Annotated in this window: 54 protein-coding genes and 1 pseudogene (1 of these 55 cut by a window edge); 12 read left to right on the top strand and 43 right to left on the bottom strand. The window is 71.6% G+C overall.

Going from position 1 to position 56,866, the window contains the following annotated elements; genetic code table 11:
• Positions 1-16: 16 nt before the first annotated feature.
• The 19 genes from ABZ194_RS17815 to ABZ194_RS17905 all read right to left on the bottom strand — a co-directional run bounded on the left by ABZ194_RS17815 (position 17) and on the right by ABZ194_RS17905 (position 20,919).
• Positions 17-1,033, bottom strand: coding sequence for a 4'-phosphopantetheinyl transferase superfamily protein (locus ABZ194_RS17815; protein ID WP_355597443.1), 1,017 nt, complete (start codon positions 1,031-1,033; stop codon positions 17-19).
• The gene (locus ABZ194_RS17820) at positions 1,030-2,448 is read right to left on the bottom strand and encodes a condensation domain-containing protein (protein WP_355597445.1); all 1,419 of its coding nucleotides are present in this window, start codon (positions 2,446-2,448) and stop codon (positions 1,030-1,032) included. Before ABZ194_RS17820 ends, ABZ194_RS17815 begins: the two co-directional genes overlap by 4 nt.
• Positions 2,449-2,476: 28 nt before the next feature.
• Positions 2,477-3,817, bottom strand: a complete 1,341-nt coding sequence (locus tag ABZ194_RS17825) for an MATE family efflux transporter (RefSeq protein WP_355597447.1) — start codon at positions 3,815-3,817, stop codon at positions 2,477-2,479.
• A complete protein-coding gene (locus ABZ194_RS17830) occupies positions 3,810-4,973 on the bottom strand; it encodes an acyl-CoA dehydrogenase family protein (RefSeq protein WP_355597449.1) in 1,164 nt (387 codons plus the stop codon). Before ABZ194_RS17830 ends, ABZ194_RS17825 begins: the two co-directional genes overlap by 8 nt.
• Positions 4,970-5,554, bottom strand: a complete 585-nt coding sequence (locus ABZ194_RS17835; RefSeq protein WP_355597451.1) for a hypothetical protein — start codon at positions 5,552-5,554, stop codon at positions 4,970-4,972. The genes ABZ194_RS17830 and ABZ194_RS17835 overlap by 4 nt, the downstream gene beginning before the upstream one ends.
• Complete coding sequence (locus tag ABZ194_RS17840; RefSeq protein ID WP_355597453.1) at positions 5,551-6,456, bottom strand: hypothetical protein; 906 nt, start codon at positions 6,454-6,456, stop codon at positions 5,551-5,553. Before ABZ194_RS17840 ends, ABZ194_RS17835 begins: the two co-directional genes overlap by 4 nt.
• 2 nt (positions 6,457-6,458) lie before the next feature.
• A complete protein-coding gene (locus tag ABZ194_RS17845) occupies positions 6,459-6,722 on the bottom strand; it encodes an acyl carrier protein (protein ID WP_355597455.1) in 264 nt (87 codons plus the stop codon).
• An 18-nt stretch (positions 6,723-6,740) separates the two neighbouring features.
• The gene (locus ABZ194_RS17850; RefSeq protein WP_355597457.1) at positions 6,741-8,003 is read right to left on the bottom strand and encodes a type III PLP-dependent enzyme; all 1,263 of its coding nucleotides are present in this window, start codon (positions 8,001-8,003) and stop codon (positions 6,741-6,743) included.
• A complete protein-coding gene (locus ABZ194_RS17855) occupies positions 8,000-9,373 on the bottom strand; it encodes an ATP-grasp domain-containing protein (RefSeq protein WP_355597459.1) in 1,374 nt (457 codons plus the stop codon). The genes ABZ194_RS17850 and ABZ194_RS17855 overlap by 4 nt, the downstream gene beginning before the upstream one ends.
• A gap of 11 nt (positions 9,374-9,384) precedes the next feature.
• Positions 9,385-10,317: a 3-oxoacyl-[acyl-carrier-protein] synthase III C-terminal domain-containing protein gene (locus ABZ194_RS17860; protein WP_355597461.1), complete on the bottom strand. Its 933-nt coding sequence runs from the start codon at positions 10,315-10,317 to the stop codon at positions 9,385-9,387.
• Positions 10,314-10,562: an acyl carrier protein gene (locus ABZ194_RS17865; RefSeq protein ID WP_355597463.1), complete on the bottom strand. Its 249-nt coding sequence runs from the start codon at positions 10,560-10,562 to the stop codon at positions 10,314-10,316. Before ABZ194_RS17865 ends, ABZ194_RS17860 begins: the two co-directional genes overlap by 4 nt.
• 20 nt (positions 10,563-10,582) lie before the next feature.
• Positions 10,583-12,244: an acyl-CoA dehydrogenase gene (locus tag ABZ194_RS17870; RefSeq protein ID WP_355597465.1), complete on the bottom strand. Its 1,662-nt coding sequence runs from the start codon at positions 12,242-12,244 to the stop codon at positions 10,583-10,585.
• A complete protein-coding gene (locus ABZ194_RS17875) occupies positions 12,241-13,881 on the bottom strand; it encodes an acyl-CoA dehydrogenase family protein (RefSeq protein WP_355597467.1) in 1,641 nt (546 codons plus the stop codon). The genes ABZ194_RS17870 and ABZ194_RS17875 overlap by 4 nt, the downstream gene beginning before the upstream one ends.
• A gap of 1 nt (position 13,882) precedes the next feature.
• Positions 13,883-15,622 (bottom strand): fatty acyl-AMP ligase, encoded by a 1,740-nt coding sequence (locus ABZ194_RS17880; RefSeq protein ID WP_355597469.1) that lies wholly within the window; start codon positions 15,620-15,622, stop codon positions 13,883-13,885.
• Between the two features lie 86 nt (positions 15,623-15,708).
• Entirely contained in the window at positions 15,709-16,392 is a 684-nt protein-coding gene (locus ABZ194_RS17885) for a hypothetical protein (RefSeq protein WP_355597471.1), read from the bottom strand.
• Positions 16,385-17,551, bottom strand: a complete 1,167-nt coding sequence (locus ABZ194_RS17890; RefSeq protein ID WP_355597473.1) for a hypothetical protein — start codon at positions 17,549-17,551, stop codon at positions 16,385-16,387. Before ABZ194_RS17890 ends, ABZ194_RS17885 begins: the two co-directional genes overlap by 8 nt.
• A 12-nt stretch (positions 17,552-17,563) precedes the next feature.
• Positions 17,564-18,592, bottom strand: a complete 1,029-nt coding sequence (locus ABZ194_RS17895) for a polysaccharide deacetylase family protein (RefSeq protein WP_355597475.1) — start codon at positions 18,590-18,592, stop codon at positions 17,564-17,566.
• A 3-nt stretch (positions 18,593-18,595) separates the two neighbouring features.
• Complete coding sequence (locus tag ABZ194_RS17900; protein WP_355597477.1) at positions 18,596-19,591, bottom strand: Gfo/Idh/MocA family oxidoreductase; 996 nt, start codon at positions 19,589-19,591, stop codon at positions 18,596-18,598.
• Complete coding sequence (locus tag ABZ194_RS17905; RefSeq protein WP_355597479.1) at positions 19,588-20,919, bottom strand: aspartate aminotransferase family protein; 1,332 nt, start codon at positions 20,917-20,919, stop codon at positions 19,588-19,590. The genes ABZ194_RS17900 and ABZ194_RS17905 overlap by 4 nt, the downstream gene beginning before the upstream one ends.
• Before the next feature lie 126 nt (positions 20,920-21,045).
• On the opposite strand from ABZ194_RS17905, the gene ABZ194_RS17910 reads away from it, so the two are divergent.
• The 5 genes from ABZ194_RS17910 (at position 21,046) to ABZ194_RS17930 (ending at position 25,263) form a co-directional block, all read left to right on the top strand.
• On the top strand, positions 21,046-21,927 hold the full coding sequence (locus tag ABZ194_RS17910; protein ID WP_355597481.1) for an inositol monophosphatase family protein: 882 nt from the start codon (positions 21,046-21,048) through the stop codon (positions 21,925-21,927).
• 7 nt (positions 21,928-21,934) lie between these two features.
• On the top strand, positions 21,935-22,582 hold the full coding sequence (locus ABZ194_RS17915) for a response regulator transcription factor (protein ID WP_355597483.1): 648 nt from the start codon (positions 21,935-21,937) through the stop codon (positions 22,580-22,582).
• A 186-nt stretch (positions 22,583-22,768) separates the two neighbouring features.
• A complete protein-coding gene (locus ABZ194_RS17920; RefSeq protein ID WP_355597484.1) occupies positions 22,769-24,238 on the top strand; it encodes an ATP-binding protein in 1,470 nt (489 codons plus the stop codon).
• The gene (locus ABZ194_RS17925; protein ID WP_355597486.1) at positions 24,205-24,852 is read left to right on the top strand and encodes a response regulator transcription factor; all 648 of its coding nucleotides are present in this window, start codon (positions 24,205-24,207) and stop codon (positions 24,850-24,852) included. The genes ABZ194_RS17920 and ABZ194_RS17925 overlap by 34 nt, the downstream gene beginning before the upstream one ends.
• Before the next feature lie 144 nt (positions 24,853-24,996).
• Positions 24,997-25,263: a helix-turn-helix transcriptional regulator gene (locus tag ABZ194_RS17930; protein ID WP_355597488.1), complete on the top strand. Its 267-nt coding sequence runs from the start codon at positions 24,997-24,999 to the stop codon at positions 25,261-25,263.
• Positions 25,264-25,360: 97 nt separating this feature from the next.
• Here the strand turns inward: ABZ194_RS17930 and ABZ194_RS17935 are convergent, their stop codons facing one another.
• Positions 25,361-27,046, bottom strand: coding sequence for a ribonuclease J (locus ABZ194_RS17935; protein WP_355597490.1), 1,686 nt, complete (start codon positions 27,044-27,046; stop codon positions 25,361-25,363).
• Between the two features lie 155 nt (positions 27,047-27,201).
• On the bottom strand, positions 27,202-28,128 hold the full coding sequence (dapA, locus tag ABZ194_RS17940) for a 4-hydroxy-tetrahydrodipicolinate synthase (RefSeq protein ID WP_355597492.1): 927 nt from the start codon (positions 28,126-28,128) through the stop codon (positions 27,202-27,204).
• A gap of 511 nt (positions 28,129-28,639) precedes the next feature.
• Here dapA and ABZ194_RS17945 point away from each other — a divergent pair.
• Positions 28,640-29,371: a GntR family transcriptional regulator gene (locus ABZ194_RS17945; RefSeq protein WP_355597494.1), complete on the top strand. Its 732-nt coding sequence runs from the start codon at positions 28,640-28,642 to the stop codon at positions 29,369-29,371.
• Between the two features lie 44 nt (positions 29,372-29,415).
• Here ABZ194_RS17945 and ABZ194_RS17950 read toward each other — a convergent pair whose 3' ends face one another.
• Both ABZ194_RS17950 and ABZ194_RS17955 read right to left on the bottom strand, forming a co-directional pair.
• Entirely contained in the window at positions 29,416-29,718 is a 303-nt protein-coding gene (locus tag ABZ194_RS17950) for an antibiotic biosynthesis monooxygenase (protein ID WP_355597496.1), read from the bottom strand.
• 133 nt (positions 29,719-29,851) lie between these two features.
• Positions 29,852-30,328 carry a peroxiredoxin gene (locus ABZ194_RS17955; RefSeq protein ID WP_355597498.1) on the bottom strand — a complete coding sequence of 159 codons (477 nt, stop codon included), beginning with the start codon at positions 30,326-30,328 and terminating at the stop codon, positions 29,852-29,854.
• A 405-nt stretch (positions 30,329-30,733) separates the two neighbouring features.
• Between ABZ194_RS17955 and ABZ194_RS17960 the strand changes: the two genes are divergently transcribed.
• From ABZ194_RS17960 to ABZ194_RS17970, 3 genes are all read left to right on the top strand, one after another.
• Entirely contained in the window at positions 30,734-31,372 is a 639-nt protein-coding gene (locus ABZ194_RS17960) for a CGNR zinc finger domain-containing protein (protein WP_355597500.1), read from the top strand.
• A 132-nt stretch (positions 31,373-31,504) separates the two neighbouring features.
• Complete coding sequence (locus ABZ194_RS17965; protein WP_355597502.1) at positions 31,505-32,116, top strand: GNAT family N-acetyltransferase; 612 nt, start codon at positions 31,505-31,507, stop codon at positions 32,114-32,116.
• A gap of 25 nt (positions 32,117-32,141) precedes the next feature.
• Positions 32,142-33,020, top strand: coding sequence for a 1,4-dihydroxy-2-naphthoate polyprenyltransferase (locus tag ABZ194_RS17970; RefSeq protein ID WP_355597504.1), 879 nt, complete (start codon positions 32,142-32,144; stop codon positions 33,018-33,020).
• A 368-nt stretch (positions 33,021-33,388) separates the two neighbouring features.
• On the opposite strand, the gene ABZ194_RS17975 is transcribed toward ABZ194_RS17970, so the two are convergent.
• From ABZ194_RS17975 to rimP, 18 genes and pseudogenes are all read right to left on the bottom strand, one after another.
• Positions 33,389-33,715 carry a hypothetical protein gene (locus ABZ194_RS17975; protein WP_355597506.1) on the bottom strand — a complete coding sequence of 109 codons (327 nt, stop codon included), beginning with the start codon at positions 33,713-33,715 and terminating at the stop codon, positions 33,389-33,391.
• A 428-nt stretch (positions 33,716-34,143) separates the two neighbouring features.
• Positions 34,144-34,773: a carbonic anhydrase gene (locus tag ABZ194_RS17980; protein ID WP_355597508.1), complete on the bottom strand. Its 630-nt coding sequence runs from the start codon at positions 34,771-34,773 to the stop codon at positions 34,144-34,146.
• 760 nt (positions 34,774-35,533) lie between these two features.
• Complete coding sequence (locus tag ABZ194_RS17985; protein WP_355597510.1) at positions 35,534-36,043, bottom strand: GNAT family N-acetyltransferase; 510 nt, start codon at positions 36,041-36,043, stop codon at positions 35,534-35,536.
• A gap of 182 nt (positions 36,044-36,225) precedes the next feature.
• Entirely contained in the window at positions 36,226-36,963 is a 738-nt protein-coding gene (gene dapB / locus ABZ194_RS17990; protein WP_355597512.1) for a 4-hydroxy-tetrahydrodipicolinate reductase, read from the bottom strand.
• Positions 36,964-37,124: 161 nt separating this feature from the next.
• Complete coding sequence (locus ABZ194_RS17995; RefSeq protein WP_355597514.1) at positions 37,125-38,435, bottom strand: pitrilysin family protein; 1,311 nt, start codon at positions 38,433-38,435, stop codon at positions 37,125-37,127.
• Entirely contained in the window at positions 38,435-40,756 is a 2,322-nt protein-coding gene (locus ABZ194_RS18000) for a polyribonucleotide nucleotidyltransferase (RefSeq protein WP_355597516.1), read from the bottom strand. The genes ABZ194_RS17995 and ABZ194_RS18000 overlap by 1 nt, the downstream gene beginning before the upstream one ends.
• A 320-nt stretch (positions 40,757-41,076) precedes the next feature.
• On the bottom strand, positions 41,077-41,346 hold the full coding sequence (gene rpsO, locus ABZ194_RS18005; protein WP_089207893.1) for a 30S ribosomal protein S15: 270 nt from the start codon (positions 41,344-41,346) through the stop codon (positions 41,077-41,079).
• A gap of 227 nt (positions 41,347-41,573) precedes the next feature.
• Positions 41,574-42,527, bottom strand: a complete 954-nt coding sequence (locus tag ABZ194_RS18010; RefSeq protein ID WP_355597519.1) for a bifunctional riboflavin kinase/FAD synthetase — start codon at positions 42,525-42,527, stop codon at positions 41,574-41,576.
• Between the two features lie 32 nt (positions 42,528-42,559).
• Complete coding sequence (locus tag ABZ194_RS18015) at positions 42,560-43,045, bottom strand: oligopeptide/dipeptide ABC transporter ATP-binding protein (protein WP_355597521.1); 486 nt, start codon at positions 43,043-43,045, stop codon at positions 42,560-42,562.
• Between the two features lie 79 nt (positions 43,046-43,124).
• Positions 43,125-43,493 (bottom strand): annotated as a pseudogene (locus ABZ194_RS18020) (ATP-binding cassette domain-containing protein); the annotation flags it as partial.
• 132 nt (positions 43,494-43,625) lie between these two features.
• Positions 43,626-44,525 (bottom strand): tRNA pseudouridine(55) synthase TruB, encoded by a 900-nt coding sequence (truB, locus tag ABZ194_RS18025; RefSeq protein WP_355597523.1) that lies wholly within the window; start codon positions 44,523-44,525, stop codon positions 43,626-43,628.
• 63 nt (positions 44,526-44,588) lie between these two features.
• Positions 44,589-45,587 carry a DHH family phosphoesterase gene (locus ABZ194_RS18030; protein ID WP_355597525.1) on the bottom strand — a complete coding sequence of 333 codons (999 nt, stop codon included), beginning with the start codon at positions 45,585-45,587 and terminating at the stop codon, positions 44,589-44,591.
• Positions 45,584-46,078, bottom strand: coding sequence for a 30S ribosome-binding factor RbfA (gene rbfA, locus ABZ194_RS18035; protein WP_355597527.1), 495 nt, complete (start codon positions 46,076-46,078; stop codon positions 45,584-45,586). Before rbfA ends, ABZ194_RS18030 begins: the two co-directional genes overlap by 4 nt.
• A 71-nt stretch (positions 46,079-46,149) precedes the next feature.
• Positions 46,150-46,449: a DUF503 domain-containing protein gene (locus tag ABZ194_RS18040; RefSeq protein ID WP_355597529.1), complete on the bottom strand. Its 300-nt coding sequence runs from the start codon at positions 46,447-46,449 to the stop codon at positions 46,150-46,152.
• A gap of 126 nt (positions 46,450-46,575) precedes the next feature.
• Positions 46,576-49,740, bottom strand: coding sequence for a translation initiation factor IF-2 (infB, locus tag ABZ194_RS18045; RefSeq protein WP_355597531.1), 3,165 nt, complete (start codon positions 49,738-49,740; stop codon positions 46,576-46,578).
• 142 nt (positions 49,741-49,882) lie between these two features.
• Positions 49,883-50,203, bottom strand: coding sequence for a DUF448 domain-containing protein (locus ABZ194_RS18050; RefSeq protein WP_355597533.1), 321 nt, complete (start codon positions 50,201-50,203; stop codon positions 49,883-49,885).
• Entirely contained in the window at positions 50,169-51,164 is a 996-nt protein-coding gene (gene nusA, locus ABZ194_RS18055; RefSeq protein WP_355597621.1) for a transcription termination factor NusA, read from the bottom strand. Before nusA ends, ABZ194_RS18050 begins: the two co-directional genes overlap by 35 nt.
• Before the next feature lie 30 nt (positions 51,165-51,194).
• On the bottom strand, positions 51,195-51,695 hold the full coding sequence (gene rimP, locus ABZ194_RS18060) for a ribosome maturation factor RimP (protein ID WP_355597535.1): 501 nt from the start codon (positions 51,693-51,695) through the stop codon (positions 51,195-51,197).
• 191 nt (positions 51,696-51,886) lie between these two features.
• On the opposite strand from rimP, the gene ABZ194_RS18065 reads away from it, so the two are divergent.
• Together ABZ194_RS18065 and ABZ194_RS18070 are read left to right on the top strand one after the other, a co-directional pair.
• The gene (locus ABZ194_RS18065; RefSeq protein ID WP_355597537.1) at positions 51,887-52,381 is read left to right on the top strand and encodes a hypothetical protein; all 495 of its coding nucleotides are present in this window, start codon (positions 51,887-51,889) and stop codon (positions 52,379-52,381) included.
• On the top strand, positions 52,378-52,923 hold the full coding sequence (locus ABZ194_RS18070; RefSeq protein WP_355597539.1) for a ferritin-like domain-containing protein: 546 nt from the start codon (positions 52,378-52,380) through the stop codon (positions 52,921-52,923). Before ABZ194_RS18065 ends, ABZ194_RS18070 begins: the two co-directional genes overlap by 4 nt.
• A gap of 43 nt (positions 52,924-52,966) precedes the next feature.
• Here the strand turns inward: ABZ194_RS18070 and ABZ194_RS18075 are convergent, their stop codons facing one another.
• Both ABZ194_RS18075 and ABZ194_RS18080 read right to left on the bottom strand, forming a co-directional pair.
• Entirely contained in the window at positions 52,967-54,709 is a 1,743-nt protein-coding gene (locus tag ABZ194_RS18075; RefSeq protein WP_355597541.1) for a proline--tRNA ligase, read from the bottom strand.
• A gap of 120 nt (positions 54,710-54,829) precedes the next feature.
• Complete coding sequence (locus tag ABZ194_RS18080; protein WP_355597543.1) at positions 54,830-55,462, bottom strand: hypothetical protein; 633 nt, start codon at positions 55,460-55,462, stop codon at positions 54,830-54,832.
• A 310-nt stretch (positions 55,463-55,772) separates the two neighbouring features.
• On the opposite strand from ABZ194_RS18080, the gene ABZ194_RS18085 reads away from it, so the two are divergent.
• Positions 55,773-56,866, top strand: the 5' portion of a protein-coding gene (locus tag ABZ194_RS18085) for an FAD/NAD(P)-binding protein (protein ID WP_355597545.1). Its footprint extends 205 nt past the window's final position; only the first 1,094 of its 1,299 coding nucleotides appear in the window; it begins with the start codon at positions 55,773-55,775; the stop codon falls past the right edge of the window.

Consider the following 56,866-nt stretch of genomic DNA (forward strand, 5'->3'; position numbering starts at 1 on the left):
CGCTGAGCGGAGGGGTTCACCGCCTCCGGGACTCCCGGTCCCGGAGGCCGCGCTCATGGAGACCGCGCTCATGGAGACCATGCTCGTGGTCGTGGTCGTGGTCGTGGGTGACGATCTCGTACGGCTCCGCGCCCGCCGCCGCCACCGAGGCGGCGAACCCGGACGGGACCTCGACGTCGCCGACCAGCCAGCGGCCCGGCAGGCTCCCGGTGGGGTCGGCGACCAGCCACGGTGTGGTGAGCCTCGGGCCCTCCACCTCCTCCGCCCACCCCGTCTCACAGCGCACCGCGCCTTCACATCCCGGGCCGCCGCACACCAGGCCGCCGCACACCGCCCCGCCGCGCACCGCGCCGTCACACCGCCGGCCGTGTGCCGGGCCGATTCCGGCCACCGGCAGCCGCAGCCCCTGAGCGAGGCGGCCACCCGCGGCCTTGACGCAGGCCTCCTTGCGGGTCCAGAGCCGGGCGAAGACGACCGCCGGATCACCCGCCGGGCCTGCCGGAGGTTCTCCGCCCGAGGCGGGCTCCGAGGCCCGGGTGCCTCCCCCGGCGTGTTCCCGGCCCCGGGACCCGACCAGCGCGCCCTCCTCGGCGGGGAAGAAGCGGGTGGCGAACGCCACCGCGTCGAAGGCCGGACGGACCTTCTCGACGTCCACGCCGACGGCGCGGCCCGAGGTCACCGCGAGCAGCGCGAGCTCGCCGGAGTGGGAGAGGTTCGTCTCCAGTCCCGGACGGCCCACCAGCTCCGGCTTGCCGTACGCGCCGACACGCCATCGCAGCCCACCGGGTGAGGTGGACAGCAGCTCGCCGAGGATCAGGCGGACCGCGCCGTGCGCGGCGACATAGCGCCGGCGCGCCTGTTCCAGGACGAACCCGGCGGCCCGCCGCCGCTCGCGCCCGTCGAGCAGGGGGAGCAACCGGTCCACCGGGGAGGCGTCCAGCCGGATGCGCCACACGTGCACGGTCCCGGGGTCCGCCGCGGACCCGGTGGACGGGGCGGACCCGGTGGACGGGGTGCCCTCGCTGGGGCTCATCGGGCGGGCAGGCCGCTCACCGCGGCGATCTCGTCGAGGTTCACCTCACGGGTGACCAGCTCGACGAGCAGGCGCTCCAGGCCCGTCAGGAACGCCTTGATGACGGCGGGGGGCATGTAGAAGGTGTCGGCGATCAGACTGAACCTGAGCATCTCGGGCTCGCCGAAGACGTCGAAGGCCTCCAGGAAGAACTTCACGCTGTCCTCGTCGGTGCGATCCTCCCAGCGGAAGGCCGTGGTGGCCATCGCCTCCCTCAGTCCCCGCGCGGTGGGGTGGAAGCCCTTGGCCGGGGTCTGGGTGTTGGCCCACAGGTCGTTGAAGTAGCAGGACAGGTCGATCTCCACCCCGCGTTCCCGGCTCGCCTCACGGACCAGTTCGGCGGCGCGGGCCGGGTCGAACTGGCCGTGCCGGTAGGCGCCCATCGCGGCCGACCAGGTCGTCTTGACCACGTCCTCGAAGGACTCGCCGTGCAGGTCGACGGTGGCCAGCACCTCCTGGGTGAGGTTGCCGATGGCGTGGCGCAGTTCGGGGGTGAACCGGTTGCCGACGACGAGCTGGACCGCGCAGGCGGGCAGGCCGTTCAGTCTGCCGAGCATCGCGACGGTGGCGGCGAGCAGCACCACGGAGGTGGTGGTCCGGTAACGCTCGGCGAGGGCGTGCAGGGCGGGCGGGATGGCCCTGGAGGTCAGCCCGCCTCGCCAGTAACGCGGGGAGGGCACGGTCTCACCGCACGCCACCGGGAACATGGTGGGCGGCACCGCGGACAGCTGACCGGCCCAGTAGCGCAGGGCCTTGTCCATCCGCCGGCTCCCCTGGGCCGACCGCTCCCACTCCGCCTGGTCGACCGGCTGCCGGGATCTCGGCACCTCGGGCGGGCGGCGCCCGGCGGCCAGCGCGGTCAGCGCGGCGGACATCTCGTCGATGAGGACGCGGACGCTCAGCAGATCGGCGGCCAGGTGGGAGACGCACAGGATGAGCACCCTGGGCATCCCGTCGAGCACCCCGACCAGGGCGCGGAACGGCACCTCCGCCGCGTTGTCGAAGGCCGTGCCGACCATCCGCCGTTCCTCGTCCTCGAAGAGCCCGACGATGTCGTGGTCGGCGTCGGAGTCGGCGAGCAGCACCTCCACCTCCACCTCGCCGGCGGCGAGGACCTGCTGGCGGAGCTCTCCCGCGGCGTCGGCGCGGAAGAGGGTGCGCAGCGACTCGTGCCGGCCCAGCAGTTCGGCGATCTGGCCGAGGACGTCGTCGAGACGTAGTCCCTCGGCGGTGAGCAGCACCTGTGACACGTTGTAGAACGCGGCGTCCGGCATCAACTGAATGTCTCGCCAGATCTGTCGCTGACCCCAGGTGAACGGCCCGGTGGCCGAGCGCGTTCCGGTGAAGCCGACCCGGCGGCGCACCAGCTTTGCCATCACGGAAACCCTTCTTCGGTTGGAAGCCCTAGCGGGAGAGGCGGCGGACGAACACGAGCGTGACGGCGACCGCCACGAGGCCGCCCAGGTTGAAGGCGGCGATGGTGTGGTAGAGCCCGCCGGACTCGCCCAGTGAGCGGGCGAACCAGCCGCCCACCACCACGATGCCGGCGAAGTAGCCCGCGTTGAGCGCCAGTGCCAGCGGGCCGCCGCCGATCTGCTCCAGAAGGGTCAGCGAGGTCAGCACCAGGCCCATGAACAGGTAGGTGGGCCCGACCACGGTGAGGTAGGAACTCGTCTCGGCCGCGATCTCGGGGCTGCCGGTGATCAGGTGGGCCAGCACGTCCCTGCCGAGCCAAGCGGCGAGCGCCACCACGGCGTACAGGGCGAGCGCGATCTGCAGACCGCCCTTCAGGGTGCCGGCGAACAGCGCCCGCCGCCCGGCGCCGCGCTGCTCGTTCATCACGATCGCGGTGGCCGAGCCGAGCACGATGCCCGGCATGATGACGAGCACCTGCAGGGCGTTGGCCCCGGCGAAACCGGAGATCACCTTGTCCCCGAACGGGCTGAGCACCCACTCCAGGGCCAGGGTGCTGCCGAACATGACGACGTAGGTGACGGCGACGGGCACGCCGACCCGGCCGAGGTGGCCGAACGTGCCCGGCCGCCAGGCGAGGGAGTCGCCTGAGCGCCAGAGCCCGGTACGGCGGAGCATGACCACCCCGAGCACGGTGCCGATGAGACCGGCCGCGCCGACGGCCACCGGGACGCCGGCGATTCCCCAGCCGAGGCCGAGGCCGAACAGGGCGACCCCGCCGAGCTCCACACCCGCGCCGGTCAGGGTGACCGCGGCACCCGCGCGGGCGTGTCCGTACCCGCGCAGGGCCGCCGCGGCCAGCATCGGGCCGAGCAGGGTCAGGTGGGCCAGCGCCATCCAGCGCAGGAAGGCCATGAATTCGTCGCGGGCGGCGTCGACGACGCCCAGCAGCCCGGCCAGGGCGGCGGCGGAGGCGAAGAGGAACACGCAGGTGATCAGGCCGACGACCAGCCAGGATCTGGCCATGCTCGCGACCGTGCCCATGACGTCCTGGCGACGGCCCTCGCCCCGGTTCAGCGCGGCGGCGACCTGGGTGCTGATGCCGAACGCGGCCTGGACGGCGATGAACAGGTTCTCCATCGGCACGAACAGCGAGCGCACGTAGAGCGCCTCGTCGCCGACCATCCGGCCCATCAGCGCCATCACCCCGATCGGGACCAGGACGCCGACGATCTCGGCCGTCATCATCGGCAGGGCCAGTGAGACGATCCGCCGGCGGGCGGCGGGGACGTTCGCCGGCGGCGCGGGCTGGGCGAGCGTCCGCTCAACCACGGGGCAGCCTTCCCCGGGACAGTCCCTGGAAGACGTTGAGCAGCTGGATGTTCCGGGTGCCCTCCATGTACTCCACGCCTCTGGCGTCCCTGACGAGCTTGTCCAGCAGCGGATGCTCCAGCCGCGCTCCGGCGCCGAAGAAGCCGGCCGCCTCCAGCGTCGTCTCCTCGGCCAGCCGGGCCGCGCGGGCCTTGGCGGCCGAGGCCAGATAGCCGAGGCCGGGGTCGTCGTGGTCCAGGGCCGCCGCGGCCCGGCGGACGAGCCGGCGCACGCCCTCGATCCGGCGGCCGATCCGGTCCAGCCGGTCGCGTTCGCCGCCGGTCAGCGTGCGCCGGTGCTCGCGCACGTACTCGTAGGCGCCCCGGGCGATGCCGAGGCCGAGCGCGGCGACGCCGGGGCGGAGCCGGTTGAAGCCCGCCACCGCGCCGACCAGGCCGCGCCGGGTGGGCGACAGGTGCCGGCCGAGCACCCGGCCGGGAGGGATCTCGACCCCGTCGAGGCGCACCTCGCTGACCTGGTTGCCGCGCAGGCCGACGGTGGGGAACGGGACGGCCGAGAATCCGGGGTCGCCGGTCTCGACGAGCACCGCGATCACTCCGAGGGGGCCGGGTCGCGTGCGGGCGAAGACCACGCCGAGGTCGGCCCTGGCGGCGTTGCCGATGAACCGTTTGGCGCCGCTGAGCAGCAGCGTCCCCCCGTCGGGGGCGGGGGTGAGCGCGCTGGTCAGCGCGGCGGCGTCGGAGCCTCGGTCAGGTTCGGTCAGCGCGAAGAAGGTCCAGGTGGGGCGGTCGAGCAACCGCCCGAAGAACCACTCCTTCTGGGTCTCGTCGCCGAGCAGGGCGACGAACACCCCCGAGAGCGACGGTCCCGGCGCGGCGAGCAGCATGCCCACGTCGGCGGCGGCGAACTCCTCGCAGAACGTGACCCGCTCCAGGCCCCCGGTGCCGTGGAAGCGGTGACCGCCGATGGTCACCGGGGCCGGGTCGTACCCGGCGGGGATCGGGGTGCGGGCCAGGAACGAGACCCCGGGCAGGTCCAGGTGCTTGTGGATCAGTTCGGGGTCGCGCTCCAGCTCCAGGGCGAGGGGGCGCAGCTCGCCGGCCCACTCGCGCGCGTGGTCGCGCAGGGTGGTCAGCCGGTCGTCCAGCTCGATCATGTCCGAACCTCCGCGGTTCCGGTGTGGGCGTCGGCGAGCAGCTCCGAGACGTGGGCGCTCTGGCCCGGTCCGTCGGCGCGGAAGCCGCTGCCGCCGAGCAGCCGCAGCAGCATCCGGTCCGCCAGGGTGATCTGCAGGTGCAGGTCGTCCAGGGCCTCGCCCGCGGGTTCGCCGTGCAGCGAGCCCTGGATCAGCAGGTGTTCGGTGACCGCGTCGGCGAGCTGTCCCTTGACGAGCTGCTGGACCAGCAGGGGGCTCTCGCCGGCCGTACGGGCGCCGAGATAGGCCAGGCATCGGTCGAGGAGCCCCTCCGACAGGCCGAGACGGAGCCAGGCCAGGCCGAGGACCCACTCCGGTGACGCGGGGCCGCCGGTGCCGTCACCCCGCACGGCCACGAGGGCCTCGCCGTACAGGTCCAGGGTGAGCAGGGGGGCGGCGTCGCCGGCGACCGAGGCGGGGAGCACGGCGTGCCCCGCCGGGCCGTACACGGGGGTGCCGCCGTGCCGCAGGTGGAGCAGGAGGAACGCGTCGACCAGGCCGTCGGACCTCGCCGCCTCCCGGATCTCGTTGTGGTCGATCATGCCTCGGCCCTTTCGCGTCGTCCTACCTCGACCGTGCAGAGGCTGAGATAGCGCAGTGTGCTGTCATAGTCGGCGAGCACCACGCGGCGGCCGGTGGAACGCCAGCCAGCGAGCCCGTCCGCGAGGGTGGCCCAGATTCCGGTGCACGGCCGCCCCGGGGGTGCGAACCGCACGTCCGCCAGCCCGTCGGGCAGGTCGAGACCGGGGCGGGCGATCACTGTGACGTCCCGCTCCCGTCCGGCCAGCTCGGCCGCCAGCGCCGGCCGGACGTCGCCGGGGGCGACGTCGATTCGCCGGACGAGAAAGAGGTCGTCCGCGTCGTCCGCGTCGTCCGGGGTGTCGGCGTCGTCCGGGGCGTCCGCGTCGCCGATTTGGCCGGTGTGGCCGGTTTGGCCGCCGCCCAGGAGGACGGCGACCGCGCAGTCCTCGGCGGGCCGCTCGGCGGCCCCGGTCTCGTACGGCAGGCTCCGCTGATCCATGATCACCAGGAGGGCGTGGCCGGTCCCGGCGAACTCCCCGATCAGCCGCAGGGCGGTGAACGGCGCCACCACCCCCTGATCGGTGACCCCCAGCGGGAGCGGGGCGCCGGGCACCGCGTGGGCCAGCAGCGCCGTCGGCGACTGGAGCATGTCCGCGTCCGGCGTGGCGGTGGCCACCGCCACCAGCCCGACCGGGCCGGGCAGCGGCGCCATCGCCGACAGGATCTCCCCGGCCATCTCCGCGTAGCTGTTACGCGTGGTGGTCAGGAAGTCGCGGCGGTGCGTCATTCCGTAGAGGCCGGTGAGGTCGTGGATGTAGTTCTTCAGCAGCGGGCTGGCCGATTCGGGGAGAAAGGGACGGCCCTCCCCGAACACCCGCGACTCCACCCGCTTGAGCCGCAGGCCCGTGCCGGGGAGGCCCATGGCTAAGCCTGCTCGGAGACGTAGTCGGCCAGGGTGGCGACGCTCTCGAAGTGGCGCTGTTCCAGGGTGTCGGTGTCGAACTCCACGTCGATCTCGTCCTCCAGCCTCATCAGCAGCTCCAGCACGCTGGTGGAGTCAAGCCCGAGGTCGTCGAAGAGCCGGGTGCTCTCGGTGATGGAGGCGGAATCGCGCTTGAGCACGTCGGCCAGGGCCGCGACGATAACGGGGACGATCTTCTGGGGGTCTACGACCCGGGTCTCGCTCATGGTGGGAAAACTCCTTTTTCAGATGGACAGGTGCTGACGGCCGAGCAGGTCGCCGACGCGGTCCCGCTCCCTGACGAGGTGGTGCCTGCCGTCCTTGACCAGGACTTCGGCCGGGGAGCCGTGGCTGAGGAACAGGACGGGGGACGCGGTCGGCCCGTAGGCGCCGGAGCGGAGCACGCCGAGCAGGTCGCCGGTGCGGACCGGGGGCAGTGGTACGCCCTTGCCGAGGGTGTCGTTGGGGGTGCAGAGCGGGCCGGTGACGTACCAGGGCTCGGTGGGCTCGTCGCCGATCCGGTTGAGCAGCCGCATCGGGAAGTTGCGCTTGACGAAGGAGCCGATCCCGACCGCGGCCATGTGGTGGTTGGTGCCGCCGTCGGCGACCGCGAACCTCTCCCCCATGGAGGTCTTCACGTAGCGGACCCGGACCACGTAGGTGCCGCTGGGAGCGGTCAGGTAGCGGCCCAGCTCCATGATCATCCGAGTGTCCGGGTACCGGCGGGCGAACTCCTCGACGACGGGGTTCAGCCGACCGGCCAGCAGCTCGGGATCGAGGTCTCGCTCGCCCTCGAAGTAGGCGACGCCGAGTCCGCCGCCCACGTCGACCACCTCCAGGGGGAAGTCCAGCTTCACGGCGATCCGCTCGGCCATCTCCAGGATGCGCACGGTGTTCTCCAGCACCACCTCCTCGCTGAGGATCCGGGTGCCCATGTAGGCGTGCACGCCCATCAGCCGGACGCCGGGGAAGCGCGCCGCCAGCCCCGGGTCGGCGAGGATCTGCTCCTCGTCGATGCCGAACTGCCGGGGCTTGCCGCCCATGGTGAGCCCGGAGCCCTTGATCGAGAAACTCGGGTTGACCCGCAGCGCGACGTTGGCCGTCGTCCCCCGCGCCCGCGCGGCCTCGTCGATGAGCTCCAGCTCGCCGAACGACTCGCAGACGATGGCGTACACGCCCTCGTCCAGACAGGCCCGCAGCTCCTCCTCGCTCTTGCCCGGGCCGAGGAAGATGATGTCCTCCCCCTTCACCCCGGCCCGCAGGGCGGTGGTCAGCTCCACCAGCGACGACACCTCGGCACGGGCTCCCAGCGAGTGCAGCAGCGCGCAGATCGACACGTTCGGGTTGGACTTCAGGGAGAAGAACATCTCCATCCTCGGGTGGAGCAGGGTGCGCAGGCCGAGGAACTGGTCCCGCAGCGCGTCACCGTCGTAGACGTACAGCGGGGTGCCGTACTCCCGCGCCAGCTCGGAGACCGTGATCCCCTGTACCTCGAACTCGGCGCTCATCGCGCACTCCCCTCGGTCTCGGCGGCCAGCCGGCCGGCGATCTCGGTGTCGAGGACCGTCAGCCGGTCCTGGTTGTCCGCGAGGAGCAGGCCGTACAGGCGTCCGTCGAACGACCCGCCCCGCTCCTCGCGCGCTCCCGCGTTGACGGTCGCGAAGTTGTTCACCAGCAGCCCGCTGCCACCGGGACCGGCCAGCAGCAGGCCGTCCAGCACCCGGCGCAGGCGCTCGTACGGCAGGCGCCGGGAGAGCCGGAGCGGGTACTGCCTGGCCAGGGCGACCTGCCCGTCGGCGATGAAGGTCTCCTGCATGCGGACCTGGTAGGTGGACATGTTGTTGCGGGCGTTGATCTCGATCACCGGGTAGAGCCGTCCGTCCGGGTCGACCATGGCGTCCACGCCGACCACGCCGTGGAACCCGTCCGCGGCCAGCCGCTCGCCGAGGACCCGCGCGGACTTCTCCACCTCGCCGGTCTGCCGCTCGTCGAGCCCGGCCGGGATGCGGTGGCCCTTGTGCACGCCGCCCTCGGTGATGGCCTCCTTGACGAAGTCGAAGTGGACCGAGCCGTCACGCGCGACGGTGAACTGGTAGTTCAGGTCGGCCCGCTTGTCCACCCACTCCTCGATGAGCAGCGAGACCCGGTCGTCGCCCGACTTGGCGGCCCGGCGCCGGATCATCCCGTGCAGCCGGTCGAGCCGCTCCCCGTTCTCGATCACCGCGATGCCCTTGCCGGAGACGCCGAAGGCGTCCTTGACCACGACCCGGCGGCCGAAGGTCAGCAGCGAACGCGCCTCCTCCACGGCCGACTCCAGCTCGGCGAGGGTGTCGGCGGTCCAGCCCGCGACCTGCCGCAGCCCCGCGTCGTCGGCGGCCCGGCGACTGTAGATCTTGCTGTTGACCGCCTTGCACAGGGCCGCCGGAGGGGAGGCCAGCGGCAGCCCGGACCGCTGGGCGAGTTCCTCCTCCAGGACGGAGGTGCCGTGCGGGGAGAGCATCGCGCCCCGTCCGGCCAGTTCGCCGAGTGTGGCGAGCAGCGCGGGGTCGGCGAGGGCGTCCCTGGTGACGGTCTGCTCGGGGTCGTTGCCGGCGACGGTCAGCACCCCGGGCAGCGCCACGCCGAGCTCGTCCAGATGGGCGAGGTACGCCTCGTCGGGCGCCGCCTTGAGCACGACGTGGTCGCCGGCGCCGGCGAGCAGCACGGCGAACTCGTCCATCCGGTTGACCACGGCCGCGCTCGATCGAAAACCCGTCCTGGGCAGCCCGGCCTCGCCCTCGGCCCACTGGTCCTCGACCTCGAAGTTGCCGAGGAGGACGAGCGGCGTGTCGGCCCCGCCGGTCAGGGCTGTTTTCACCCGGCTGAGAAAGTCCTGCACGTGGTGTCCTCTCAGTGCTGGAAGACCATGGCGGAGAAGGTGGCGCCCAGTCCGACGGCGGCCATCAGGTAGTGGTCGCCCGGCTGGAGCCGGCCGAGTTCCCTGGCGGACTGGTAGTTGAGGAAGGGGTCGGCGCAGAAGCAGTGCCCGGTGACGGGCACGTTGTCGAGGAAGACCCGTTCCAGCGGAAGGCCGACGAGCTTGCACAGCCGCACCCAGGAGACCCGGTTGACGTTGTGCGGCAGCACCAGGGTGAGGTCGCCGAGGGTGAGGCCTGCCGTCTCGACCGCCTCGGTCAGCACTCCGGCCAGGGCCTCGGGATAGATCTGCTGGAACTCCGCCGCAGCCTCGTTCGACAGCGACAGCCCGGCGCTGAACCGGCCGTCGGTGCGGGTGGCGTAGCCGAGCACCCGGTCGCGGTCGCCGTCCAGGCCGACCAGGATCGCCGCGGCGCCCTCGCCGTTGATCGCGGTGCCCGGCACCGTCCGGGCGGCCGGGGTGAAGGTCTTCTCCCCGGTGAAGATCAGCGCGAGCGCGTCCGGGTCTCCGTCGGAGGCCAGCAGCCGCCCGGACAGCTCCACGGCCAGCAGGCCCGACGCGCACGCGTGGTTGTGGACGGCGAAGGCCTCGGCGTGCCGCAGGCCCAGGGCCGCGCGCACGTCGTGGATCGGGTTGACCGGGTACGGCGCGATCACCGGCATGGTCCTGGCCTGGATCACGTATCTGATCAGGTGTTCCCGGCCGCGGAGGGCGTCCAGTTTCCCGGCGGCGGCCAGCATCAGGTCGGCCGCGGTGCCGTCGGGGTCCCGCAGGATGTGGGAGAGGCCGTAGAAACGCTCGAACACCTTGATCTGCGCGTCGGTCAGTCCCAGGTCGTCCTGGAGGGACCTGATCGGCACGCTCCGCGACGGGAGGTAGCCGGCCACCGCCCGGAGAGAGGTCACCGGCCCACCAGCGTGCTCAGATGGTCGGCGAGCGCGTCGATGGTCCGGTAGTCCCAGGCGACCGTCGGTTCCAGGGTCAGGTTGAGGTGATCCTCGATGTCGCCGCACATGACGAACGCGTAGACGGAGTCCAGGCCGTACTGGGTGAGCGACACAGAGGTGCTGATCTCGGCGGGGTCCCTCTCCAGATAGGAGGCGACACGCTGGACGAGCCAGCCGCGCAGGTCATCTGCCGAATCGGACATTTTCGGTCTCCTTGCTTGTCTTAACCTGGGAGGGGAAGCCCGGCCAGGTCGAAGCCCCGGTTCTCCCCGTGCCGGTCGAGGAGTTCGTCGAACAGCCGCCGGGCGACCGCCTCGGGCAGCCGCCCGCTCCCCCGGCCCAGCCGTCCCGCGAGCCGGGTGAGCGCCGCGACGACCCAGCCCGGGTCACCGCCACCGGCCCGCCAGACGTTCAGGCAGGAGCTCGCCGCGAGCACCGCCGCGTATCTGGCCGCCACCCCCAGCGCCTCCGGGCGGGCGTCCACCCCGAGGTCACGCGGGCGCAGCGCGGCGGCGTCCCGCTTGAGCAGGACCAGTTCGTCGGCGAACAGCCCGGCGAGCGCGGCGACCTCCCCGGGCTCCCCGGGCGACGCGGCGTCGGCGAGCACCGCGGAGCTCAGGCTCTCGTGCCCCGCCGCGCTGGGCCTCAGCGCCGCGAAGTCGAGCGGCGGCAGGTCCGCGCCGATCCGGAACAGGTCGGCGGGCGGGTCGCCCGCGATCAGCCAGGAGCGCCGGGCGAGCTGCGGGATCTGCGGCAGCACGGTGGCGAGACAGGCCACCCTGGCCGCGTGCCCGAACCCGATGACCCCCAGGTCGCGCAGGAGCTTCTGGAAGACGGCGTAGGTGCCCTGACGGATGTAGAAGTGCGCGCCGAGGACCAGGGAGAGCCGGTCCATCGCGTCGATGAGCTGCTTGGACACCGTGTACTTGACCAGGGAGGCGTAGACGCTCGCCTCCCCGGGCAGCAGGTGCAGCGCCCGCGCGGCCACGGTGCCGAACGCGTCGCAGGCCAGCAGGTCGGCGTAGACCTCGGCGAGGGTCGACCGGACCTGGGGGATGGCGGCGACGTTGCGGCCGTACAGGGTGCGGGCCGTGGCGAAGCGCAGCGTGGCGCGGAGCCCGGTGTCCACCACCCCGGCCATCATCGACGGCAGCGCCGTACGGGTGAGCTGGAAGGAGCGCAGCGCCGTCTCGATGCCCCGCCCCGGCGTGCCGAGCACGGAGCCGTCCGGGATCGGGCAGTCGTCGAAGACCACGCCGCCGAGCTGGACACCGCGCATGCCCGCGCTGGGGAAACGCGGCAGGTAGGTCATCCGGTCCGGCGGCAGGTCGGCCTTGTGCACGAAGAGCTGGGAGTGGCTGCGGCTGCCCTCCTCGGCCGAGGTCCTGGCGAAGACGACCAGGGAGTCGGCCCGCCGGAGGTTGGTGACCACCTCCTTGCGCCCGTTGAGGAGCAGCCGCCCGCCGGGGCCCGGGGTGGCCGCGAACTCGGCCCTGGCGAAGTCGTTGCCGTGCGCGAGCTCGTGGTAGACCGACGCGATCTTCCGGTTGGCCAGCATCAGGTCGGCGAAGGCGCGGCGCTGCCCGTCGTCGCCCGCGGCCCACACGTTCACCGAGGCGATGAAGGAGCTGGCCCCGTAGCCCAGGCCCAGCGCGGGGTCGCGCCGCCAGACCGAGCGCATCACCCGGACCAGCCGGTCCACCCCGGTCAGCCGGCCGCCGAGCCCGGCGGGCACGAACTCGGCGTTCAGCCCGTACTCGTCCAGCAGCCGCTCCCCCTCGGCGAACATCTCCTGCCGCTCGTCGGCCGCGACGACGGCGGCGTGGTTCATCGGGTTGGCCGGATCCCACGGATCGCCGAGGAGTTTCTCCAGCGTCTCGCTCATGCGCGCTCCCGCGTCTCGTCGAACAGCCGGTCGAAGACCGCCCGGTCCGGGTCGGAGCCCAGCCGGGCGAGCACGTAGGTCAGGGCCGCCTCCAGCCAGATCCGGTCCCGCCAGCCGGGGTTGGCCAGCCAGAGCTGCAGGACCGCGGCCCCGGCGAAGCACCACTGGTACCGCTGGGCCAGGGCGAACGCCTCCGCCGGCACATCGCGCGGGCCGGGCGCGCACGTGGCGAGCGCGGCGTGCAGGTCGTCGCAGTGGTCGAGCAGTTCGCGGGCCGGCGCCTCGACGGCTTTGAGGTCGTGGCCCGGCGGCCGGGTCCGCCCCGCGCCGGGCGCGCTCAGCCCGGCCACCGCGTCCGGCAGCCCCTGGACGAGGCCGCATCCGCCCCTGGAGGCCAGGACGAGGCCCCGGTGGCCGGGACGGCCGGGGGCCGAGCCGAGGTCGAGCAGCCGGGCCAGGCCCGGCCTGTCGGGCGGCCCGGACAGATATCCCCGGGCCAGGGCGGGGAACTGGTTGATCAGGGCGTTCTCGTTGACGGACGAGTTGCCGTCGAAGATGGCCACCACCCGGTGGTCACGGGCCAGCTTCTGGAACACGCCGTGGTCGTGGACCTCGGTGAGGAAGGCGCGGGTGCCGAGCAACTCGCCACAGGCGAAGATCAGCTCGTCCACCCTGGCCGGCACGAACGCCTTGGTCACCGCCGAGATCACACTCATCTCCGCGGGCAGCGCGTGGATGCCGCGCGCGGCGGCCGTGGTGACCGCCTCCGCGACGAACCGGGCGGCGTGCGCCTCCCCCAGCGTCCTGCGCACGTGCGGCATCTCGCCGAGGAGGCGGCCGTAGAGCCTGCGCTCGGCGGTGAACCCCTCGGCCTGGCGGATAGCCTGGTCGGCGGCGCCCAGCGAGAGCCCGGCGCAGATCGTCCTGGTGAGCTGGAGCGCCTTGAGGACCACCTCAAGGCCGGCGCCCTCGCCTCCGATCAGCGCGCTCTCCGGCACCAGGGCGCCGTGGAGGGCGATGCCGCTGATGTCCGCGCCCCGGATCCCGTGGGTGGGGACCTTGGGCAGGCAGGTGTAGTCGGCCCCGGCCAGCCGGCGCTTGTCGATCAGCAGGAGGCTGAACCCCCGGGGGCCGCCGTCGGGGTCGGTACGGACCAGGAGGCTGAGCAGGCTGCCCCGGGTGGCGTTGTTGATCAGCCACTTCTCGCCGGTGACGCGGTAGCCTCCGGGGACCCGGGTGGCGCGGACCTCGCCGGCCAGCAGGTCGCTGCCGTGGCCGCGCTCCGTCAGCCCCCAGGAGGCCGGGACACCGGCGATGACGTCCGCGGCCACCGCCTTGGCCTGGGCGTCGGCGCCGGCGATCCAGACGCTCACCGAGCCGAGATAGCTCTTGGCGTGGCCGACGGCGACGGTCAGGTCCCGCCGGGCGACGGTTCTGATCAGGTCGAGGAGCCGGGGATAGTCGACGAGGGTTCCGCCGTACTCGGCGGGCACGTAGCCGGCGGGCAGTCCGAGCCGGTCAAGCTCACGGCAGATCTCCTCGGGGAACTCCTCGCGGCGGTCCAGCTCGGCGCAGCGGGCGTAGGAGAACAGGGTCGCGGGGTCGGCGGGGTCGCCGAGCAGGGTGTCGAGGTCCATCTCAGGCCCCGATCCGGTAGCGGCGCCGTACGGCGGGGGTGAGCTCCTCGTGCACGACGGCCAGCTCCCCGGCGGTGAACAGGTCGCGGGTAAGGCCGCGCTGGATCTTGCCGCTGGTGGTCCGCCGCACCTCCGAGGGGCGGACCAGCACGACGCCGCCGACCGAGACCCCGAACTCGCGGCCCAGCGTCACCCTGATCCGCTCGGCCAGCCCGGACGGGGAGACCTCGCCCAGGTCTCGGATCCGGCACTCGTGCACGACGACGACCTCCTCGTCCGGCGCGGGTACGGTGAACACCGCGCCGACCCCGCGGGTCAGCGCCGGATGGGTGACCCGCACCTCCTCCTCCAGGTCCTGCGGGTAGAGGTTGCGGCCCCGGACGACGAGCAGTTCCTTGATCCGGCCGGTGACGTACAGCTCGCCCCCGTGGATCACGCCCAGGTCCCCGGTGCGCAGGTAGCCGCCCTCGCCGCCGGCGGTCTCCACGTCGAAGACCTCCGCGTTGACCTCGGGCCGCCGCCAGTAGCCCCGCGCAACGTGCGGACCGCGCACCCAGATCTCGCCGACCCGGCCCTCGGGCAGCACGGCACGGCTCCGCGGGTCGACGACGGCGACGCCGGGCTCCGCCCTGCCGCTGCCGGGCGCGTTCCGCACCTCGCCCCCCGCCGACGGCGTGAACTCGCCCCCGGCGAGCCGTTCGGCGTCCACCGGGGTGACCACGGCCGCGCTTCCCCTGGTGGTGCAGGAGACCGCCAGGGTCGCCTCGGCCAGGCCGTACCCGGGGAGCAGCGCGTCGGGCCGCAGGCCGTACGGCGCGAACCTCTCGGCGAAGGCCCGCAGGGTGGCCGCCCTGATCGGTTCGGAGCCGTTGAGCGCCTGGGTCCACCCGGACAGGTCGAGCCCGGCGGCCTGCGCGTCGGTGATCCGCTGGACGCACAGTTCGTAGGCGAAGTTGGGGGCCGGCGAGAGGTTGATCCCGTGCCGGTCGATCATGCGCAGCCAGGCGTGCGGGCGCTTCAGGAAGGCGATCGGGGACATGAGCACGGTCGTGGTGCCGTTGGCCAGCGGGATCAGCAGCTGGCCGATGAGCCCGAAGTCGTGGTACATCGGCAGCCAGCCGCCGAACCGGGTGTCCGGGCCCGAGCCCGTGACGCGGTTGAAGACCTCGACGTTGGCGAGCAGGTTGCCGTGGTCCACCACGACGCCCTTGGGGTCGCCGGTGGATCCGGAGGTGTACTGCAGGAAGGCCGGGGCGCGGGCGTCGTCCGCCGGGGGGCGCCAGCCGTCGGCGGACGGCGGCTCCTCGTCGACGGCCAGGCAGGGCAGGCCGTCGAGTCCGGCCTCCGCCGCCCATTCCTTGATCGAGCCGAGGGCGCGGACGTCGGTGAGGACGGCGGTCACCCCGGCGTCCCTGGCGATCGCGGCCAGCCGTTCCCGCTGCCGCCGGTAGCCGTCGGGCGGCGGCGAGGGAACCGCGATCATCCCGGCGTAGAGGGCGCCGAGGAACCCCTTGGCGAAACCGGTGCCGGGCTCGTGCAGCAGCAGCACCCGGTCCCCGGGCTCGGCGTGGACACGCAGCAGCACCGCCACCCGCCGTGCCGCGAGATCCAGTTCGGCGTAGGTCAGCGGCTCGTCACCCGACCCGTCGGCCGGGTCGTGGCAGAAGACCAGCGCCACCCTGTCACCGTGGCTGGACGCCCGTTCCCGCATCAGCGCGGTGAAGCTGTCGTGCTCAGGCATGCGTTCGACCTCTTCCGGTGAGAACCTGCTACGCATGCTTCCGAACCGGGGGCCACGCCATAAGCCGCGAACGAGCGGACTGAGGGCTATACCCGAAAGGCCGCCTCCACCGCCAGGAGCCGGGCGCGGCGGTAGCCCAGGTCGAGCCGCTCCAGGAGCCGCACCCCGCCGGGGTGCGGGGTGAGGAAGTGCCCGCCGGGCGCCCCCGCCCCCCTCGTCGCGGCCGGGACCACCGCGGGCGACCCCGCGGGGTCCATGGTGTCCGCCCAGCTCTCCGCCGCGTCCACGGCGGCGATCAGCCGGATCAGCGCGGTGTCGTCCGGCTCGGCGGGCGCGTGAGCCGCCCAGTAGGCGGCCCGGGTGAGGTATCCCCCGTCCGGCGGGCGCCGCGCCACCACGACCGGGAGCAGCGACCGGTTCGTCAGCGACTCACACGCCAGCAGGGTGATCCGGGGCAGCCCGTCGGGGGCCGGCGCGTCGCAGGCCGGGGCGTCGTCGCCCTCGGCCCCGCACCACGGGCACCGCACGCGGCGCACCCCGACGGGCGGCGTGGCGTCACCGGGGGGCAGCGGCAGCGACGGCGGCACCAGCAGGTGCCCGGCCGCCTCGCGCCTGGCCATCCGCTCCACGACCCGCTCCACCGGCTCCGTACCGCGCGCCCCCGGAGGCTCCCCGCTCGGGGCCGCCCGTCCCGCGCCCCGCGCGTCCGGCGACTCCCCCGCCCGCCCGGCCGGTCTCCCGGGGCCGTCGCCGTACTCCTCGCTAGGCATATGTGCGCTCCGGGAGGGTCGCCGCGCGCCCGTGTTCGACCGCGGCGACGCCCAGGTCGATCAGCGCCGACCGGGAGGCCTCGTCGAGCGGGAGCCGGTCGGCGAGGCTCAGCCCGCAGTCGATCCACGAGCCGACCGCGTCACGCAGCAGTTCGGCGGAGAGGGGCGGCCGGGTCCGCCGGAGCGCCGCGGGGCCCAGGCGGGAGACGTCCGCGCCGAGGATGTGGCCCGCGGCCCAGACCTCGGCGCGCACCTCGGCGGAGACCGTGGGAGAGGCCGCGGAGGGGGAGGTGAGGGAGGAGGGGCACGCGCCGGACTCGGCGAAGGCCCGCTCGATCTCACCGGGGTCGACGCCGGCCAGGGCCGACCAGTCGCGCCAGTACCAGCCGAACGGATGCTCGACCGGCTCACCGGTGCCGGGACGGAGAAACCTCAGCACGCAGCGCGAGCCGATGAGCTCCACCACGAAGTCGCGTGGCTCGCGGGCCGCCGCCCGCAGGGTCAGTCCGGCCTCGACCTCCTCGACGGGCGACCAGTGCTCGGAGGGCAGGTGACGGCCGCCCGCCCAGACCGTCGCGTGGAAGGAGCCGGGGTGCCCGGCGATGGTGAGCTCGTCGGCGTGGTCCACCAGGTGCGGCACGGTCGCCGCCACGGGAATCCCGCGCTCCTGGCAGAACAGTGCGATCATCTCGTCGTCGTCGCGGATCTCGTCGGGGATCGGGGCGAGAAAGGCCGCCAGCTCGCGGGCGTGGGCCGCGGGCAGCACCAGGCCCTGGGTGGGCGTCCACTCGGCGGGTGACAGCGGCGCCCACGGGGACCCCGCCGCCGCGGCGCGGCGTACCAGATAGGAGTTCTGCGGGCTGTTCCAGTTGGAGTACAGCGCCACCGCGTGCCGGGGCCTGCGGGCGATCGCGTCCGCCAGACACCCGGCGAACCCGGCCGTCGGCGCCACGTCGTCCTGCAGGACCAGGTGGTGGGTGGCGTCGCCGGGAACCGCGGCCCAGGCGCGCTTCGCGGTACGCAGGGGGCTGGGCGGTCCCGTCGGATCGGGATCGGCGACCACCCTCGGCCTCAGCGGCGCGCACGCGCCCATCAGACGGGGCAGCCGGTGGCTCCGGGACGGGTGGTGCATGATCACGACGCTGATTCGAAGGTCCATGTCCTCTTCCGTTCACACCCGCAGCGGAGCGAGCCGGTCCACCGTCACGAACCGGCAGCCGCGCGCCATCATCGACTCAAGGATCCCGGGCAGCGCCTCCACGGTCTGGGAGCGGTCGCCCCCTCCGTCGTGCAGGAGGATGACCGATCCGAAGTCGGCCTTGTCGAGGACCTGCCCGGCGATCGCCGCCGCGCCGCCCATCGCCCAGTCGCACGGTTCGACGTCCCACAGCACCGTGGTCAGGCCCTCCTCGGCCAGCCAGGTGAGCACCTCGGGTGAGCGCCCCCCGTACGGCGGGCGGACCAGGACGGGTGTCCCGCCGCCCGCCCGGTCGAGCGCCTCGCCGGTCCGCCCGATCTGACGCGAGACCTCCTGTCTGGTCAGGTCGGGCAGGTAGGGGTGGGACCAGGTGTGGTTGCCCACCAGGTGTCCCTCGTCCACGATCCTGCGGACGAGGTCGGGGAACGCCTGGACGTGCAGGCCGACGCAGAAGAAGGTGGCCGGGACGCGGTAGCGGCGCAGCACGTCCAGGACGCGGGGGGTGTACACCGGGTGCGGGCCGTCGTCGAAGGTGAGGGCGACCCTGGGCAGGGCCCGGCTGCCGTGGAACAGCAGGCCGCCCTGGGCGGTGAGCCGCCGTGCCAGCGGCTCGCTGCGCCTGATGTCGGCGTCGGCCTCGTCGTCCCGGCCGCCGAGCGTTCCCGAGCCGATGTCAAGCCTGGTCAGCCTGGCGAGGGCGTCGATGCCGAGCCTGGCCAGGGTGTCGGAGGGGACCGGCCCGGACGCAGGGCTGACCGGTGTGTCCCACGGGTCGGCCCGGTAGACGTCGAGCCCGGCCGCCATCAGCGACCCGTCCAGCACCCCGTTGGTGCTGTCGATGACGGTGACCACCTCCGACCGCTCGGCCAGCGACCGCAGGAAGCCCACCGGCTCGTCGATCCCGGTGGCGGCGAACCGGCTCACCGCGACGGGCGCCCCCGCCTGGTCGACCACGGTGACGTCGTAGCCCTCCGGGCTCCAGGCGACCCCGGCGAACCACACGGCTCACCCCTCCCCGAGCGCGACGAGACGGCCGTCCGACCGGGCCGATCCGTAGGCGGCCTCGATGATCTGCGCGGTCGAGAGGATCTCGTCCAGCGGGCCGCCCCACCGGTCGGGGCGGCCCGCGATCCGGGTGAAGTCGTCGAACATGTCGGCGAACCACTCCTCGTGGGTGGAGCTGCGGGTCGGCGAGTCGAGCGTCCGCCGCTCGCCGCCCCGGGACCCGGTGAACACGGCCACCCCGTCGGTGATGTCGAGGCTCCCCGTCGGGCCGGACAGTCCGTAGTGGTTGGCGCGGGCGTCGTCCACCCAGCTCAGGTCGATCTCCGCGTTCCCGTCCGGGAAGTGGAGCCGGACGTTGATCGCCTCGTCCAGGCCGTCGGCCTGCCACCGCGCCGTCGCCCTGACCTTGGCCGGCCGCCCCCCGAACAGCCGGGTGACCATGTAGACGCAGTGCGAGCCGTGATCCAGCAGGATGCCGCCCCCGGCCACCGCCGGGTCGCGCCGCCAGTCGGGCTGCCAGGAGCCGACGCCCCTCGCGTGGGTGGCCCGGCGGATCCGGATGGTCGCGGTGACCGGGGTACCGGCCTCCTCCCTCGCCTCGGTGAGCATCCGCATCATCGGGGAGAAGAGGTAGTTGTGCGCGGGGTAGAGCAGCCGGCCCGCCCGGGTGGCGGCCTCGGCCAGCGCGCGGGCGTCGGCCGCGCGGAAGGCCACGGGCTTCTCGCAGATCACGTGGGCCCCGGCGGCGAGCGCCCGCGTGGTGAGCTCGGCGTGCGAGGAGGGCGGGGTACAGACGTCGACCACGTCGACCCGGTCCGCCGCGAACAGCTCGGGCAGGTTCAGGTGGGTGCGCAACCCCGGCTGGAGGTCCCTGGCCTCGGCGAGCCTGGCGGGCGAGGGGTCGACGACCGCGACCACCTCGGCCCCGGCGACCTGGCGGTAGGCGCCGAGCCTGGCGGTGCCGGCCGTACCGAATCCAGCGATGGCCACTCTCATGCGGCGCCTCCGATCAGGGTACGGCGAATGATCTCGACGGCCTCCAGGGCCTGGTCCCGGCCGATGTTCAGCGGGGGGTAGAGCCGCAGCGTGTTGCCACCGGTCATGACGAGCACCCCGGCCTCCAGAAGTTCCAGGAACGTCCGGCGCAGCACCTGGCCGGAGACCGGCTCCCGGGTGGTCTTGTCGGCGACCAGCTCGATGCCGATCGCCAGGCCGACGCCCCGGACGTCACCGACTAAAGGGGCCTCCTCGGTGAGCGGGCGGAGCGCCTCAAGCAGTTCGGCGCCCAGCCTCGCGGTGTGGTCGGCGAGATCCTCCTCGACCAGCACGTCGACGACGGTGGCCACGGCCCGGCAGGCCATGGGGAACGCGCCGAAGCTGGAGGAGCTGGCGCTCGGGTCGGCGAACGGCCGCGCCGACATGTGCTCGGCGGTGGAGATGACCCCGGTGACCGGGTAGCCGCCGCCCATGCCCTTGCCGACGGTGACGATGTCGGGGACCACCCCGTCGTGCTGGAAGGCGAACGCGGCGCCGGTCCGCCCGAAACCGGTCATCATCTCGTCCACGATGAGCAGCGCGTCGAACTCCTTCGCCACCTCGCCGAGCGCCTGGAGGTAGCCGGGCGGCGGGACGACGTTCCCGCAGCGCCCCTGGACCGGTTCGACCACCAGCGCGGCGAGCGCGCCCGTGGAGTTCTGCTTGATCACCTCACGGGCCTGGTCCACACAGGCCAGCCCGCAGGAGTCCGGCTTGAGTTTCAGCGGGCAGCGGTAGCAGTTGGCGTACGGCGCGCTGAAGTTGCCGGCCGGCAGCGGGCCGAGGCCCGACCTGGCTCCCGCGGTGAGCGCCAGGCTGCCGAGCGACTTGCCGTGGAACCCACCCCAGAAGGACAGGAACTCGTACTTGCCGGTGACCGACTTGGCCAGCCGGAGCGCGGCCTCGACCGCCTCGGTCCCGCCGCTGTAGAGCTGGATGCGGTCCAGCGGTCCGGGCAGAAGGTCCCGTACGGCCCGCGTCATCTCCCGGCGCGCGTGGGAGCCGAAGGCCCCGGCGGGTGAGATCGCCAGCTGCGCGCTGAGCGCGCTGACGAAGCGGGGGTTGGCGTGGCCGATGGAGTTCACTCCGCCCGCGCCCTGGAAGTCGAGAATCCGGTTGCCGTCGAGGTCGGTCAGGACGGCGCCTTCGGCCGTCTCCACGCACAGGGCCGACCAGAGCATCACGGCCTGCAGGCCCGGCCCGATGACCTCCTGCTCGGCCTCCCAGTGCTCAAGTGACTTGTCGCGAGGGGCGTTCAGGCCCCATGTTTCTCGATTACCGCCCGTCATGGGCTCAAGGGTGCCCGGCGCCGATCATGCTCCGTAAGCCTCGAACGACCGCCCTTGTGGCTGCACGCCCGGCCATACCCGAAAAGGCACATCGGCCTGCCGCCCGGTCGTCGCTAACGTGGGGTGATGACCTTCACCCCGGAGTCCCCGGTCGCCCCCGAGGCCCTGGTCGCCCTCGCGGCCGAGGCCGGCGTGCGGGCCGGGCGCCACGTGATCGAGCGCCGCCGTGACGGGGTCACCCTCAGGACCAAGGGCGCCGCGCACGACATGGTCACCGAGATCGACGCCGAGGCCGAGGCCGTGATCCGGGCGATGCTCACCGTGGGCACCGTCGTCGGCGAGGAGTCCGGCGTCAGCGGGTCCGGAGACGTCCGGTGGTACGTGGACCCGATCGACGGCACGTACAACTTCGCCCGCGGGGTCGCGCTGTTCGCGGTCTCCATCGGGGTCGAGGTGGGGGGCCGGCTGGTCGGCGGGGTGGTCTACGATCCGGTCCGCGACGAGCTCTTCACCGCCGTGGGCGGTGAGCTCCGGCTGAACGGCCGCCTCCTGGGAACGGATCCGCCCGCTCCTTTGTCCACTCCGGCATCCGCGTCCGCCGCGCCGGATTCGCCGCCGATGGTGCTCACCGACATCCCGACCGCCGGGCTGCGGGACACGGCCGAGTTCGAGCTCTTCGCCGATCTGCTGGAGACGACGGACCTGCGCAGGATCGGCTCGTCGGCGCTTGCCCTGGCCTGGGTGGCCTGCGGCCGGGCCGACCTCACCGCCAACGCCGACGTGTTCGTCTGGGACGTCGCGGCCGGCCGGGCACTGGTGGCCGCGGCCGGTGGCGGGTTCGTCGGCGTGCCGGGCGAGCCGGGCACCGAGCGGCGGACCGGATTCGTCGCCTGGCGGCCGGGCTTCGCCGGGCTGGGGGGACGCGTCGCCGCCGGACTGGCGACCTTTGCCCACCTGTGTCCGGAACTCGCCAACCGTCTAGCGGGCCGGGGTACGCCGACGATTTGATTCGGTTATGTTTTTCAAACCGGTTGAACGCACGGAGACCACGCAGCTCAACGTCGCGATCTTCGTAGGCAACGAGCTGCTCCAGCGCGGGCTTGAAACGGTCCTGCGCCACCTGCCCTCCGTCGGTCAGGTCCATCAGTGCGCGAGCGCGGCCCAGGTCGAGCGGCTGGCCTCGGACGACTGCCTGGACATCGTGATTTTGACCAGTTCGTGGACCCAGCCCGTGGGACGGGGAACCCGGTTGAAGGTCCTGATGCTGCTCGACGAGACGCAGGTGAGAGACCCGGCCTTCGCCGCGTCGCTGCGCAGTGACGGGTTTCTGGTCCAGCAGGAGCTGACGGCCGACTCGCTCGGGGACACCCTGCGTCGCGTGGCGGCCGGGGAGACGCCGATCCCCGCCCGGCTCGCCCGGGAACTGCTCTCCCAGGCCGCGGCGCCCACCGGCCGCCGCCAGGTCAACCTGACCCCCCGGGAGAGCACGACGCTGGACCTGCTCTCCGAGGGGTTGAGCAACCGGCAGATCGCCAGAAGGCTGTCGATCTCCGAACACGGGGCGAAACGGCTGGTCGCCAGTGTGCTGCTGAAGCTGGACGCGCCCAACCGGACGACGGCGGTGGTGACCGCCATCAAGATCGGCATGATCGAATGCCGGTGAATTACTGAGGTCATTACGCTAAATGCTCAACCGCCCAAAGCGTTCGAAAACCATTTATAATCCACCAGAGTTAGGGAATTGACCTTACGGCATTCGAACGACAAGATCACTCCTGTACCTCACCGCCGGTTGCCGCGTCAGAAAATATTCTGCCGCCGGCCCGCGACTTTGCTGAGGAGGCGGTTGATGCTGGATGCTCGACAGAGGAGAGCCTCGCAATGGGACATCCCCACGTTCCTGGCGTCGGCTCCTCACTGGAGCGTCCCGCTGATCATTTCGAGTGCGCTGGTGGGGATCGCCTCCGGAACCCTCATGGTCGTCATGGGTGCCGAGCCGAACAGCACTACGTTCCCCGCCACGGTGCTGGTGCTGGGCTGGTCCTTCGCCGGATGCGGCATCGTGCTGATCCAGCAGCCGCCCGGACGCCGGACCGGCATGCTCTTCCTGCTGACCGGGGTGGCCTGGACCCTGCGAGGCCTGCTGTTCCTGCCCCCGGGGATCGCGCAGACCCTGGCGACCGTGGTGCACGCGCTCCCGGCGACGTTTCTCGTGCACGCGGTCGTGCTGCCGTCCGAGGGAGAGAGACGCGACCGGCTGGAACGCGGCACCCTCGTCCTCGCCTGGCTGCTGCCGTTCACCCTGGCCCCCGACTATCTGCTCGGTGACCGGGATCCCAGCGAACCGTGCATGACCTGCCTGTCGCTGGAGCCCGCCCTGCTCTCCTCGCCGATCCGGATCGTCGCCCATCTGCACGTGGCCCTGCTGGCGTGCGCGCTGCTGTGGGTGGTCGTCCGGCGCCGGCACAGGGGCCCGGGGCGCTCCCTCTGGTCGACGAGGATCCTGGCCTCGATCATCGCCCTGCAGATGGCGGTGGAGACCGTCGCCCCGGCCGTGCTGCCCCCCAGCGTGGTCGAGGCCACGCGACTGCCGTTCAACGCGGTGGGTGTCACCGTCCTGGTCATGCTGCCACCCGCCGTGGTCGCGGGGGCCCTCTACACCTGGCTGGACCACGCGAGGCAGGAGCGCGACCAGCTGCGCCGCGACGCGCACGCCCGCACCGCGGCGGCGCTCCAGGCGATCCAGCGGGACCTGCACGACGGGGCGCAGCTGCGGATGCTCAAGGCCGCGATAGCCGTCCGCCTGGCACGCACCAACGCGGCCGAGCCCGACGTCGTCCGCTCGCTCGACACCGCGATGGAGGAGCTCCGTGAGGCCCTGGAGGACCTGCGCAGGCTCGCCGCGGGTGACGCCTCGGAGGTGCTGCGACTGCGCGGACTGCCCGCCGCCCTGGAACGCCTGGCCACCGGCTCACCGGTGCCGGTCACCCTCTACGCCGAGCCGATGGCGGACCTGCCGCCCGATGTCGGTCAGGCCATCTACTATGTGGTCGCCGAGGCCCTGACCAACGTGGCCAGGCACGCCCAGGCCCGGTCCGTTCTGGTGACGTGCCGGGGCACCGGACAGGACCTGATGCTGGAGATAAGCGACGACGGGATCGGCGGCGCCGTCCCGGGAGAGGGGCATGGCATATCCGGGATGGTTCAGCGGGCCGTACTGGCGGGCGGCACATTCGAGCTGAGCAGCCCGTCCGGCGGCGGCACCACGGTCAGGGTGGTGATCCCGTGCGTGTCATCATCGCCGACGACACCGCGCTGATCCGGGCCGGCACGGCCGCGCTGCTGCGGCAGGCCGGCATCGACGTCGCCGCCACCGCCGCCGACGCCACCGCCATTCTCGGCCTGGTCCGGCAGCACGAGCCCGACGTGGTCATCCTCGACATCCGGATGCCACCCACCTTCACGAACGAGGGGGTCGTCGCGGCGCAGCGGATCCGGGCGGAGTTTCCCGGCAAGGGGGTGCTCCTGCTCTCCCTGCACCTTGATCTCAACTACGCCCTGGAGATGGTGAACTCGGGGGAGGGACGGTTCGGCTATCTGCTGAAGGAGCGGTTGCTCGACATCGCCGACCTCGTCCACGCGCTGCACCGCATCACGGCCGGGGACGCGGTCATCGACCCGGCGATCGTCCAGGCGCTCATGACGCGCCAGCGCGCCGCGCACACCGTGGGACGGCTGACCGCGCGCGAGCACGAGGTGCTCGGCCTGATGGCCGAGGGGCTCACCAACCAGGCCATCGGCGAGAAACTCCATCTCAGCCGCAAGACCGTGGAAGCACATGTCACCCGAATCTTGGAAAGACTGGACATTCCGGTCGAAGAAGGAATCCACCGGCGAGTGATGGCCATTCTCACCTTCTTCGAATCACGGTAACGCTGAGTATCCATTCGATTATAGGGAAATTCCCCTCTGTCGCCAGGGATATCCCGCTATTGCCAGAAAGACACTCCTCCTAGTGTGATAGTTCAGCACCAAGCAAGGCCTTCAACGGGGAGACAGCAGCAACGGGGAGACTGAATGCTGGCACAAGCACCTGCGAGCAGCCGAAATCACCAGGTCACGACATGGCTGGACATCTGTCAGGAACGGGGGCTCGTCAACGAACTTCAGGCGGAGGTACTTCGGCTGCTGGCGAGCGGCCTGACCGACGACACCGTCGGTAAGAAGCTGGACATCTCATCACGCACGGTACAGCGCCACGTCTCCAGGGTGATGACCCTGGTAGGCGCCCGGAGCCGGCTGGAACTCGGGATCCTGCTGGCCAGCAGGATCCCGACCCACTAGCCGCGATCTCGATCACCGGTCCTCGGGGACGACCGGGACGATCGTGAGCAGGCGCATCCCGTACGGCGGTCGGTGGGGCCGCCGTACGGGATGGAGATCAGACCTCGATCACCACGGGGATGATCATCGGGCGGCGCCGGTAGGTGTCGCTGACCCAGCGCCCGACGGTCCTGCGGACCACCCGGCGGATCTGCTGGATGTCGACCACACCGTCGGCCGCGTGCTCCTCCAGAGCCCTCTCAAGCTGCGGGAGGATCTCGACCAGCCGGTCGGGGTCGATGCCCGATCCACGGGCGTGGATCTCCGGGCCCGCGGTCAGCTTGCCGGTGCCGGTGTCGACCACCACGACGACGGAGATGAAGCCCTCCTCGCCCAGGATCCGCCGGTCCTTCAGCGCGAAGTCGGTGACGTCGCCCACCGAGGTGCCGTCCACGTAGACGTAACCCGCGGGAACCGCCCCCACGATCTTCGCCCGGCCGTCGACCAGGTCCACCACGACGCCGTCCTCGGCGATCACGATGTGGTCGTCCGGCACCCCGGTGAGCGCGGCGAGCTTGGCGTGCGCCCGCAGGTGCCGCCACTCGCCGTGCACCGGCATGAAGTTGGACGGCCGGGTCAGGTTGAGCACGTAGAGCAGCTCGCCCGCGGCGGCGTGCCCGGAGACGTGCACCTTCGCGTTGCCCTTGTGCACCACGCGGGCGCCCCAGCGGCTCAGCCCGTTGATCACCTTGTTGACGGCGGTCTCGTTGCCGGGCACCAGGGAGGAGGCCAGCAGCACGGTGTCGCCCTCGGCCACCCGGATCGGGTGGTCGCGGTTGGCCATCCGCGACAGCGCCGCCATCGGCTCGCCCTGGGACCCGGTGCAGATCAGCACCACGTCCTCCGGCGGCCAGCCCTCGATCTCCTTGGAGTCGACGATGACGTCCGGCGACACCCTCAGATAGCCGAGATCGCGGGCGACGCCCATGTTGCGGATCATGGAACGGCCGACCAGGGCGACCTTGCGGCCGTGTTTCTCCGCCGAGTCGATGACCTGCTGGACGCGGTGGATGTGGGAGGCGAAGCTCGCCACGATCACACGCTTCTCCGCGGTGCGGACCACCTCGTCGATGACCGGCGCGATCTCCCGCTCACTGGTGACGAAGCCCGGCACCTCGGCGTTGGTCGAGTCCGACATCAGCAGGTCGACGCCCTCGGCGCCGAGCCTGGCGAAGCCCCCCAGGTCGGTCAGCCGCCCGTCGCTGGGCAGCTGGTCCATCCGGAAGTCGCCGGTGTGCAGCACGATGCCGGCGGGTGTCCGGATCGCGACGGCCAGCGCGTCCGGGATCGAGTGGTTGACGGCGAGGAACTCCGTCTCGAACGGCCCGAACCGGCGCCGCTCCCCCTCGACGACCCCGACCTTGACCGGCTGGATTCGGTGTTCGGTGAGCTTCGCCTCGATCAGCGCCAGCGTCAGCCTGGACCCCACGATCGGGATGTCCCGGCGCTCCCGCAGAAGGTACGGCACGGCGCCGATGTGGTCCTCGTGCGCGTGGGTCAGCACCACCGCCTCGACGTCGTCCAGGCGGTTCCTGATGTATTCGAAGTCGGGCAGTATCAGGTCGACGCCCGGCTGGTCCGGCTCGGGGAACAGCACCCCGCAGTCGACGATCAGCAGGCGGCCGTCGTACTCGAACACCGCCATGTTGCGGCCGATCTCACCAAGGCCGCCCAGCGCGACGATGCGGAGCGCGCCGTCGGGAAGCCGCGGCGGCGGCCCGAGCTCGGGATGGGGGTGACTCATGCGGCCACACCTTTCTCATAGGCGGTGGCGGCTCCCTCGGATGGCAGGACTGCTCCCTCGCCGAGCACTCCCGTTCCCTGCGAACCGCTCTGTTCTCTGTCGCTCAAACTCCCGTTCCTCCCCACTGCGGCCGATACCGGCCGCGACGTTCCTGCTCATGGCACAACCCCGTCGGACGGCTTCACGCCGCCCGCGATCAAGTCTTCTCGCAGCCGCGCGATCTGCTGCTCGGTGGCCTCCGTCAACGGCGATCGCGCCGGGCCGGCGGACCGCCCCATCAGGGTGAGCGCCGCCTTCGCCATGATCGCGCCACCTGCCTGCGTCATGATCCCGGAGACCACCGGGAGCAGCCTGCGGTGGACGGCCAGCGCGCCCGCGACGTCGCCCGCGCGGTACAGCTCCATCATCGCGGCGATCTCCGCGCCCACGACGTGCCCGACGACACTGACGCACCCGGCGGCCCCGACCGAGAGCCACGGCAGGTTGAGCGTGTCGTCACCCGAGTAGAAGACCAGGTCGGTGGCGGCCATCACCTGCGACCCGGCGAACAGGTCGGCCTTGGCGTCCTTCACCGCGACGATCCGCTCGTGCCCGGCCAGCCGGACGAGGGTGTCGGACTGGATCGGCACACCGCTGCGCCCCGGAATGTCGTAGAGCATGACCGGCAGGCCGGTGGCGTCGGCCACGGCGGTGAAGTGCCGGTAGAGCCCCTCCTGTGGCGGTTTGCTGTAGTAGGGCGTCACCACCAGCAGACCGTGGGCCCCGGCGCGCTCGGCGGCACGGGCCAGTTCGGCGCTGTGCCGGGTGTCGTTGCTGCCCGCGCCGGCCACGATCGTGGCACGGTCACCGACCGCCTCGACAACGGCACGCAGGACGCGCTCCTTCTCCTCGTCGGAGGTGGTCGGGGACTCCCCCGTGGTACCGCTCACCACGAGGCCGTCGTTGCGCTGCTCGTCCACCAGATAGGTGGCCAGGCTTCGCGCTCCCTCGTAGTCGACCTCGCCGTCGTCGGTGAACGGGGTGACCATGGCGGTCAGCATGCGGCCGAAAGGGGCGTCGGAGGTTCCAGTTGGCGCTGCCATAAACCGAACGCTACCCGGATCCGTAGAAACGGTAGACCCCGCCACCCCGCCTAGCCTCTGTACACCGATGGGGCCAAGGGGGAATATCTCCCCACCGCACCTACTGCATACCGTACACGCGAATATGCGAGCGATGGCCGGGGCCTGGGGCAGCCGAGGTGCCCGGGGGCGCCGCCGCCCGCCGGAACCCCCGCGGGACACGACGTCCCGGCCTCCGCGATCGCGTCGGGCGGTGTTTCGGACACCCTCTCCGTCCGAGGCGGCCCGATCCGGCCCTCCCGGCTCCGCGGACGCCGAAGAGGCCGCCGGTATGTGCTCGGGGGTACACACACCGACGGCCTCTACCGTTGAATCGCGGGCACTTACGCGGGTGTTACATGGGCTCTGAGATATTTTCAGCCCCTTTCTCGGCGCCACGCAAAGTTGGAGTTCCAAATTGCCGCCATTACCCTGAGTTGTGCGCCGAATACGTCAGGATGGGGCGACGCCCGTCAAACCCAGGGATGGACACGTGGCAAGCTCCGATCCGGTCTACCTGCGCGTCGTCGCCGATATCCGCCGCCAGATCGTCGACGGCTCCCTCTCCCCCGGCGCGCCGATCCCCTCCCGCGCCCAGCTCACCCGCAAGTACGGCGTGGGCGAGACCGCCGCCCGCCACGCGCTCCGCGTGCTCGCCACCGAAGGCCTGATCGTCGGCCGCGTCGGCTCCGGTCACTACGTCAGGGCCAGGCCCACGCTGCTCCCACTGCACCGCTGGCGCTTCCACGACCACCACGCCCCCGTCGGCGCCGACGTCCAGGCACAGGGCACCCGCACCACCCGGGAGTGGCGGATCGAGCGCGCCGAGGCCACCCCCGACATCGCCCAGCGCCTGCGGCTGGACGGCTCGGTCCCGGTGACCCGCACCCGCTACGTCCTGCGCGGTGACGGCAGGCCGCTGCAGCTCGCCACCTCCTACGAGCCCGCCGGGTTCGGCGAACCCGCCGCCGAGGAGACCCCCCGCAGCCTGATCGCCCGCCTGTCCGCCGCCGGGGTCAAGGTCACCGAGATAGTGGAGCAGGTCTACACCCGCGTCCCCCAGCCCGCGGAGAGCGACACCCTCGCCCTCCCGGCGGGCGTTCATGTCCTGCACGTGGAACGCACCCACTGGGCCGGCGACCGGCCGGTCGAGACCAGCGACATCGTCATCCCCGGCGACCGATTCCGCCTGGTTTACACCCACCCTCTCCCTCCGCAGCCCTAACACTCCGGCGACATCGTGAGATCAGAGCCGGGGTCCACGGATCCCTACTTCGGCAGTTTCGCGGCGAGGACGTCCAGCTTGTTGACGGCCGGAGCCTTGGCGAAGAGATGCCCTCCCTGCCGCCTCAGGGCCTCGGCGACCTGGCCCTCCAGGTGGGCGTCACGGTCGGCCTCGTCGGGGAAGGCGTCGAAGACGGCGTAGGTGGTCGTCCCCAGACGGATCGCGAACCAGGCGGTGGTCCCGGATTCCGCCTCGACAAGCGGGAGGGCCCCCCTCAAGAAGTCCTCCACCTCGGCCTCCTTGCCGGGCTTGGCTTCGAGTAGAACGAACAGTCCCAGGGTGACCATGTATCCTCCCGCCGGCTCCAGCGAAGGTTTCGCTGTCTCCCCTCAGCGTCTCCGTGTCATGACCACGGCTACACCGCGTGCTCGCCCCGGACCTTTAAAGGATGCGGCTAAAAGACGGTGCCGTTCCAGCCGGTCACGCTCCGGAGCGCGCCCGCAGGACCTCCAGCGCCCGGTCCGCGTGGGTCTGCATGCTGGCCTCACTGTGGATCACCGCGAGGAGACTGCGGTCGGTGTCGATGACGAAGGTCATCCGGCGGGTGAGGAAGGGGCCCACCGCGAAGTTGCGGCGGGCCCCGAGACCGCGGGCCACGACGCCGTCCGGATCCGACAGCAGGGGGAAGCCCAGGGCGTTGGTCTCGGCGAAACGTCTCTGCCGGGCGACGGTGTCGCGGCTGATGCCCACCGGACCCGCGCCGACCTCGGCGAACTCGCTCGCCAGATCCCGGAAATGACAGCTCTCCGCCGTGCATCCCGAGGTCATGGCCGCCGGGTAGAAGAACAGGACCACCGGCCCCTTGGCGAGAAGATCGGTGAGGCGCCGGGCCGTACCGGTCTCGTCGAAGAGCTCGAAATCCTCGACCACATCTCCGACCGCGAGGCTTCCACTCACGACATGTCCTCCCTGCGTCACTGAACCTGCGTCACTGAACCTGTGCCACTGAGCCTTCGTCATCGAGTCTTCGTCACCACAGGTGCCCGAACCGCCCGCCGTGGGTGGTTTCCGACCGGCAGGGCCGAAGATCGGTAATGCCCTCCCATTGTCGGCGGAAGGAGGCCCGTTGTCAGCGGAAGAACGACCTCGGTGCGGAACCGGGGTTCCGGCGGGCCCCCTCCCGGGCGGGCCCGCCGGGCGGATCCCCCCGGGATCCGGGGAATCGGCATACCGGCAGGGGGCCGGCGCGGAGCCGGGAGGCCGGCGCGCGGAGCCGTATCGCGCCATTCAACACCACTTAAAGCACTACGACAGTGTCGCGATGAGTACCACCCCCTACTGGCATACAGTGGTCGCAGAGAGGTGAGCGACCACATGGACAACCCCGCGGACCTGGTGTGCGACTTCGTGAACACCTACGACGTCGAGAGCGACACCGACTCGATCCCGTCACCCGCGGCCCTGACCGCCTGGCTCGGCGGACGCGGTCTGATCGGGCCGGGAGACAGCGCGGGCGACGCCGACGTGAGCCTGGCCGCCGATCTGCGGGAGGCCCTGCGCGCGGCGCTCCGCCACAACCACGACCGCGCCGGCACCCACGGCCGCGCCGGCAACGGCCCCGGCGGAAACGGCGACGGCCCCGGCGGCGACCGCGACCCGGTCCAGGACGGCGCCGAGGAGCGGCGGCCTGGACCGTCCCGGCCGTTCGCCGCGCTCCCGTTACGGGTCGCGCTGACCGCGTCCGGACCGGTCCTCGAACCCGTCTCCACCGGGGTGCCCGGCGCGCTGGCCGGGATCGCGGCGGCCGTGATGGGCGCGCACGCGGACGGCAGGTGGCCGAGGCTGAAGGTCTGCGCCGAGAGCACCTGCCAGTGGGCCTTCATCGACTCCTCCAAGAACCGCTCGCGCTCCTGGTGTTCCATGAGGGTCTGCGGCAACCGCACGAAGACCAGGGCATACCGGGCCCGGCGTCAGACCGAGACAGACTCGCGTCATCCCTGAGTCGGATTCCCCGATACGGTGTAGGAGCCCGTCTCGCGGATCCACCCGCCTGATGCCCGCTCGCGTGGCACGAGACCTGCGAGGCGGCGTGTCCTGAGGCGACGGCAGACGGCAGAGAAGGAGCGGGCCGAAATGGCAGACGTAGGCGTGCGGGCGGCTCGGCACGATGATGTCGCCGCGGTGACGAGCACCCAGATTCGCGCCTGGAAGTACGGCTACCGGAGTTTCCTTCCCGAGGGGCCGCTGGAGCAGATGACCGGCGCGGCGGCGGAGGCGCTCTGGCGGCGGCAGTGGGATGAGGCGATCGTCTCCCCGCCCAGCCCGCGCCACCGGGTGCTGGTCGCGGTGGAGCAGGTCGTGCTGGACACCGACGCCTTTCCCGCGCTGGGGCCGGGCGGCATCGAGGCCGCCGCCGCCTCCCGGGGCGCGGAGCGGGTGGCGGGCCTGGCCTCGCACGCCCCGGCCGAGGACCCCGATCTCGCCCCCACCACGACGGGTGAGATGCTCACCTTCCTGGTGGACCCCGACTACGTACGGCGCGGCCACGGCAGCCGCCTGCTGAACGCCACGGTCGACCACCTCAGGGAGGACGGCTACCACACCATCGTGACCTGGGTCTTCGCCGACAATCACCCGGTGCTGGGCTTCCTGGAGTCGGCCGGCTGGGGTGAGGACGGAGCCGAGCGGGTCCTGAACATCGGCCGTTCCGTGCGGATGGTCCGCCTGGCCACCGACATCAGCTGACCCCGGAGAGGAAGCTCGCAGCACCATGGCCACCCCGAGCCAGTGGATCGCCGGAGCACGTCCGCGCACCCTTCCCGCCGCCGTCGTCCCGGTCGCCGTCGGCACCGGGGTGGCGCTCGGCCACGACGGGGCGGTGTGGTGGCGGGCGCTTCTCGCCCTGTTCGTCGCACTCGCCCTGCAGGTGGGGGTGAACTACGCCAATGACTACAGCGACGGAGTGCGGGGCACCGACGACGAACGGGTCGGCCCGATGCGCCTGGTCGGCTCGGGGGCCGCGTCACCACGCGAGGTGCTCACCGCGGCCTTCGGCTGCTTCCTGGCCGCCGCGGTGGCCGGGCTGGCACTGGTCGTGGCCACCCGGGCGTGGTGGCTGCTTCCGGTCGGCGCGGTGTCGATCGCGGCGGCCTGGTTCTACACCGGCGGCTCCAGGCCGTACGGCTACCGCGCCCTCGGCGAGGTCTCGGTCTTCGTGTTCTTCGGCCTGGTCGCGGTGGCGGGCACCACGTTCGTGCAGCTCGAACGGCTCCCCTGGACCGCCCTCGTGGCCTCGGTCCCGGTGGGCCTGCTGGCCTGCGCGATGCTGGTGGTCAACAACCTGCGCGACATCGTGAGCGACGGCCCGGCGGGCAAGCGCACCATGGCCGTCGTGCTCGGCGACGACCGGACCCGCGTCCTCTACACCCTCTGCCTGGTGCTGCCGCTGGTCATCGCACCGGCCATGGCGCTGTGGGAGCCGTTCGCGGCGCTGGCGGTACTCGCCGCCCCGCTCGCGATCACCCCGGTGAAGGCCGTCGGGCGGGGCGTCACCGGCCCCGCGCTGATCGCCACGCTCCAGCAGACCGGCCGGTTCCAGCTCGTCTACGGCCTGCTGTTCACGGCCGGCCTGGCGCTGAGCGCCCTGTAGAACGCGCTGAACGCGCCGCGGAACGGACGCCTGTCACTGGCCCACTGGTCGCCCGTCCCTCACCGGCGGCCCGAGGCGCGCCGGGAGGACAGGCCGGGCGCTCCGCCGGGTTCCGCGCGGAGCGCCTGTCGCGGGGATGGAGCGTGGCGGCCGGAAGGTCGGCTCTTCCGGCCACCACGCGGCTCATGGAGGGGTTTCCCGGGGTCTTCCGGGAGGGTGGTGCAGGCCGGTCGAGTGCCACCCCAGACCGGCCTGCACCTGGTCCGCGCGTCCACCTGTCTGCGTCCCCGGGGCGCGCGGGAGGACGCGGCGGCGCAGGAAACGGGCCCCCCACTGAACCGGTTCCCTGCCCGGCCGCCGCGCCGGTCTCATCTCGCCGACCCCGCCACGGAGGGGGGGACGGCGAAGCGTTCGGCGATCCGGCGGGCGACCCGCTCCAGCTCCTCGACGGGACCGCGCTCGGCGCGTTCACCGTGGCAGGTGGACCAGAAGAACGTCTGCCCGTGCGGATCGGCCCAGATGGTCAGATCGTTTCTGACGTGCAGGCACGGCTGTCCCTCCTCGTAGGCGAGGGAGGTGTAGACACCGTGGCCGTGCAGGGCCTGCTGGAGGTGATCAATGGCGATGATCGTGTCCAGCCGGGAGATCTTCGCGCTCAGCCGCTCAGCCACCGGCGTACCCGGAAAGGGGATCACGGTCAGCTCCTTTGCTGCTGGTAGTGAGGGGGTGTGGCCCCGGGATCGTCGTCCGGTTCGGCCCCTGGGGGAGGGCTGGATACCGGTGACGTCTCCCGGGGCCACTCGGAGTGGCAGACCCGGTGACCCCGCGGGTACGGGGGCGTAGACGGGATCACCGCGCGCTTGGGAGCTGCCACGGGTCTTCTGGTGCGGGACCGGCGACCGGTGGGTCACCGAGGAAACGCGTCAGGGCACTCCAGGACGTCGTCCGGACCGATGCCGGATGGCGAGTCACCGGGTGACCGGGAGACCAAACGGAACAAAAAACGTCAGGGTCGAACATGGAGCTCAAGAAGGTGCCCGGTCGGCGCGTGCCCGTTCCGCGTGACGCGGGCCGTACAACTCGGAGGTGGGTCACCTAACGGCCGGCTGCCGTCAGGTGCTTGTCACTGTTCGGCCGGGGCCGACCACCACGCGTTCTGTGAGCGGAACTCGCCGTGTTCGTCGAGCTCCTTCAGCTCGCCGGTGTCGACCTGGTAGACCCAGCCGTGCAGCTTCAGCCGCCCGGCCTCCACCTCGCGCTTGACCATCGGGTAGGCGCTGAGGGTCCGCAGCTGCGCGGCCACGTGCCGCTGCACGAACTCCAGCAGCGCCCGGTCCCGCGGCGGCCGCCCCGACACTCCCTCCAGGCCCGGCCGCGCCAGGTCCAGCCAGCCGTTCACCCCCGGAAGCGCCGACAGGTCCTCGCCCCGCACCACCGCCCCCACCGCCCCGCAGTGCGAGTGCCCGCAGACCACGATGTTGCGGACCTCCAGCACCCCTACCGCGTACTCGATCGTCGCCACCTCCCCAGAGGCCGACGGCGCGTCGTGCGGCGGCACGATGTTGCCCGCGTTCCGCAACTCGAACAGGTCACCCGGCCGCGCCGAGGTGATCAGCGCCGGAATCACCCGCGAATCCGAGCAGGAGATGAACAGCGCCTGCGGCCACTGACCATTGGCCAGGTGGCGGTACTCCTGGCCGTAATCGACGGTCCGGCGCCAGAACATACGCGCGTTCATCAGTAAGCTGTTCAAGAACGCCTCCTTGGTCCGGGTTTTGTCCGCACCCTTTGGTCTGGGTTTCTCCGCACCGTATTGAGTGGCCGACGAGGAGCGGGCCAGAGGAGAGCTTGAACATGGTTAGCGTTCGGCGAGCGAACGTTAGGACCGTCGGCTGCGAACGGCCTCGGGGTGAACCGGGGGCAGCCCCGCCCACCTGGATCGATCCATCGGAGCCGGCGGGCGGCCGGGGCTGCGGTCTCGGCCGCCCCGAGGAGGCATGTCACGCCACTTTGGGGCGCCGTCCGGCGGAGACCAGGCGACGAATCACCAAATGAGCGCATAAAAATCTTTTTAGCGGCCGGAGCCGCGGAAGCCAAAAGCCGCCTCGGGCGAATAAGTCCGGCGCCGCCGTGGCCGACGCGCCCCGAGAAGACGAACAGGGCTTTTTTAAGGGAAATCAATCCAGGCGGAATAACCGGAGGATCGAAATCGACGATTTCACGGACCGCCCCACGCGAGATCGACCGCTCAACGCCGCCCGCCCATTCGGGGTGACTCTCCACCTCCGGCGGCTCTCCGGAAAACGCCCCGTAGCCTGCTCGGCACACCGCGGTGAGGTTCGAGAACATTCACGACGCCCTCCCTCCGGTCACCCTCTCCGCCGGGGCGTATTGGAAAGATCTACGAAGCCGGAGACGATCGCAAGATCTTTTGTTCTCCCGGCAACGGCCTCGGGTTACGTGGCCCCACCGGGTTGTCCCCGCTTATACCGCGGGCCGCCCCGCGCCGCCTCTCACCGGGATCGGCGCATGACGACGCGGGGGGCGAGGTCGATGCCCAGGTCCCGTTCGTGAGCCACCAGTGCGGCCAGTTCCGGCCCCCATTCGGCGGGGTCGAGTACGGCGAAGCCGTGCCGGGCGTACCAGGGCGCGTTCCACGGCACGTCCCGGAAGGTGGTCAGCGTCACGGCCGCCGAACCGGCCGAGGCCGCGTGGTCGCAGACCGCCTCCAGCAGGCGCCCGCCGACACCCCGGCGCCCGTGGCCGGGGTGGACGGCGAGCTGGTCGAGGTGGACCGTGCCGTCCACCCAGCCGATCATGGCGAACCCGATCGGCGGATCACCGGCGACCAGGACCCGCGACGGGTCGCCGGTCTCCTCGATCATCGTGGTCCCCGCCGGAAAGGCGATCCCCACCTGGGCGAACAGCCCGTCGGCCGCGACCTCGACCGCGGCGAGCCCCGGCAGCTCGCCCGGCTCGGCCCAGCGGATCTCAGTCGAAGTCGAAGATCGAGTGCTTGTCATGGAACCGGAGGATACAGCGGCACCGCGTGCGGACCACGAGGGTTATCCGGTGGGAGGTGATCCCCCACCGGCCTGTCGATCCTGCCGTGCCCCCGCCGCAACTCGGTGCCCGCGCAGAGCGGGCGGGTGAACCGGGATCGTGTCATGTCCAGACGACGAACGGCGGCGCCCGCGTCCCCGGCCTACAGGCCGAGCAGATGCTCCAGGCCGACGGTCAGTCCCGGCATCTCGCCGATCCGGCGCACCCCCAGCAGCACGCCCGGCGTGAACGACGAGCGGTTCATGGTGTCGTGCCGGATGGTGAGAGTCTCCCCGTCACCGCCCAGGAGCACCTCCTGGTGGGCGATCAGCCCGGCCAGCCGCACCGAGTGCACCCGGACCCCGTCCACGTCCGCGCCCCGCGCGCCCTCCATCTCGGCGCTGGTGGCGTCGGGCATGGGAGCGGCCCCGGCCCTGCGCCTCGCCTCGGCGATCAGCTCCGCCGTACGGCGCGCGGTACCCGAGGGCGCGTCCGCCTTGTTCGGATGGTGCAGCTCGACGATCTCGGCCGAGTCGAAGTAACGGGCGGCCTGCTGGGCGAAGCGCATCATCAGCACGGCCGCGATACCGAAGTTGGGGGCGATCAGCACGTTGACGCCGGGGGTTGTCTCAAGCCGGCCGCGCACGGTGGCCAGGCGCTCGGCGTCGAAGCCGGTGGTGCCGACCACCGTGTGGATGCCGTGGGAGAGGCACCACTCGATGTTGCTCATGACCACGTTGGGGTGGGTGAAGTCGACCACCACCTCGGAGCCCTCCAGCTCCTCGATCGGGTCGCCCTTGTCGACGGCCGCGACCAGTTCCAGATCGTCCGCCGCGGCCACGGCCTTGCACACTTCGATACCGACACGCCCTCGGGCGCCGAGAACTCCAACCCTGATCACGGCCCCAAGGCTATACCTTCTCTCCTCCCAGGACCGCGCCGACCTCGCCCGGCACGTTCCGGGGCCCCACCGGGGGGGCGGACAGCTCGGGAGGGGGCCCGCACCGGGGCGGGAAAGGCGAGACGGCCCCGGAGCGCCGGGGCCGTTCGCTGTGAGGACCGCTAGGCGTTCAGAGCCCAGCTGAAGTCCTTGTCCTCGTAGGGGCCGATGACCGCGAGGGTGGCCGGGCGGCTGAGAACGTCGCGGGTGACCTCGGTGATCTCCTCCGGGGTCACCGCCTCGATCCTGGCCAGCACGTCGTCCACGGTGAGCTGCTCGTCGAAGACCAGCTCGCCCTTGCCGATCCTGGACATCCGGGAGCCGGTGTCCTCCAGGCCCAGCACGAGGCCGCCGCGGAGCTGTCCCTTGCCTCGGACGATCTCCTCCTCGGTGATGCCGTCGGCGATCACCCGGAGGATCTCCTCGTTGCAGATCTTCAGCACGTCGTCGATCTTCGAGGGCAGGCAGCCGACGTAGATGCCGAACTGGCCGGTGTCGGCGTAGGCGGAGGTGTAGGAGTAGGCCGAGTAGGCCAGGCCCCGCTTCTCCCTGATCTCCTGGAACAGCCGCGAGGACATGCCGCCGCCGAGCGCCGCGTTGAGCACGCCGAGCGCGAAGCGGCGCTCGTCGGTGCGGGTGAGGCCGGTCGTGCCGAGGACCAGGTTGGCCTGCTCGGTCGGCCGGTGCAGCACCCGGACGCCGGAGCGGGTCTCGACCCCGGGGCCGAAGACGCGCGGGGCGAGCGGCGAGGCGTCCCCGCCGAGGGCTCCGGCCCGCTCGTAGGCGGCGGCGACCAGGGCGACGACCTGCTCGTGGTCGACGTTGCCCGCCACCGACACCACGGTGCGGGTGGGCAGGTAGTAGCGCCGGTAGTACTCCGCGATCCGGTCACGGCTGACCGCGTTGATCGAGTCGACCGTGCCGAGGATCGGCCGGCCGATGGGCGTGTCGCCGTACAGCTCGGCGGAGAACTGCTCGTGCACCACGTCCGAGGGGTCGTCGTCGTGCATGGCGATCTCCTCCAGGATCACGCCACGCTCGGCCTCGACGTCCTCGGGGGTGATGAGCGAGGAGGTCAGCACGTCGGCGAGCACGTCGATCGCCACCCGCAGGTCCTCGTCCAGGACCCGCGCGTAGTAGCAGGTGTACTCCTTGGCGGTGAAGGCGTTGATCTCACCGCCGATGCCCTCGATGGCCGCGGAGATCTCCAGGGCGTCCCGTGTGGGGGTGCCCTTGAACAACAGGTGTTCAAGGAAGTGGGAGGCCCCCATGTGCTCGGGGGTCTCGTCACGCGAGCCGATGCCGACCCACATGCCGACCGCGACGGAACGCACGGTCGGCATGGACTCGGTCACCACCCGGAGCCCACCGGGGAGGACGGTGCGCCGTACGACCCCGGCACCGTCGGGGCCGGGGTACGCAGTGGTGGTCATCACGAGTTGCGGTCTTCTCCCCCGCGGCTGCCGTTGCCGCCGCCGCCGCTGCTCCGGGTACGGGTACGGCGGGGCCGCTCCTCCCGGGGCTGCTCGTCGGAGGAGGCGACCGGCGCGTCGGAGGAGCCGCCCTCGGCCTTGGCCGCGGCCTCCTTCTCGATGACCTCGACGGGCACCAGGGAGAGCTTGCCGCGCGAGTCGATCTCGGCGATCTCCACCTGGACCTTCTCGCCGACGTTCATGACGTCCTCGACGTTCTCGATGCGCTTGCCGCCGTGCAGCTTGCGGATCTGGGAGACGTGCAGGAGGCCGTCCTTGCCCGGCATGAGGGAGATGAAGGCGCCGAAGGCCGCGATCTTGACGACCGTGCCCAGGTAGCGCTCGCCGACCTCCGGCATGTGCGGGTTGGCGATGGCGTTGATCGCCGACCTGGCCGCCTCAGCGGACGGGCCGTCGGTGGCGCCGATGTAGATGGTTCCGTCGTCCTCGATCGTGATCTCGGCGCCGGTGTCGTCCTGGATCTGGTTGATCATCTTGCCCTTCGGGCCGATGACCTCGCCGATCTTGTCCACCGGGACCTTGATCGTGATGATGCGCGGGGCCGTCGCGTTCATCTCCGCCGGGGAGTCGATGGCCTCCTGCATCACGTCGATGATGGCCAGACGGGCGCCCTTGGCCTGCTTCAGCGCGGCGGCCAGGACCGAGGCGGGGATGCCGTCGAGCTTGGTGTCGAGCTGGAGCGCGGTGATGAGGTCCTTGGTGCCGGCGACCTTGAAGTCCATGTCGCCCATGGCGTCCTCGGCACCGAGGATGTCGGTCAGCGTGACGTACTCGTCGCCCTCGTTGATGAGACCCATCGCGATGCCCGCGACGATGCCCTTGAGCGGGACGCCGGCGTCGAGCAGCGCCATGGTCGAGGCGCAGACCGAGCCCATCGAGGTCGAGCCGTTGGAGCCGAGCGCCTCGGAGACCTGACGGATCGCGTAGGGGAACTCCTCGCGGGCCGGCAGGACCGGGACGAGGGCCCGCTCGGCGAGCGCGCCGTGGCCGATCTCCCGGCGCTTGGGCGAGCCCACCCGGCCGGTCTCACCGGTGGAGTAGGGCGGGAAGTTGTAGTTGTGCATGTAGCGCTTGGTGCGCTCGGGGTTGAGCGTGTCGATCATCTGCTCCATCCGGAGCATGTTGAGCGTGGTGATGCCCAGGATCTGGGTCTCACCGCGCTCGAAGAGGGCCGAGCCGTGCACCCGGGGCACAACGTGGACCTCGGCGTTGAGCTGGCGGATGTCCTTGACGCCCCGGCCGTCGATGCGGACGCCCTCGGAGATGACCCGCTCGCGCATGAGCCTCTTGGTCAGCGACCGGAACGCGGCGCCGACCTCCTTCTCACGGCCCTCGAAGTCGGGGCCGACCTTCTCCGCCGCCAGGGCCTTGAGCCGGTCGAGCTCGGCCTCGCGCTCCTTCTTGCCCGCGATGGTCAGCGCGGCGGCCAGCTCACTGCTCACCGCGCCGGTCACGGCCTCCAGGACGTCGTCCTGGTAGTCGAGGAACAGGGGGTACTCGGCGGTCTCCTTGGCGGCGACCTTGGCGATCTTGGCCTGCGCCTCGCAGAGCACCTTGATGAACGGCTTGGCGGCCTCCAGGCCCTGGGCCACGGTCTCCTCGGTCGGCGCGACGGCCCCCTCTGCGACGAGCTTGAGCGTGTCACGGGTGGACTCGGCCTCGACCATCATGATCGCGACGTCGCCGTCCTCCAGGACGCGGCCCGCGACCACCATGTCGAAGGTGGCGTTCGCCAGCTCCGTGTGGGTCGGGAAGGCCACCCACCGGCCCTCGATCAGGGCGACGCGGACGCCGCCGATCGGGCCGGAGAAGGGCAGCCCTGCGAGCTGGGTGGAGAGGGAGGCGGCGTTGATCGCGACCACGTCGTAGAGGTGGTCGGGGTTGAGCGCCATGATGGTCGCCACGACCTGGATCTCGTTGCGCAGCCCCTTGACGAACGACGGGCGGAGCGGCCGGTCGATCAGGCGGCAGGTGAGGATGGCGTCCTCGGAGGGACGGCCCTCACGCCGGAAGAAGGAGCCGGGGATGCGGCCCGCGGCGTACATCCGCTCCTCGACGTCGACCGTCAGCGGGAAGAAGTCGAGGTTTTCCTTCGGGTTCTTGGAGGCGGTGGTCGCGGAGAGGACCATCGTCTCGTCGTCGAGGTGGACGACGGCGGAACCCGCCGCCTGGCGCGCGAGCCGGCCGGTCTCGAACCGGACGGTGCGTGTGCCGAAGGGGCCGTTGTCGATAACGGCTTCACTGCTGTGGACACCCTCCACGGGGGACCTCCTCTGGGTCGGTCGCCCGCGTCCACTCAGGCGCGCGTGATGCGCCTGAGTCGTCTTCTTGCCGGCTCCCCGTAGGTGCAGCGCCGGTCTTCGATCGAAGCGCCCGGTTCCGTATGGCTCACACCATGATGACCGGGGGCCACTACCGAGGACCGGCCCTCCGACGCCGTGGGGCGCGCTTGCTGTGCGGACGCGGGGCACTATCTCGGCTATTCAGTTTTGCTCACCGGGGCGGTGTCTTGACGGCGCGACGCGCCGACACCTGCCCATATGAGATGGGGGAGCGGCGTGAACGCCGCTCCCCCACAACGTTATCGGCGCAGACCGAGCCGCTCGATCAGCGAACGGTAGCGCGCGATGTCCTTGCTCTGCAGGTACTTGAGCAGCCGGCGGCGGCGGCCGACCAGCAGCAGCAGACCACGACGGCTGTGGTGGTCGTGCTTGTGCAGCTTCAGGTGCTCGGTGAGCTCGCTGATGCGCTTGCTCAGCAGCGCGATCTGCACCTCGGGGGAACCGGTGTCGGTCTCACCCTTGGCGTACTCACCGATGATCTGCTTCTTGGCGGCGGTGTCGAGCGACACGTTTCTCCTTGAACCTCTACGGGCACGCGCGATTTTCAGATGCCCGAGCGACCGTGCGTGCCTACAGTCGCCGTGGCGAGATCAGCGCCGGGGTTTCGACACCACCGGTCACAGAGCTGACACGCCAGATTACCACCAGGTCTCGGACTCTCGCACATTCGCGGGCAGCGCCCCGGCCGCACGGCCACGCGCGCCGGCCGTCCGGCCGAGACGCGCCGGAGCCGAGGTCAGGAGGTGAGGCGGCGGGCCTCGTCCACATCGGCGCGCATCTGCTCGATGAGCTCCTCGATCGAGTCGAACCTGAGGTTGGCGCGGAGCCGGGTCCCGAAGTCGACGGCCATGTGGGCGCCGTAGAGGTCCAGGTCGTCACGGTCGAGCGCGTACGCCTCGACGGTGCGGGGCACCCCCTCGAAGGTGGGGTTGGTGCCCACCGAGATCGCGGCGGGCCAGCGCTCGCCGCCGTAGACGGCGGGCAGGTTGCCGGTCGTGACGCCCTGCAGCCAACCGGCGTAGACGCCGTCGGCCGGGATCGCGGTGAAGTCCGGCGACTCCACGTTGGCCGTAGGGAAGCCGAGTCGCCGGCCGCGCTGGTAGCCGCGGACGACCACGCCCTCGACCCGGTGCGGGCGGCCGAGGGCCAGTGCCACGGCGTCCATGTCCCCCGCGGCGAGGCGGTCGCGGATGAGGGTGGAGGAGATGGCCTCCCCGTTGCTGACCAGCGGGACCGCCTCAGCCACGAAGTCGTACTTCTCCCCGAGGGTCTGCAGCGTCTCGACGTCGCCCGCCGCCTTGTGGCCGAAGCGGAAGTTCTCCCCCACGACGACCCCCGCCGCGTGCAACCGGTCCACCAGCACGGTCTGCACGAACTCGTCCGGGGTCATCCGGGAGAACTCCAGCGTGAACGGCAGCACGCAGACCGCGTCCACGCCGAGCCCGGCGAGCAGCTCGGTGCGGTGCCTGGCCGTGGTCAGCCGGAGCGGATGCGTGCCCGGCCGCACGACCTCCTCGGGATGCGGGTCGAAGGTCACCACCACCGAGGGAAGCCCGAGCCCGGCGGCCATCGCGACGGCGCGGGCGACCATCTGCTGGTGACCTCGGTGAACCCCGTCGAAGACGCCGATCGTGATGACGGACCTGCCCCAGTCTTCGGGCACGTCGTCCAATCCGTGCCAGCCTCGCACCGTAGCCTCTTCCCCTTGTAGCGGATCGACCCCTAAAGCCTGCCATGCTGACCGGCCCCGACTCCAATCGGGGAGGTCAGCGGGAAGTGACAGGCCACCTGACGTCCGCCGGCGTGGTTCAGCGGCGGACGCTCGGTACGGCAGCGCGCCTGGGCGGCCGGGCAGCGGGGGTGGAAGGAGCAGCCGGTGGGCCGGTCGATCGGGCTGGGCACGTCACCGGTCAGCACGACGCGCTCGCGGCGCGGCGCCCCGGACCCGTCGTCGATCTCCGGGACCGCCGAGAGCAGGGCGTGGGTGTAGGGATGGGCGGGGGCGGCGTACAGCGCCTCGGCCTCGGCCACCTCGACGATCTCCCCGAGGTACATCACCGCGATCCGGTCCGACACGTGCCGCACCACGCCCAGGTCGTGCGCGATGAAGACGTAGGTGAGCCCCAGCTCCTCCTGCAGGTCGGCGAAGAGGTTGAGCACCTGCGCCTGCACCGACACGTCCAGCGCGGAGACCGGCTCGTCGGCCACCACCAGCCTGGGCGACAGGGCGCTGGCGCTGGCCGCCGGAGAACTCGTGCGGGTAGGAGTCCACCCGCTTGCCGGGGGCGGGGATGCCGACCTCGTCCAGCAGCCTGACCGCGCGGTCGCGGGCCGCCCTCCTGGAGACCTTCTCGTGGGCGCGGATCTGCTCGGCGATCTCCCGGCCCCTGATCGCCCGCATCCCGCGGTCCCTCAACGCCAGCAGATCCCGTCCGCGAAAGATGACATTTCCAGAAATTTCAGCGTTTGGGGTGCGGATCAGGCGGAGTACACCGAGCATCGACACGCTCTTCCCCGAACCGGACTCCCCCACCACGCCCAGCACCTCGCCGGGCCGTACCGAGAAGGACAGGCCGTCGACGGCGGTGAACCGGCCCCCGCCGGTGCGGAAGCGGACCCGGAGATCGGTGACTTCGAGAAGCGGGTGGTCAGGCACGGCGCACCCTCGGGTCGAGCCGGGCGTACAGGACGTCCACCACGGCGTTGGCCAGCACGACGAAGAAGGCCGCGTACAGGACCGAACCCATGACGAACCATAAAGCATCGTCCCGTCGCGCCCCCCACCGGGTCAGGAAACGAACACCGCCAGCGACTTGGCGACCTTGCCGTCCTCCTCGACCAGCGCGAGCAGCGTGCCGTCCGGGCCGAACACCCCGATCGGCCCCCGCCCCAGGCCCAGCGACGGCAGCCGGCCGCCGTGCGCGACGACGCCCGCCTCCTCGGCGGTCACATCACGGCGCGGGAAGGCCGCGGCGACCGCCTCGGCCATCGGCAGGATGACGCAGTCGGCGGAGAGCCGCTCGACGGTGCGGGCCATCGACAGGTCGTAGGGGCCCACCCGGGTGCGCCGCAGCGCGGTCAGATGACCGCCGACGCCCAGGGCCGCGCCCAGGTCCCGGGCGAGCGCCCGGATGTAGGTGCCGCTGGAGCAGGTCACCGAGACGTCCACGTCGATCACCTCGCCGGCGCGGCGGACGCCGGTGACCTCGAAGCGCGACACGGTCACCGGACGCGCCTGGAGCTCGACCTCCTCCCCGGCCCTGGCCCGCTTGTAGGCACGCTCACCGTTGACCTTGATGGCGCTGACCTGCGGCGGGATCTGCATGATCCGGCCGGTCAGGGCGGCGACACCCCGCCTGACCTCCTCCTCACCGACCCCGGCCGCCGAGGCCGACCCGATGACCTCGCCCTCGGCGTCGTCGGTGCTGGTCGACTGGCCGAGCCGGATCGTGCCGTCGTAGCCCTTCTCGGTGAGCGCGAGATGGCCCAGCAGCCTGGTCGCCTTCTCCACACCGACCACCAGCACACCGGTGGCCATCGGGTCGAGCGTGCCGGCGTGGCCGACCCTGCGGGTGCCCGCGACGCCCCGCAGCTTGCCGACGACGTCGTGCGAGGTCCACCCGGCGGGCTTGTCCACGATGATCAACCCGCTCGGCGGCGGGGTGCGCTGGGCGCGAGCCGTACTCATTGGTCGGAGAGGTCCTTGTCGCGAAGGGCTGGGGAAAGTGGGCTCCCGGCAGAGCCGGGAGGGCTACAGGAGGGCGCGCAGACGCGCCATCGTCTCCTCGACGGGCAGGTGGGAGGTGAAGCCCGCGGCCTTGGCGTGACCGCCCCCGCCCAGCTCGGCGCAGACACGCGCGACGTTCACCGCTCCCTTGGAGCGGGTGGAGACCTGCCAGGCCCCGTCGTCGTCCTCCTTGAGGATCACTGCCACGTCCGCCTCGTCGGTGCGGCGGATGACGTCGATCATCCCCTCCACCTCGTCGTACGGCAGGCCGTACCCGGCCCGGTCGGCCCGGGTGACGAACGTCCAGACCAGCCCGGGGCCGGTCTCGGGCTCCAGCGTCACCCTGTCCAGGACGGCGCCGAGCACCCGGAGGTAGGCGAAGGGAGAGCGATCCCACAGCTCCCGGGCGATCTGTTCGGGGTTGAGCCCGGTGTCCAGCATGCGGGCGGCCATCAGGTGCGCCTGCGGGGTGGTCGAGGAGTGCCGGAACGAACCGGTGTCGGTGACCAGCCCGGCGTACAGGCAGATCGCCACATCCCTGTCGATCGGCAGGCCGAGCCGCCGGATCAGCTCCTCGGCCAGGACCGCGGTGGCCGCGGCGCCCGGGTCGACCAGGTTGAGCGTGCCGAACCCGGTGTTGGACGCGTGGTGGTCCAGCACGATCAGCTCGCGTGCCTTGCCCGCGTTGGCGGCCAGCGTGCCGAGCCGGTCGATGAGGGGAACGTCGAAAGTGATCATCAACTCGGGCGTCGGCGGGTAGTCGCCCGGCTCGGCCAGCAGATCCTGCCCCGGCAGGAACCGCAGCAGCCTGGGCACCCGGAACCGCCGCTCCCCGAAGGAGGCCGTGACCCGCCTGCCCGCCGCGCGCAACGCCATCCCGACGGCCAGCATCGAGCCGAGCGCGTCCGCGTCCGGCGAGATGTGGCAGGCCAGCGCGATCTCCCCGGCGGACGAGACCAGCCCGACGGCCCGGTCCCAGTCACCGCCGGGCACCGGACCGCCGTCACGCAGGTCGGACGTCACTTCGCGGGGTGTCCCGCCCGCTCCGACGACTCCGACGGCTCCGGCAGCTCATCGTCGCCGTCCTCGGCCCCGTCCTCGTCCGGCTTGCGGTAGGGGTCCGCGTCGCCGGCGTGCTTGGCGTTCTCGGCCCGCCTGGCGATCTCGGCGTCCCTCGCCTTGGCCTCGGCGAGCAGGCCGTCCAGATGGCGGGCGGTGTCGGGGAGCGGGTCGTGGGTGAACGTCAGCGTCGGCGTGTGGCGCAGACCCGTCTGACGGCCCACCTCCGAGCGGATGAGCCCCTTGGCGCTCTCCAGCGCCGCGGCGGAGTCGGCCCGCTCGGCCTCCGAGCCGAACACGGTGTAGAACACCGTGGCGTCGCTGAGGTCGTTGGTGATCCGTGTGTCGGTCACCGTCACGAAGCCCAGCCTCGGGTCCTTGATCCGCCGCTCCAGCATCTCCGCCACGATCTGGCGGATCCGGTCGGCGATCTTACGTGCGCGTGCGGCGTCCATATTCGCTCCCCCCTTCTCACAGTAACGACCGGACGCGAGCAGGGTTGTTTCGCGGCCGGTCGTATCTGTAGCTAGTCCTCGTTCTCGTTGTGGAGCCGGTGCCTGGCGGACAGCAGCTCGATCTCCGGGTGGAAGGCGATCAGACGCTCGCAGTCGTCCAGCACCGCGCCGCAGTTCGCGGCTGAGGCGGAGACGACGGCGATCCCGATCTCGGTACGGCGATGCAGATCCAGATGGCCGGTCTCGGCGACGGCCACACCCGGAAACCGTCGTTGCACCTCGGCGATGAGGGGACGCACCACAGAGCGTTTCTGCTTCAGCGAGCGAACGTCGCCGAGCAGGATGTCCAGTGTCAGAGCACCTACATACATGTTGAGTCATTCGCCACGGACGTCGCCGCGCGCCGGCGGCGCGGGGGCCGCCCGCCGGCCGAGGGCCCCGCCCACAGGGTGGACGGGACCGACGACCGGCGGGCGATCCCCGGCCGGACCGGAGCATCAGGCGCGCGGCTTCTCCCGCATCTCGAACGTCTCGATGACGTCGTCGATCTTGATGTCGCTGTAGCCGACACCGATACCGCACTCGTAGCCCTCACGGACCTCGGTGGCGTCCTCCTTGAAGCGGCGGAGCGACGACACGGTGAGGTTGTCGGAGATGACGACCCCGCCGCGGATGATCCGCGCCTTGCTGTTCCGGACGATCGTGCCCGAGCGGACCAGCGCACCGGCGATGTTGCCGATCTTCGGCACCTTGAAGACCTCGCGGACTTCGGCGGTGCCCATCTGGACCTCTTCGAACTCCGGCTTGAGCATGCCCTTGAGGGCCGCCTCGATCTCCTCGATCGCCTGGTAGATGACCGAGTAGTAGCGGATGTCGACGCCCTCGCGCTCGGCCAGGTCGCGCGCCCGGACCTCGGGGCGCACGTTGAAGCCGATGATGACGGCGTTGTCGTCCGCGACAGCCAGGTTGACGTCGTACTCGGTGATCGCACCGACGGCGCGGTGGAGCACCCGCAGGCGCACCTCCTCGCCAACGTCGATCTTGAGCAGCGCGTCCTCAAGGGCCTCGACCGAACCGGAGACGTCACCCTTGATGATGAGCTTGAGCTCGTCGACCTGGCCCTTCTCCATCTCACTGAAGAGCTCTTCGAGGGTGCGGCGGCGGCCGGACCTGGCCATGTCCGCGATGCGCTTGCGCGCCGCGCGCTGCTGGGCGATCTGGCGCGCCATCCGGTCGTCGGTGACGACGATGAAGTTGTCACCGGCACCCGGAACCGCGGTCAGACCGAGCACCTGCACCGGACGGGACGGGTCGGCCTCGTCGATCGACTTGCTGGTGTCGTCCAGCATCGCCCGGACGCGGCCGAAGGCCTCGCCACAGACGATCGAGTCGCCGACCCGGAGCGTGCCGCGCTGAACCAGCACGGTCGCGACCGGACCCCGGCCCTTGTCGAGGTGCGCCTCGATGGCGACGCCCTGGGCGTCCATCGTGGCGTTGGCCCGCAGGTCGAGCTCGGCGTCCGCGGTGAGCAGGATGGCCTCAAGGAGGCTCTCGATGCCGATCCCGTTCTTGGCGGAGATGTCGACGAACATCGTGGTGCCGCCGTACTCCTCGGCGACCAGGCCGTACTCGGTGAGCTGGGCACGGACCTTGCTCGGGTCGGCGCCCTCCTTGTCGACCTTGTTGACCGCGACCACGATCGGCACGTCGGCCGCCTGGGCGTGGTTGAGCGCCTCGATGGTCTGCGGCTTCACACCGTCGTCGGCCGCGACCACCAGGACGGCGATGTCGGTGACCTTGGCACCACGGGCACGCATGGCGGTGAACGCCTCGTGACCCGGGGTGTCGATGAAGGTGATCCTCCGGTCCTCACCCTCGTGCACGGTGGAGATCTGGTAGGCACCGATGTGCTGGGTGATGCCGCCGGCCTCGCGAGCCACCTCGTTGGTGTGCCGGATGGCGTCGAGCAGCTTGGTCTTACCGTGGTCGACGTGACCCATGACGGTCACCACCGGCGGACGCGCGACCAGGTCACCCTCGTCGCCCTCGTCCTCGCCGAACTCGATGTCGAAGGACTCAAGAAGCTCGCGGTCCTCCTCCTCCGGGCTGACCACGAGCAGGTTGTAGTCCAGCTCGGCGGCGAGCAGCTGCAGCGTCTCCTCGTTGACCGACTGGGTGGCGGTCACCATCTCGCCGAGGTGCAGCATGATCTGCACCAGGGACGCCGGGTTCGCGCCGATCTTGTCGGCGAAGTCCGCCAGCGAGGCGCCGCGCGACAGGCGGATCGTCTGACCGCCGCCGCGCGGAGCCTGCACGCCACCGATCGCCGGGGCCTGCATGTTGTCGAACTCTTGACGCCGCTGACGCTTGGACTTGCGGCCACGTGTCGGGCGTCCGCCCGGACGGCCGAAGGCGCCGGCCGTACCGCCACCGCGGCCACGGCCACCACCGCCGGGACGGCCGGCGAAACCGCCGCCGCCACCACCGGGGCCACCGGTTCCGGTGCCCGGACGGCCCGCGCCGCCACCACCACCGGGACGACCGGCGAAACCGCCGCCGCCACCGGGACGGCCACCGCCGCCGCCGGGACGGCCCGCGCCGCCGCCACCGCCGGGACGGCCCGCGCCGCCACCGCCGCCGGGACGACCGGCACCGCCGCCGCCACCGGGACCGGCGGGCCGGCCCTGGGGCATCATCATCGGGCTGGGACGGGGACCGCCGGGACGCGGACCACCCGCACCGGCGCCACCGCCCGGACGCGGACCACCCGCACCGGGGCCCGGACGCGGGCCCGCGGATCCGGGCGGACCCGAACGGGCCGCGGGCGGCCGGGGACCGGCACCGTCGCGCTGCCCCTGCTCGCGGGGACCGCGGTCCTCACGGGGACCACCGGGACGCGGACCCCGGTCACCGGGGGCCCCGTCACGACCGCCGGGACGCGGCGGACGGGCCTGGCCCATGCCGCTGGCGTTCGACGAGAACGGGTTGTTGCCGGGACGCGGACCCCGGGGACCGGGACGCGGACCGGGCTTGGGCCCGGCGCCGGACGCGCCCGCGCCGGGGCGGGAACCGCCCGTGGGGGCTCCGCCGCCGGAACCGCCGCCCGAGGGACGGCCCTCCGGACGCGCGGCCTCGGGACGGGACGCCGGTCCCGGACGCGGGGCCGGTCGCGGGCCCGGCTTGGGGCCGGACGCCGCGGGACGCGGAGCCTCGAAACGCGGCGGCTGGACCGGTGAGGGCTGCTGCTGCGCCTGCGGGGGCTGTGCCTGCTGCTGAGGCTGCGCCTGCTGGGGTTGGGGAACCGCCGGCGGGACCTGCGGCGCGGGGGCCGCGGGACGCGCCGCCGGACCGGGCCTGGGCCCCGGCCTTGGGGCCGGTCCCGGCTTGGGAACCGATGACGGTGCCGCGGGGGCACCGTTTCCGGCCTGGCCACCGGCCGGCCGGGGGGCCGCCTGCGGCGGCTTGGGCGTCCTGTTGCCGCCCCTGTCGGACGAGCCCCTGGAGGGGCCGCCCAGAGCTTCCGTGAGCCTGCGGACTACCGGTGCTTCGATAGTCGAGGACGCCGAACGCACGAACTCGCCCATCTCCTGGAGCTTGGCCATGACGACCTTGCTCTCCACACCGAACTCCTTGGCGAGCTCGTATACCCGGACCTTCGCCACTGCACTCCCTTACTCGGCCCGGGAGGCTGTGCCGCCGGACCGTCGTTACGTAGACGTACTCATCGCCGCATGCTCATCAGGCGCTCATAGCTATCTGACCAGCCCATCAACTCGGCGTCCTACATGACAGTCGGTAACCATTTCACCCGATCCTTTCGGCATGAAGCTCTTCCAGGTGTGCTCGCACTCGCGACAGATCAAGCGGAACCGCGACGCGAAACGCGCGCGGAAACGCTCGACGACGCTCTGCGAGTTCGAGACAACCCAGGGAGGGATGCAGTGAAGCACCACGTCCCTGGAGCCGTCGTCGCAGGTCGGGGACTATAACGCCCTCGACCTGAACCAGGCGGAGCAGCTCGGAGGAAACCGTGCGAACCCGGCAGCCCACACATGTTCTCAGTGGGGCGGCCTGGCCACCGTATTCCAGCTTACCTTGTGGACGCATCCGCGGAACCGGCCGCATCCCCCGCCGGTGTATCGGGACGGATGTCGATACGCCAGCCGGTAAGGCGATTCGCCAGCCGGGCGTTCTGCCCTTCCTTACCGATCGCCAGCGAAAGCTGGTAGTCGGGCACGGTCACACGGGCCGCGCGGCCGTCGGCGTCGATCACCTCGACATGGGAAACACGGGCGGGAGAGAGGGCATTCCCCACGAACTCCGCCGGGTCCTCCGACCAGTCGATGATGTCGATCTTCTCGCCGTGCAGCTCGGCCATGACGTTCCGCACCCGCGAACCCATCGGGCCGATACAGGCGCCCTTGGCGTTCACTCCCTGCCGCCGCGAACGCACCGCGATCTTGGTCCGGTGCCCGGCCTCCCGGGCGATGGCGGCGATCTCGACCGTACCGTCGGCGATCTCCGGCACCTCCAGGGCGAAGAGCTTCTTCACCAGGCCGGGGTGGGTCCGCGACAGCGTCACCGACGGCCCCTTGTGGCCCTTCTTGACCTGGACCACGTAGCAGCGGATGCGCTCGCCGTGGATGTACTCCTCGCCGGGCACCTGCTCGTTGTGCGGCAGGACCGCCTCGATCTTGCCGAGATCCACCAGGACGACCCGGGGGTCCTTGCCCTGCTGGATGACCCCGGCCACGAGCTCGCCCTCACGGCTGGCGAACTCACCAAAGTTGATCTCGTCCTCGGCGTCCCTGAGCTGCTGCAGGATGACCTGCTTGGCGGTGGTCGCCGCGATGCGGCTGAAGTTGCCCGGGGTGTCGTCGAACTCCCTGAGCACCTCCCCGCTCTCGTCGTCGAGCTCGGCAGCAAAGATCGTCACATGCCCGGATTGCCGGTCGAGTTCGGCGCGCGCCTTGGCCGCCGCCCCCTCGCTCCGGAAGTAAGCGATCAGCAGCGCGTCCTCGATCGCCTTGACGACCAGGTCGAAGGAGATGTCCTTCTCCCGCTCCAGGCTGCGCAGGACGCTCATGTCGATGTCCACGAAGCTCCCCCCTTAGCCTTAGCCTTCGTCGCCGTCTTCGCCGTCGTCTTCGGCGTCGTCCAACCGGCGGAATTCCACCTGCACCCGGCCTCGGGCCAGGTCTTGATACTCGATGCGGCGCGACGCGCCGGCGATGTCCAGCTCCACGCCGCCCTCATCGGCGGCGACGATCCGGCCCTCCAGGGAGGTGCCGTCCCGTAGGTCGGCCTTGACCAGCCTCCGGACCGCCCGGCGCCAGTGACGTGGCTCGGTGAGCGGGCGGTCGACCCCCGGAGAGGAGACCTCCAGCACGTAAGGGGTGGCCCCCATCGCGTCACCGGCGTCCAGCGCGGCGGAGACCGCGAGACTGACCTCGGCCACGTCGTCCAAGCTCACCCCGCCGTCACGGTCGACGACGACACGCAGCAACCGCCGCCTGCCCGCCGGTGTGACCGTGACGTCCTCCAAGTCGAGCCCTTCGGCCCCCACGACAGGTTCCAGAAGCTTCATCAGGCGGTCGCGGGATGTGGCGCTGCCCATGCCGACCTCCCATTGTCACGATCTCATGCCGGGCGGACCTCGCCCTTGCGGTTCACCAGCCTATCCACACCGGGACGTGGAAAGAGCGCCACTCGGCACGGCGATGCCGCCCGAGAAGCGAGGTGATCGCCATTCCAAGCCCGTACGATGCTAGATGCGTCAACAGCTCCACCCATAACCGGAGGTCGTCCGTGCGTTCCGTCTCCCGGCGTGCCCTGCTGCGGGGCGGCGCTCTCGGGGTGGCCGCCGTGACCGTGACCGCGTGCGCCACCAGGAGGCCGGAGCATCTCGCGGCCGAGCCCCCCGACCCGGAGACGGTGCTGATCAAGCAGTTGATCGCGGCCAAGGAGCGGACCGTCGCGCTCTACTCCTCGGCGGCCTCCGTCAAGCTGGCGCCCTTCAGGGAACGGCACGAGGCCCATCTCGCCGAGCTCCGCCGCCGGCTGCCCCCCGACGCCACACCTGCCGGACCGGCCTCGCCGTCACAGTCGTCACCGTCCCCGGCGCCGGACGCCCAGGACCCTGGCCGGAAGGTGTCGCTGCGGACCCTGCGCGAGCTGGAACGCAGGACGGCCGCACTGCGCGCGCGACAGCTCGACGGGGTCTCCCCCTCGCTGGCCCAGCTGATCGCCTCCATCGGCGCCTGCGAGGCCGCGCACGCCCTCGCCCTGTCGAGGCCGCTGTGACGGCCGCCCGGGGGCCCGGCGCCCCGCGGGCGACCGCCCTCGGTCCCGGCCCGGCCCGGACGGCCGCCCGGGGGCCCGGCGCGCCGACGACCGATCAGGGTCTCGGTACGGCCCTGGCCGCCGAGCACGCGGCCGTCTACGCCTACGGGGTCATCGGCGCCAGGACCACGGGCGGCCTCCGCGTCACCGCGACGGCCGCCTTCAACGCCCACCGGGCCCGCCGGGACCAGCTCCGCACGCTCATCACCGCGCGCGGCGGCACCCCCGCCGAGCCGAGCCCGACCTACGGCCTCCCGGTCATCCCGTCCACCCCCGACGAGGCCGTGGAGCTGGCCGTGCTGGTCGAGCGAGGGGTGACGGCCGCCTACCTTGAGCTGACCGCCTCATCGGACGCGGCCGTCCGGCGGATGGCCGCGCTGGCCATGCAGGAGTGCGTCACCCGCTCGTACGGCCTGCGCCCGGAGATCGAGCCCTTCCCCGGCATGCCCCCGGCCCCCACACCCGCGACGTCCACGGCCCCCTCCCCGCCTCCGGTGTCGTGACCGGAACCCCGCCGGCGGGCGGGGCGGATCGGGGGCGGGCGGGTCAGCCCCGGCAGGCCGCCAGGACCCGGTCGGCGGCCTCGGCGACGGGGATCTCCTCCTTGACCCCGGTGACGCGGTCGCGCAGTTCGGCGACCCCCTGGGCGAGACCCCGGCCGATGATCAGGATCGTCGGCATGCCGAGCAGCTCGGCGTCCTTGAACTTCACGCCGGGGGAGACCCCGGCGCGGTCGTCCACCAGCACGCGCAGGCCGCGGGCCTGAAGGTCCTCGGCGATCCGGACGGCGACCCCGATCTGGTCGTCCTTGCCGGTGCCCACGATGTGGACGTCCGCGGGGGCGACCTCGCGGGGCCAGACCAGGCCCAGCTCGTCGTGCCTCTGCTCGGCGAGCACGGCCACCGCCCGGGAGACGCCGACGCCGTAGGAGCCCATGGTGACGCGGATCGGCTTGCCCTCGGGGCCGAGCGCGTCGAGCTTCGCGGCGTCGGCGTACTTGCGGCCGAGCTGGAAGATGTGGCCGATCTCGATGCCCCGGTCGATGGACAGGCCCGAGCCGCAGACCGGGCAGGCGTCACCGGCCCGGACCTCGGCGGCCTCGATCGTGCCGTCGGCGACGAAGTCGCGGCCGGCGACCACGCCCACGGCGTGCCTGCCGGGCTCGTTGGCACCGGTCACCCAGGCGGTCCCGTCGACCACGCGGGGGTCGACGAGGTAGCGGATGCCAAGGTCCTTGAGCATCTGCGGGCCGATGTAGCCGCGGACCAGGCCGGGATGCCTGGCGAAGTCCTCTGCCTCGAAGATGAGGGGCTCGCCGGGGGCCAGGGCGGCCTCCAGCCGCTTGAAGTCCACCTCGCGGTCGCCTGGCACGCCGATGACCAGCGTCTCGGTCTTGGCGGCACCGGGGGTGACGACCTTGACCACGATGTTCTTGAGCGTATCGGCCGCGGTGATGTCCAGGCCGTGGTGCTCGTTGACGTGGCCGACCAGCGACTCGATCGTCGCGGTGCCGGGGGTGTCGAGCACTCGCGGGGCGGGCCGTTCCCCGGTGACCGCGGCGGGCGCCGGGGTGGTGACGGCCTCGGCGTTGGCGGCGTAGCCGCAGCGGTGGCAGGCCACGAAGGTGTCCTCGCCGGTGGCGGCCGGGGCGAGGAACTCCTCGGAGGCCGAGCCGCCCATCGCGCCCGACGTGGCGAAACAGATCTTGTAGGCGATGCCGAGGCGGTCGAAGATCCTGATGTAGGTCTCGCGGTGCCGCTCGTAGGAGCGCTTGAGACCGTCGTCGTCCAGGTCGAAGGAGTAGGAGTCCTTCATGACGAACTCACGGCCGCGCAGGATGCCGGCGCGGGGGCGGGCCTCGTCGCGGTACTTCGTCTGGATCTGGTAGAGGGTCACCGGGTAGTCCTTGTAGGAGGAGTACTCCCCCTTGACCATGTCGGTGAACATCTCCTCGTGGGTGGGGCCGAGCAGATAGTCGGCGCCCTTGCGGTCCTTGAGACGGAAGAGCGTGTCGCCGTACTCCGTCCAGCGGCCGGTGGCCTCGTAGTACTCGCGGGGCAGCAGGGCGGGGAAGAGCACCTCCTGGCCGCCCATGCGGTTCATCTCCTCACGCACGACGCGCGCGACGTTCTCCAGAACCATCTTGCCGAGCGGCAGCCAGGAGTAGACGCCGGGTGCGACACGACGGACATAACCGGCGCGGACGAGCAGCTTGTGGCTCGGGACTTCCGCGTCTGCCGGGTCGTCCCTCAGCGTTCGAAGAAACAACGACGACATGCGCAGCAGCACGGCTACTCCTAGCTAGCAGGGATCGACAACCTACAGGCTATCGACTCGCGCAACCGGGTTGACTGCCGTCGGGGGCCGGGCGGGGGCCTGGCCGGGCACGGGTGTGGATCCGGGCGGCGCTCAGAGGCCCGCCGCGAACACGAACACGGTGCAGGCGACGATCAGCGCGACGAACGCGGAGCGGGCCAGTCCGCCCCGCCCGCGCAGCACGAGCAGCAGCCCCAGCGCGAGGGCGCCCACGACCAGGGTGTTCCACGGCCAGAACCCCGAGACGTACTCCAGGCCGCCGGGGGCGGTCTTGTCGAGGCCGTCGATCGCGACGGTCCCGGCCAGCGTGCCGGCCGCGACGTCGCCCCACATGTCGTCGCGGCCGGTGAAGTAGGCGAGAACTCCGAGGGAGGTGAGCGTGAGAAGCGCGAGGTTCATGATGGGGCCGTTGGTGCCGAGGATGAAGAAGCCGGCGTCCGGCCCGAACAGGGAGGCGACCAGCAGCGAGACAAACGGCCCGAGGGTCGCCAGGGCGCTCGCCAGCACCGCCCAGCCGAGGCCGGAGGCGGTGCGTCCCACCATGACCACGAGCAGGACGTAGGCGTAGGGCTCGTAGATCGAGTAGACCAGGCCGGGCCTGTGGGCGAGCAGCGCGCCGACGGCGCCGAGCACCATGCCCACGACGAGCGAGAGCACCATGTGCAGCATGATCGCCCGATTGTGCCGATCCCCCTCGGCGTAGTCGAGCGCGTAGTGGTGTTCCACCAAACCGATGATCCCCCGATCGTGCCGGCTTGTGGCCGTGAACCGTGCGGGCTTGTGGCCATGAGAAGCATATCTGACCTGCAATAACCCACAAAACGTGACAAAATTGACCCAACAAGCGATCGCTTGGCCTCATCGCTCGCACACCGGCGCACCCTCCCCGCGCCCCGCCTGCGCGCGAGGTCCGGAGAGAGTGCCGGAGCGTGAGTCATCTCGGTCACGTTCGGCCCCGTTCGCCGCGCCATCCTGGCCGGACGCATCCCCGGTGATACAGAATCATGTTCAGGACAGTCTGCGACTGGGAGGCGAAGTGTCACTGAAAGTCGCGATTGTCGGCTCGGGGCCCGCCGGTATCTACACGGCCGAGGCGCTGATGAAGCAGGCCCCCGGCGCCGTCGAGGTCGACGTGCTGGAGCGGCTGCCCACGCCCTACGGCCTCGTGCGCTACGGCGTGGCCCCCGACCACACCTCGATCAAGTCGATCGCGGGCTACCTGCGCCGGGTCCTTGAGCTGCCGGGCGTCCGCTTCCTGGGCGGCGTCGAGCTCGGCGGGCACGTCGGGGTGGCGGACCTCCTCGGCTGCTACGACGCCGTCGTCTACTGCACCGGCGCGATGGTGGACCGGCGGATGGGCATCCCCGGCGAGGACCTGCCGGGAAGCGTGGCGGCCACCGACTTCGTGAACTGGTACTGCGGCCACCCCGACGTGCCCGCCGACCGCTTCGTCCTCGACAGCCCGGAGGTGGCGGTGATCGGCGTGGGGAACGTGGCGGTGGACGTGGTGCGCGTCCTCGCCAAGACCGCCGGGGAACTGCGCGCCACGGACGTGCCCGAGGAGGTTTTGACCCGGCTGGCCGGCAGTCAGGTGAAGGCCATCCACATGATCGGCCGTAGGGGACCCGAACACGCCAAGTTCACCCTGAAGGAGCTGCGGGAGCTGGGCGGGCTGGCCAACGCGGACGTGTGCGTGCGGGCCGAGGAGTCGGCCGCCGACCTCACGGAGGCGTCACGGCAGATCCGGGGGAACGTCGAGGTCCTGCAGAGCTGGGCCGCCCGCAGGCCGGTGGGCCGCCCCCGGCGGCTGGACGTGCGGTTCTGGATGCGGCCGGTGGAGATCCTCGGCGAGGACCGGGTGGAGGCGCTCAGACTCGAACGGACCCGTCTGGCCGGGGGCCGGGTCGTGGGCACCGGCGAGTTCGAGACGCTCCCGGTCGGCATGGTGCTGCGCTCGGTCGGCTACCGGAGCGTTCCGCTGCCCGGCGTCCCGTTCTCCGAGTCCACCATGACCGTGCCGAACGAGGCCGGCCGGGTGCGCGACCGCGAATACGTGGCGGGCTGGCTCAAGCGCGGCCCCACCGGGGTGATCGGCACCAACAAGTCCGACGCCGCCGAGACGGTCCGCAC

The organism is Streptosporangium sp. NPDC006007 (assembly GCF_040614315.1).
Lineage (GTDB): Bacteria > Actinomycetota > Actinomycetes > Streptosporangiales > Streptosporangiaceae > Streptosporangium.

Bases quoted from the DNA above. Each gene is read 5' to 3' on its own strand.
- ABZ194_RS17890 (WP_355597473.1), bottom strand. From the start codon at position 17,551: ATGGACCTTCGAATCAGCGTCGTGATCATGCACCACCCGTCCCGGAGC.
- ABZ194_RS17820 (WP_355597445.1), bottom strand. From the start codon at position 2,448: ATGGCAAAGCTGGTGCGCCGCCGGGTCGGCTTCACCGGAACGCGCTCG.
- ABZ194_RS17880 (WP_355597469.1), bottom strand. From the start codon at position 15,622: ATGCCTGAGCACGACAGCTTCACCGCGCTGATGCGGGAACGGGCGTCC.
- ABZ194_RS18050 (WP_355597533.1), bottom strand. From the start codon at position 50,203: ATGCGGCCGGTTCCGCGGATGCGTCCACAAGGTAAGCTGGAATACGGT.
- ABZ194_RS17870 (WP_355597465.1), bottom strand. From the start codon at position 12,244: ATGAGCGAGACGCTGGAGAAACTCCTCGGCGATCCGTGGGATCCGGCC.
- ABZ194_RS17865 (WP_355597463.1), bottom strand. From the start codon at position 10,562: ATGTCCGATTCGGCAGATGACCTGCGCGGCTGGCTCGTCCAGCGTGTC.
- rimP (WP_355597535.1), bottom strand. From the start codon at position 51,695: ATGGGCAGCGCCACATCCCGCGACCGCCTGATGAAGCTTCTGGAACCT.
- ABZ194_RS17830 (WP_355597449.1), bottom strand. From the start codon at position 4,973: ATGATCGAGCTGGACGACCGGCTGACCACCCTGCGCGACCACGCGCGC.
- rbfA (WP_355597527.1), bottom strand. From the start codon at position 46,078: ATGGACGCCGCACGCGCACGTAAGATCGCCGACCGGATCCGCCAGATC.
- ABZ194_RS17950 (WP_355597496.1), bottom strand. From the start codon at position 29,718: ATGGTCACCCTGGGACTGTTCGTTCTACTCGAAGCCAAGCCCGGCAAG.
- ABZ194_RS17920 (WP_355597484.1), top strand. From the start codon at position 22,769: ATGCTGGATGCTCGACAGAGGAGAGCCTCGCAATGGGACATCCCCACG.
- ABZ194_RS17985 (WP_355597510.1), bottom strand. From the start codon at position 36,043: ATGACAAGCACTCGATCTTCGACTTCGACTGAGATCCGCTGGGCCGAG.
- ABZ194_RS17840 (WP_355597453.1), bottom strand. From the start codon at position 6,456: ATGGGCCTCCCCGGCACGGGCCTGCGGCTCAAGCGGGTGGAGTCGCGG.
- dapA (WP_355597492.1), bottom strand. From the start codon at position 28,128: ATGGCAGCGCCAACTGGAACCTCCGACGCCCCTTTCGGCCGCATGCTG.
- ABZ194_RS17995 (WP_355597514.1), bottom strand. From the start codon at position 38,435: ATGACCACCACTGCGTACCCCGGCCCCGACGGTGCCGGGGTCGTACGG.
- ABZ194_RS17965 (WP_355597502.1), top strand. From the start codon at position 31,505: ATGGCAGACGTAGGCGTGCGGGCGGCTCGGCACGATGATGTCGCCGCG.
- ABZ194_RS17900 (WP_355597477.1), bottom strand. From the start codon at position 19,591: ATGAGAGTGGCCATCGCTGGATTCGGTACGGCCGGCACCGCCAGGCTC.
- nusA (WP_355597621.1), bottom strand. From the start codon at position 51,164: ATGAGCGTCCTGCGCAGCCTGGAGCGGGAGAAGGACATCTCCTTCGAC.
- ABZ194_RS17885 (WP_355597471.1), bottom strand. From the start codon at position 16,392: ATGCCTAGCGAGGAGTACGGCGACGGCCCCGGGAGACCGGCCGGGCGG.
- ABZ194_RS18040 (WP_355597529.1), bottom strand. From the start codon at position 46,449: ATGTATGTAGGTGCTCTGACACTGGACATCCTGCTCGGCGACGTTCGC.
- ABZ194_RS17905 (WP_355597479.1), bottom strand. From the start codon at position 20,919: ATGACGGGCGGTAATCGAGAAACATGGGGCCTGAACGCCCCTCGCGAC.
- ABZ194_RS17835 (WP_355597451.1), bottom strand. From the start codon at position 5,554: ATGATCGACCACAACGAGATCCGGGAGGCGGCGAGGTCCGACGGCCTG.
- ABZ194_RS17815 (WP_355597443.1), bottom strand. From the start codon at position 1,033: ATGAGCCCCAGCGAGGGCACCCCGTCCACCGGGTCCGCCCCGTCCACC.
- ABZ194_RS17850 (WP_355597457.1), bottom strand. From the start codon at position 8,003: ATGAGCGCCGAGTTCGAGGTACAGGGGATCACGGTCTCCGAGCTGGCG.
- ABZ194_RS17845 (WP_355597455.1), bottom strand. From the start codon at position 6,722: ATGAGCGAGACCCGGGTCGTAGACCCCCAGAAGATCGTCCCCGTTATC.
- ABZ194_RS17875 (WP_355597467.1), bottom strand. From the start codon at position 13,881: ATGGACCTCGACACCCTGCTCGGCGACCCCGCCGACCCCGCGACCCTG.
- ABZ194_RS17910 (WP_355597481.1), top strand. From the start codon at position 21,046: ATGACCTTCACCCCGGAGTCCCCGGTCGCCCCCGAGGCCCTGGTCGCC.
- ABZ194_RS17935 (WP_355597490.1), bottom strand. From the start codon at position 27,046: ATGAGTCACCCCCATCCCGAGCTCGGGCCGCCGCCGCGGCTTCCCGAC.
- ABZ194_RS17915 (WP_355597483.1), top strand. From the start codon at position 21,935: ATGTTTTTCAAACCGGTTGAACGCACGGAGACCACGCAGCTCAACGTC.
- ABZ194_RS17970 (WP_355597504.1), top strand. From the start codon at position 32,142: ATGGCCACCCCGAGCCAGTGGATCGCCGGAGCACGTCCGCGCACCCTT.
- truB (WP_355597523.1), bottom strand. From the start codon at position 44,525: ATGAGTACGGCTCGCGCCCAGCGCACCCCGCCGCCGAGCGGGTTGATC.
- ABZ194_RS17930 (WP_355597488.1), top strand. From the start codon at position 24,997: ATGCTGGCACAAGCACCTGCGAGCAGCCGAAATCACCAGGTCACGACA.